49 protein-coding genes, 2 pseudogenes and 2 riboswitches are annotated in these 49,809 nt (G+C 61.6%); of the genes and pseudogenes, 25 read left to right on the top strand and 26 right to left on the bottom strand.

What is annotated here, in order from left to right:
* Nucleotides 1–17: 17 nt before the first annotated feature.
* Entirely contained in the window at nt 18–1,745 is a 1,728-nt protein-coding gene (locus AAGW23_RS20790) for a hypothetical protein (RefSeq protein WP_342408165.1), read from the bottom strand.
* 81 nt (nt 1,746–1,826) lie between these two features.
* Between AAGW23_RS20790 and hrpB the strand changes: the two are divergent.
* Nucleotides 1,827–3,986 (top strand): annotated as a pseudogene (gene hrpB / locus AAGW23_RS20785) (ATP-dependent helicase HrpB); the annotation flags it as partial.
* Nucleotides 3,987–4,048: 62 nt separating this feature from the next.
* On the opposite strand, the gene AAGW23_RS20780 reads toward hrpB, so the two are convergent.
* On the bottom strand, nt 4,049–4,786 hold the full coding sequence (locus tag AAGW23_RS20780) for a substrate-binding periplasmic protein (protein ID WP_342408164.1): 738 nt from the start codon (nt 4,784–4,786) through the stop codon (nt 4,049–4,051).
* Nucleotides 4,787–4,999: 213 nt separating this feature from the next.
* Between AAGW23_RS20780 and AAGW23_RS20775 the strand changes: the two genes are divergently transcribed.
* Entirely contained in the window at nt 5,000–5,842 is an 843-nt protein-coding gene (locus tag AAGW23_RS20775; protein ID WP_342408163.1) for an SDR family oxidoreductase, read from the top strand.
* 21 nt (nt 5,843–5,863) lie between these two features.
* On the opposite strand, the gene AAGW23_RS20770 is transcribed toward AAGW23_RS20775, so the two are convergent.
* On the bottom strand, nt 5,864–6,544 hold the full coding sequence (locus tag AAGW23_RS20770; protein WP_342408162.1) for a YciC family protein: 681 nt from the start codon (nt 6,542–6,544) through the stop codon (nt 5,864–5,866).
* A 318-nt stretch (nt 6,545–6,862) separates the two neighbouring features.
* On the opposite strand from AAGW23_RS20770, the gene AAGW23_RS20765 reads away from it, so the two are divergent.
* From AAGW23_RS20765 to AAGW23_RS20750, 4 genes are all read left to right on the top strand, one after another.
* On the top strand, nt 6,863–7,336 hold the full coding sequence (locus AAGW23_RS20765) for an NYN domain-containing protein (protein WP_342408161.1): 474 nt from the start codon (nt 6,863–6,865) through the stop codon (nt 7,334–7,336).
* Between the two features lie 158 nt (nt 7,337–7,494).
* On the top strand, nt 7,495–8,820 hold the full coding sequence (locus tag AAGW23_RS20760) for a DEAD/DEAH box helicase (protein WP_342408160.1): 1,326 nt from the start codon (nt 7,495–7,497) through the stop codon (nt 8,818–8,820).
* 170 nt (nt 8,821–8,990) lie between these two features.
* Nucleotides 8,991–9,701: an AzlC family ABC transporter permease gene (locus AAGW23_RS20755; protein ID WP_342408159.1), complete on the top strand. Its 711-nt coding sequence runs from the start codon at nt 8,991–8,993 to the stop codon at nt 9,699–9,701.
* On the top strand, nt 9,698–10,009 hold the full coding sequence (locus AAGW23_RS20750; RefSeq protein WP_102837049.1) for an AzlD family protein: 312 nt from the start codon (nt 9,698–9,700) through the stop codon (nt 10,007–10,009). Before AAGW23_RS20755 ends, AAGW23_RS20750 begins: the two co-directional genes overlap by 4 nt.
* 15 nt (nt 10,010–10,024) lie before the next feature.
* Here the strand turns inward: AAGW23_RS20750 and AAGW23_RS20745 are convergent, their stop codons facing one another.
* From AAGW23_RS20745 to AAGW23_RS20735, 3 genes are all read right to left on the bottom strand, one after another.
* Nucleotides 10,025–11,299, bottom strand: coding sequence for a TIGR03862 family flavoprotein (locus AAGW23_RS20745; RefSeq protein ID WP_425540845.1), 1,275 nt, complete (start codon nt 11,297–11,299; stop codon nt 10,025–10,027).
* 102 nt (nt 11,300–11,401) lie between these two features.
* Nucleotides 11,402–12,400 carry a hypothetical protein gene (locus tag AAGW23_RS20740; protein ID WP_342408157.1) on the bottom strand — a complete coding sequence of 333 codons (999 nt, stop codon included), beginning with the start codon at nt 12,398–12,400 and terminating at the stop codon, nt 11,402–11,404.
* A 138-nt stretch (nt 12,401–12,538) separates the two neighbouring features.
* On the bottom strand, nt 12,539–13,459 hold the full coding sequence (locus tag AAGW23_RS20735) for a histone deacetylase (RefSeq protein ID WP_342408156.1): 921 nt from the start codon (nt 13,457–13,459) through the stop codon (nt 12,539–12,541).
* Between the two features lie 79 nt (nt 13,460–13,538).
* Here AAGW23_RS20735 and AAGW23_RS20730 point away from each other — a divergent pair, with 79 nt between their 5' ends.
* The 3 genes from AAGW23_RS20730 (at nt 13,539) to AAGW23_RS20720 (ending at nt 15,644) form a co-directional block, all read left to right on the top strand.
* On the top strand, nt 13,539–14,102 hold the full coding sequence (locus AAGW23_RS20730; protein ID WP_342408155.1) for a GNAT family N-acetyltransferase: 564 nt from the start codon (nt 13,539–13,541) through the stop codon (nt 14,100–14,102).
* A gap of 82 nt (nt 14,103–14,184) precedes the next feature.
* Complete coding sequence (gene tesB / locus AAGW23_RS20725; RefSeq protein WP_342408154.1) at nt 14,185–15,054, top strand: acyl-CoA thioesterase II; 870 nt, start codon at nt 14,185–14,187, stop codon at nt 15,052–15,054.
* The gene (locus tag AAGW23_RS20720) at nt 15,051–15,644 is read left to right on the top strand and encodes an HAD family hydrolase (RefSeq protein WP_342408153.1); all 594 of its coding nucleotides are present in this window, start codon (nt 15,051–15,053) and stop codon (nt 15,642–15,644) included. The genes tesB and AAGW23_RS20720 overlap by 4 nt, the downstream gene beginning before the upstream one ends.
* Nucleotides 15,645–15,823: 179 nt before the next feature.
* On the opposite strand, the gene trxA is transcribed toward AAGW23_RS20720, so the two are convergent.
* The 4 genes from trxA to AAGW23_RS20700 form a co-directional block, all read right to left on the bottom strand.
* Entirely contained in the window at nt 15,824–16,693 is an 870-nt protein-coding gene (gene trxA / locus AAGW23_RS20715) for a thioredoxin (protein ID WP_342408152.1), read from the bottom strand.
* Nucleotides 16,694–16,783: 90 nt separating this feature from the next.
* A complete protein-coding gene (thpR, locus tag AAGW23_RS20710) occupies nt 16,784–17,314 on the bottom strand; it encodes an RNA 2',3'-cyclic phosphodiesterase (RefSeq protein ID WP_342408151.1) in 531 nt (176 codons plus the stop codon).
* 31 nt (nt 17,315–17,345) lie between these two features.
* On the bottom strand, nt 17,346–18,023 hold the full coding sequence (locus AAGW23_RS20705; RefSeq protein WP_342408150.1) for a class I SAM-dependent methyltransferase: 678 nt from the start codon (nt 18,021–18,023) through the stop codon (nt 17,346–17,348).
* Nucleotides 18,020–18,460 carry a YbaY family lipoprotein gene (locus AAGW23_RS20700; RefSeq protein WP_102837039.1) on the bottom strand — a complete coding sequence of 147 codons (441 nt, stop codon included), beginning with the start codon at nt 18,458–18,460 and terminating at the stop codon, nt 18,020–18,022. The genes AAGW23_RS20705 and AAGW23_RS20700 overlap by 4 nt, the downstream gene beginning before the upstream one ends.
* 102 nt (nt 18,461–18,562) lie before the next feature.
* Between AAGW23_RS20700 and nrdR the strand changes: the two genes are divergently transcribed.
* Both nrdR and ribD read left to right on the top strand, forming a co-directional pair.
* On the top strand, nt 18,563–19,030 hold the full coding sequence (gene nrdR / locus AAGW23_RS20695; RefSeq protein ID WP_045424280.1) for a transcriptional regulator NrdR: 468 nt from the start codon (nt 18,563–18,565) through the stop codon (nt 19,028–19,030).
* Nucleotides 19,027–20,136, top strand: coding sequence for a bifunctional diaminohydroxyphosphoribosylaminopyrimidine deaminase/5-amino-6-(5-phosphoribosylamino)uracil reductase RibD (gene ribD / locus AAGW23_RS20690; RefSeq protein ID WP_342408149.1), 1,110 nt, complete (start codon nt 19,027–19,029; stop codon nt 20,134–20,136). Before nrdR ends, ribD begins: the two co-directional genes overlap by 4 nt.
* A gap of 50 nt (nt 20,137–20,186) precedes the next feature.
* Here the strand turns inward: ribD and AAGW23_RS20685 are convergent, their stop codons facing one another.
* Nucleotides 20,187–20,936, bottom strand: a complete 750-nt coding sequence (locus AAGW23_RS20685; RefSeq protein WP_342408148.1) for a hypothetical protein — start codon at nt 20,934–20,936, stop codon at nt 20,187–20,189.
* A 355-nt stretch (nt 20,937–21,291) separates the two neighbouring features.
* A riboswitch (FMN riboswitch) is annotated at nt 21,292–21,436 on the top strand.
* A gap of 119 nt (nt 21,437–21,555) precedes the next feature.
* Here AAGW23_RS20685 and AAGW23_RS20680 point away from each other — a divergent pair.
* The 10 genes from AAGW23_RS20680 to AAGW23_RS20635 all read left to right on the top strand — a co-directional run bounded on the left by AAGW23_RS20680 (nt 21,556) and on the right by AAGW23_RS20635 (nt 28,692).
* Entirely contained in the window at nt 21,556–22,224 is a 669-nt protein-coding gene (locus tag AAGW23_RS20680; RefSeq protein ID WP_102837036.1) for a riboflavin synthase, read from the top strand.
* A 22-nt stretch (nt 22,225–22,246) separates the two neighbouring features.
* Nucleotides 22,247–23,326, top strand: a complete 1,080-nt coding sequence (gene ribBA / locus AAGW23_RS20675; protein ID WP_342408147.1) for a bifunctional 3,4-dihydroxy-2-butanone-4-phosphate synthase/GTP cyclohydrolase II — start codon at nt 22,247–22,249, stop codon at nt 23,324–23,326.
* Between the two features lie 182 nt (nt 23,327–23,508).
* Nucleotides 23,509–23,985 carry a 6,7-dimethyl-8-ribityllumazine synthase gene (ribH, locus tag AAGW23_RS20670; protein WP_019340068.1) on the top strand — a complete coding sequence of 159 codons (477 nt, stop codon included), beginning with the start codon at nt 23,509–23,511 and terminating at the stop codon, nt 23,983–23,985.
* Nucleotides 23,982–24,467 (top strand): transcription antitermination factor NusB, encoded by a 486-nt coding sequence (gene nusB / locus AAGW23_RS20665; RefSeq protein WP_342408146.1) that lies wholly within the window; start codon nt 23,982–23,984, stop codon nt 24,465–24,467. Before ribH ends, nusB begins: the two co-directional genes overlap by 4 nt.
* A gap of 12 nt (nt 24,468–24,479) precedes the next feature.
* Complete coding sequence (thiL, locus tag AAGW23_RS20660) at nt 24,480–25,439, top strand: thiamine-phosphate kinase (RefSeq protein ID WP_342408145.1); 960 nt, start codon at nt 24,480–24,482, stop codon at nt 25,437–25,439.
* 35 nt (nt 25,440–25,474) lie between these two features.
* Complete coding sequence (locus AAGW23_RS20655) at nt 25,475–25,975, top strand: phosphatidylglycerophosphatase A (RefSeq protein WP_342408144.1); 501 nt, start codon at nt 25,475–25,477, stop codon at nt 25,973–25,975.
* A gap of 94 nt (nt 25,976–26,069) precedes the next feature.
* A complete protein-coding gene (locus AAGW23_RS20650) occupies nt 26,070–26,717 on the top strand; it encodes a retropepsin-like aspartic protease family protein (protein ID WP_342408143.1) in 648 nt (215 codons plus the stop codon).
* Nucleotides 26,718–26,837: 120 nt separating this feature from the next.
* Nucleotides 26,838–27,455 carry a GTP cyclohydrolase II gene (gene ribA, locus AAGW23_RS20645; protein WP_102837031.1) on the top strand — a complete coding sequence of 206 codons (618 nt, stop codon included), beginning with the start codon at nt 26,838–26,840 and terminating at the stop codon, nt 27,453–27,455.
* The gene (locus AAGW23_RS20640) at nt 27,452–27,871 is read left to right on the top strand and encodes a hypothetical protein (protein WP_342408142.1); all 420 of its coding nucleotides are present in this window, start codon (nt 27,452–27,454) and stop codon (nt 27,869–27,871) included. Before ribA ends, AAGW23_RS20640 begins: the two co-directional genes overlap by 4 nt.
* Nucleotides 27,871–28,692 (top strand): cobalamin-binding protein, encoded by an 822-nt coding sequence (locus AAGW23_RS20635; RefSeq protein ID WP_342408141.1) that lies wholly within the window; start codon nt 27,871–27,873, stop codon nt 28,690–28,692. Before AAGW23_RS20640 ends, AAGW23_RS20635 begins: the two co-directional genes overlap by 1 nt.
* On the opposite strand, the gene AAGW23_RS20630 is transcribed toward AAGW23_RS20635, so the two are convergent.
* The 6 genes from AAGW23_RS20630 to cadR all read right to left on the bottom strand — a co-directional run bounded on the left by AAGW23_RS20630 (nt 28,689) and on the right by cadR (nt 35,775).
* Nucleotides 28,689–30,581, bottom strand: coding sequence for a TonB-dependent receptor domain-containing protein (locus tag AAGW23_RS20630; RefSeq protein ID WP_342408140.1), 1,893 nt, complete (start codon nt 30,579–30,581; stop codon nt 28,689–28,691). The genes AAGW23_RS20635 and AAGW23_RS20630 overlap by 4 nt on opposite strands.
* Before the next feature lie 94 nt (nt 30,582–30,675).
* Nucleotides 30,676–30,889: riboswitch (cobalamin riboswitch) on the bottom strand.
* Between the two features lie 255 nt (nt 30,890–31,144).
* Entirely contained in the window at nt 31,145–33,046 is a 1,902-nt protein-coding gene (gene dxs, locus AAGW23_RS20625; protein ID WP_342408139.1) for a 1-deoxy-D-xylulose-5-phosphate synthase, read from the bottom strand.
* A gap of 129 nt (nt 33,047–33,175) precedes the next feature.
* Nucleotides 33,176–34,063, bottom strand: a complete 888-nt coding sequence (locus tag AAGW23_RS20620; protein WP_342408138.1) for a farnesyl diphosphate synthase — start codon at nt 34,061–34,063, stop codon at nt 33,176–33,178.
* Nucleotides 34,060–34,302, bottom strand: a complete 243-nt coding sequence (locus AAGW23_RS20615) for an exodeoxyribonuclease VII small subunit (RefSeq protein ID WP_342408137.1) — start codon at nt 34,300–34,302, stop codon at nt 34,060–34,062. The genes AAGW23_RS20620 and AAGW23_RS20615 overlap by 4 nt, the downstream gene beginning before the upstream one ends.
* A gap of 96 nt (nt 34,303–34,398) precedes the next feature.
* Complete coding sequence (locus AAGW23_RS20610) at nt 34,399–35,169, bottom strand: sulfite exporter TauE/SafE family protein (RefSeq protein ID WP_342408136.1); 771 nt, start codon at nt 35,167–35,169, stop codon at nt 34,399–34,401.
* A 186-nt stretch (nt 35,170–35,355) separates the two neighbouring features.
* Nucleotides 35,356–35,775 carry a Cd(II)/Pb(II)-responsive transcriptional regulator gene (gene cadR / locus AAGW23_RS20605; RefSeq protein WP_342408135.1) on the bottom strand — a complete coding sequence of 140 codons (420 nt, stop codon included), beginning with the start codon at nt 35,773–35,775 and terminating at the stop codon, nt 35,356–35,358.
* Nucleotides 35,776–35,876: 101 nt separating this feature from the next.
* Between cadR and AAGW23_RS20600 the strand changes: the two genes are divergently transcribed.
* Nucleotides 35,877–36,536 carry a cation transporter gene (locus tag AAGW23_RS20600; RefSeq protein WP_342408134.1) on the top strand — a complete coding sequence of 220 codons (660 nt, stop codon included), beginning with the start codon at nt 35,877–35,879 and terminating at the stop codon, nt 36,534–36,536.
* Nucleotides 36,537–36,574: 38 nt separating this feature from the next.
* Here AAGW23_RS20600 and AAGW23_RS20595 read toward each other — a convergent pair whose 3' ends face one another.
* The 3 genes from AAGW23_RS20595 to AAGW23_RS20585 form a co-directional block, all read right to left on the bottom strand.
* Nucleotides 36,575–37,573: an SDR family oxidoreductase gene (locus AAGW23_RS20595; protein WP_342408133.1), complete on the bottom strand. Its 999-nt coding sequence runs from the start codon at nt 37,571–37,573 to the stop codon at nt 36,575–36,577.
* A 24-nt stretch (nt 37,574–37,597) separates the two neighbouring features.
* Nucleotides 37,598–39,058: a vitamin K epoxide reductase family protein gene (locus AAGW23_RS20590; protein ID WP_342408132.1), complete on the bottom strand. Its 1,461-nt coding sequence runs from the start codon at nt 39,056–39,058 to the stop codon at nt 37,598–37,600.
* A 179-nt stretch (nt 39,059–39,237) separates the two neighbouring features.
* On the bottom strand, nt 39,238–39,777 hold the full coding sequence (locus AAGW23_RS20585) for an ATP-dependent zinc protease (protein WP_342408131.1): 540 nt from the start codon (nt 39,775–39,777) through the stop codon (nt 39,238–39,240).
* A gap of 285 nt (nt 39,778–40,062) precedes the next feature.
* Here AAGW23_RS20585 and AAGW23_RS20580 point away from each other — a divergent pair, with 285 nt between their 5' ends.
* Complete coding sequence (locus AAGW23_RS20580; protein ID WP_342408130.1) at nt 40,063–40,950, top strand: manganese catalase family protein; 888 nt, start codon at nt 40,063–40,065, stop codon at nt 40,948–40,950.
* A gap of 290 nt (nt 40,951–41,240) precedes the next feature.
* Here AAGW23_RS20580 and AAGW23_RS20575 read toward each other — a convergent pair whose 3' ends face one another.
* The 5 genes from AAGW23_RS20575 to AAGW23_RS20555 form a co-directional block, all read right to left on the bottom strand.
* Nucleotides 41,241–43,472 carry a xanthine dehydrogenase family protein molybdopterin-binding subunit gene (locus AAGW23_RS20575; RefSeq protein ID WP_342408129.1) on the bottom strand — a complete coding sequence of 744 codons (2,232 nt, stop codon included), beginning with the start codon at nt 43,470–43,472 and terminating at the stop codon, nt 41,241–41,243.
* Between the two features lie 25 nt (nt 43,473–43,497).
* Nucleotides 43,498–44,484: a xanthine dehydrogenase family protein subunit M gene (locus AAGW23_RS20570; RefSeq protein WP_342408128.1), complete on the bottom strand. Its 987-nt coding sequence runs from the start codon at nt 44,482–44,484 to the stop codon at nt 43,498–43,500.
* A gap of 9 nt (nt 44,485–44,493) precedes the next feature.
* Nucleotides 44,494–45,210, bottom strand: coding sequence for a (2Fe-2S)-binding protein (locus AAGW23_RS20565; protein WP_342408127.1), 717 nt, complete (start codon nt 45,208–45,210; stop codon nt 44,494–44,496).
* Between the two features lie 567 nt (nt 45,211–45,777).
* Entirely contained in the window at nt 45,778–46,074 is a 297-nt protein-coding gene (locus tag AAGW23_RS20560) for a hypothetical protein (protein WP_342408126.1), read from the bottom strand.
* Between the two features lie 128 nt (nt 46,075–46,202).
* A complete protein-coding gene (locus AAGW23_RS20555; protein WP_342408125.1) occupies nt 46,203–46,916 on the bottom strand; it encodes an SOS response-associated peptidase family protein in 714 nt (237 codons plus the stop codon).
* Nucleotides 46,917–46,998: 82 nt separating this feature from the next.
* Between AAGW23_RS20555 and AAGW23_RS20550 the strand changes: the two genes are divergently transcribed.
* Both AAGW23_RS20550 and AAGW23_RS20545 read left to right on the top strand, forming a co-directional pair.
* Complete coding sequence (locus tag AAGW23_RS20550) at nt 46,999–47,430, top strand: LexA family protein (RefSeq protein ID WP_312937883.1); 432 nt, start codon at nt 46,999–47,001, stop codon at nt 47,428–47,430.
* Nucleotides 47,417–48,697 carry a Y-family DNA polymerase gene (locus tag AAGW23_RS20545; RefSeq protein WP_342408124.1) on the top strand — a complete coding sequence of 427 codons (1,281 nt, stop codon included), beginning with the start codon at nt 47,417–47,419 and terminating at the stop codon, nt 48,695–48,697. The genes AAGW23_RS20550 and AAGW23_RS20545 overlap by 14 nt, the downstream gene beginning before the upstream one ends.
* 6 nt (nt 48,698–48,703) lie before the next feature.
* Here AAGW23_RS20545 and AAGW23_RS20540 read toward each other — a convergent pair.
* Nucleotides 48,704–49,654, bottom strand: a pseudogene (locus tag AAGW23_RS20540) (endonuclease).
* Nucleotides 49,655–49,809: the final 155 nt, after the last annotated feature.

The following is a 49,809-nucleotide window of genomic DNA, read 5'->3' as shown; positions in this document are numbered from 1 at the left end:
GGGCTGGTTGAGGGGGCTCAGTGTGCCAAGGGTGGGGGCGGCTGGCTATTTATGCAGTGTCTCCATAAGAAATTTTTTAGTTCAGTACCCCTCAAGGAAGTATGATTTGAAAATTGTTGTGCAAGTCGTTCAAAAATCCGTGTGTGTTTATCGAATAGCGCTTTGTTCCAAGTCGGAATTACAGCGCTCCGCGGGTGACCGAAACCCTTCCCGCAGGTCAGGAATAACTCCTTCCATCGGCTGTCGCCAATTCCCTTGAGATATTTTCTTAACGGTGCTGTGATCTTTATTACTTCGAAGATTCGCTTTGTTGAGTTCGCGTTTAGTTGTATTTTCTGCTCGCTTAGCTTTCCACCTCTTCTATCCTTGAAGCCGACCAACTGATACCCGGTGTCGGTTTTCACAAAGCCGGATCTTCTACCTTTGTCGTCATACAAACGAAAATTCTTAAGGAAAGATTCTGTGATCTCATTGTGCTCTGCTACCAGTAAGCATTGGTAGGGATAAAGAGTGCCAGCAGCCGGAAGTCCAAGTATATTTGCGACATCAGCAGATAATATGGTGTATCCGTATTGGTGTTCGAAGTCCATGCGCGAGGATGGAAAGCCGTTGCTTTGAAAAATCGCGCAAATTGATTCGTGATCGTAACTCCGACGCTGCCAGCCTTTTCGAGGTTTGATTTCCGAGGAGTTTATCCGTGTGGTTGCGAGTATACGAAGTTGGACTCTCGAGTAAAGTTCATTGGCTTGTTCTGTTGCCCAGGATTTTACGGTTTCGATGTCTTTGTGGATACTTTTGAATAATATTTCTATTGCCTCGTTATCAGTTATTTCGAGAGGGACTCTAGTGATAAGTTTTTCATGGATTTCCACCCCCTCATCAGACACGGACACTCTTGTTTGCGCTCTGTGTTGTTTGGGGCGGATGGGCCGTGGTAGTCCATCCCCAAAAGGGGTTGCCCAAACTCCTGATTGTATAAAGGCCTCTTCGCAGTTCGATATGAACCTGTTCCACGTTTTTATCTGGGTTGGTATATTTAGATTTTCTCTATATGCGGTTAAGAAGTGCTCCTTCATGAAGTGCAAAAAGAATGATTTTATATTTTCTGGGTTTTGGAAGGTTGTAGTTGGCCACTCCAAAGAGTTCTTCGATAAATAGCTGGCCAGCTTGTTGCACAATGTGGTGTTGCATCTTGCTTGCTTGGCCGAAAAAGTCTTCCATGTCCGGTAGTACTCTTCTGTAAACTCAGGGCCATGGGAGTGCCATAGTTCTCCCAGCGCGAGAAAACTTGGTACTCCTTTTAGGGAGTCGACTTGCCATCCGTTCCAATAGCGCAAGGCCAATGGGTTCAATTTTTTCTGCTGGGAATCCCAGAGTTCTTTCCCTTCTTCGAGGTCGGCCATCAAATAGTCGAAATTGGGCATGCCTGGAATTTCGTCGCGCAGACTTGTAAGTGTTTCTACGAAACGTCGAGCCCAGCGAATCCGAACAGGCTCTTTGCTATCGGCCAAAGTTCTTGATCGCAATGCACCGACAAAACCGATGATGATCGGCTCGCAGCTTCGACTCGACAGATGGACGTAGGAGAGTTCTGCCTCGATGAGTTGGAGGTAGCACTCGAGCAGCTTCAGCGGAACGTTAATCAACTCCGACGACGCGTGGGTTTGAAAGGCCTTGGCTAGGGGCTCCGAAATTTTTCGGAATGGATAGTTGGGTAAGAACAGGGTGCTGCTGATGATTGTCAACGAATTCTTGTCCTTGCTTTGGGGTGGAAGATCCCGTATTTGCTGGGTTTAGGTATCTAATGATAAATCCATGCGAATGGCAAAATGCGAGAGCGCAGCCTGGACGCCGATCTGGCCCTTGCGCTGACCCTCAATGCGCGCGTGCTGCTGCGCGATGAACCGCTCAAGCTGTTGCTCATGTCCGCCACGCTGGAAGGCGCGCGGCTGTCGAGCTTGTTGGATGATGCACCGGTGGTGCGCAGTGAAGGACGCATGTTTCCGGTCGTGCAGCGCTGGGGACGACCGTTCCAGGCCGGTGAACGCCTCGAGCCGCGGGTTGTGCACACAGTTTTGCAGGCGCTGGATGAGGAGCCGGGTAGCGTGCTGGTCTTCCTGCCGGGGCAGGCCGAAATTCGCCGTGTGAATGACATGCTCGCCGAGCAGCTGGCGGATTGGGGCGAAGTGATGCTCTGCCCTTTGCACGGCGAACTGGAATTGACCGCCCAACGCGCCGCCATCGAGCCAGCGCCAGCAGGCAAGCGCAAGGTGGTACTGGCGACCAACATCGCCGAGACCAGCCTCACTATTGAAGGCGTACGGGTGGTGGTCGATGCCGGGTTGGCGCGGGTGCCGCGGTTCGATCCCGGCAGTGGCATGACCCGTCTGGAAACCCGCCGCATCTCGCGTGCCTCGGCAACCCAGCGGGCCGGACGCGCGGGGCGCCTCGAGCCTGGCGCCTGCTATCGGCTGTGGTCGGAGGATCAGCACGCGCAACTTGCCGCGTATGGCGATGCGGAAATCCTTCAGGCGGATCTGGCTGGCGTGGCGCTGCAGCTGGCGCGCTGGGGTGTCGAGCCGGATGAGCTGGCCTGGCTCGATGTGCCACCGGCCGCGGCCTATCGACAGGCGCAGGACCTGCTCCAGCGCCTGGGCGCACTCAGCCTTAATGTCCGTGGCGGTTGGCAGTTGACCGCGCACGGTCAGGCCATGGCTGAGTTGCCGGCGCATCCGCGTATCGCCCATCTGCTATTGCGCGGCCAGGCGCTGGGGCTGGCGCCCTTGGCGGCTGATCTAGCCGCGCTGCTAGTCGAACGTGATATTCAATCCGGGGGCCAACGCACCGGCGGTGCAGACATTTCAACCCGTCTCGGGCTGCTCGATGGCAGCGCCGGCCGGCATGCGGGCGCACAGCGGGTGCGCCAGCTGGCGCGGCAGTTTCGCGGCCTGCTGCGCGGTGCCTCGGCTGCTGCACCTGCCGATGCGTCCGATCATCGCTGGCACGGTGCGCTGCTGGCGTTCGCCTATCCCGACCGTATTGCTCGCCAGCGTCGGTACGGTGGTGGCGAGTACCGTTTGGCCAACGGTCGCGCGGCGGTCTTCGGTGAGCCTGATGCGCTGATGAAAGAATCCTGGTTGGTGATCGCCGAGTTGGGCAGCCGTCAAGGTCAGCGCGAAGAGCGCATTTACCGCGCGGCGGCGTTGGACCCAGGGTTGTTCGACGAAGAGCTGGCCGAGATGGTTAGCCAGCGTGACGAGTTGGAATGGGACGAGCGCGAAGGCGTGCTGCGCGCGGAGCGGCAGCGACGGATTGGCGAGCTGATCTTCAGTCGCGAGCCCTTACCGGGGCTGAATGACGACGCGCGTGGGCGAGCGCTGCTCGGGCTGGTTCGACGCAAAGGGCTGGAACTGTTGCCGTGGACGGATGAACTGCGCCAGTGGCAGGCACGTATCAGCCTGCTCCGGCAGATCGACCTGGCGGCTGGCGCTGGCAGCGATTGGCCTGACGTCAGCGACGCGGCGCTGCTGGAGCGGCTCGAAGACTGGCTGCTGCCCTATCTGGGTAAGGTTTCGCGCCTGGCGCATTTCGCCCAGCTGGATCTGAAAGCCATGCTCGCCACCTTGTTGCCCTGGCCGCTGCCGCAGCGGCTCGACGCACTGGCCCCGGTCGCCATTGGCGTGCCATCCGGGTCGCGGGTGCGGCTCGACTACAGTGAATCGCCGCCAGTACTCGCGGTGCGCTTGCAGGAACTGTTCGGATTGGGCGATACGCCCCGTATCGCCGGTGGGCGTCTGCCGGTGAAGCTGCATCTGCTGTCACCGGCGCGCCGCCCGGTACAGGTGACGCAGGACCTGGCAAGCTTCTGGGCGAACACCTACCTGGAGGTGAAGAAAGATCTGAAAGGCCGGTACCCGAAACATTATTGGCCCGATGACCCGCTGGTAGCAGAGCCCACCGCGCGCGCCAAGCCGCGCGGTACCTGAGAGCACGGCTGCACCTAGGCTGATCATCTCTGAGGCCTTTCAGCCCCCATATGCGCGTGCGGCTACTCAGGCAAACTCAGGTCTTCTCCGGCCGCTGCCATCTCGGCATAGGCGCGATCCAGCGAGTCGACCACCGTCTGGCTGTCTTTGGCGTGGCGCGACACGATGAAACGGATGGCGACCTTGTGCAGTTCGACGTGGGGAAGCGCCTCCATGCCGAGCTGTTTCATCGCTTGGTTCACCGGGGCCTGGTAGTCGAGCAGATAGTCGGCGCGACGATGTTTCAGCATCTCCAGCGCCGACCTGTGGGTGGCCGTCCGGTGCAGGAGAATTTGCAGTTGCGGGTCGTGCAGCATGCGGTTCACCTGGGGCAAATAGTTATAACCACCGATGGTGATGACGCCGCGTTTGCGCAGGCTGCCGGGGATGCTCGGGGGCGGGGTGTCGGGCCGGTGATAGAGGTTGAGGCTGATGTGGGTCAGCGTTTCTCGGCCCTCAAGCGTATCTGCATGCAGCTCCGGCTTTCCCGGCGCGCCGGGCCAGAGGTCAACCGTGCCGCTCTGCAAGGCGCCATACAAGCGGGCACTCGGCATACCGCGGAATTGCGCCTGAAAGCCGGCATGGGCGAGTACACGCCGGGTGAGGTCAACCAGTGGTCCGCTTGGGCGGCCTTGGGCGTCGCTGTAAATCGCCGGAGGGAAATCGTAGTAACCGACGGTCAGGGTTCTCGGCGTCTCGGACGAGGCCGCATAAGGTGCTGCCAGAGCCGCTGCTAACGGTATCCAGAATAATGGCTTCAAGGTAATTCACTGCCCCTTGTGGTTCGCGCGCGCCCAAGCATGGCGCGTGACGCCTCCGGCTGTCCAGAAGGCGCACGCGGGCTATTTCCGTCTAATCCGTGATCACTCGCCGGGGTGATGCCTCAGCGGATAAGGTGCAGGCTGGCTATGCTTGAGGCTAGCGCTGCCGCGCTGATCGGGTTCGGTAGCCCGGATGATTCGATGGAGACGTTTATGTATCGCAAGGTATTCACCAGCAAGGTGTTCGATCGCAAGGTGGTGGTGATCACCGGCGGCTGTGCGGGCATCGGCCGCGCGCTGGCCGAGCGGATGGCCCAGGCTGGCGCACGGGTGGTCATCTTCGACCTCGAGCAGAACGCCCTCGATGGGTTGGTGCAGCATCTGGCGGACCATCACAACGCCGATGCGCTAGGGCTGGTCTGCGACGTGTCGGATGCCGGGGCGGTGCAACGGGCCGTTGCGCTGGTGGTGGAACGCTTCGGCGGTATCGATGTGCTGATCAATAACGCCGGGATCACCCATCGCAGCCGTGTGGCTGACACTAGCCTGGCGGTGTTCGAACGGATCATGGCGGTCAACTTTTACGGCGCGCTGCATTGCACCCAGGCAGCGCTACCCAGTCTTGTATCCCGCGGCGGGCAGATCATCGTCCTCAGTTCGCTGTCGCAGTACGCGCCGGTGCCCGATCGTGGCGCTTACAACGCCAGCAAGCATGCGCTGCACGGGCTGTTCGAAACCCTGCGCAGCGAGCTGGCCGATACTGCCGTCAATGTGATGCTGGTGTGTCCGGGGTATACCGCGACGGATCTGCGCAAGAATGTGTTGATTGGCGATGGGTCCACCGCGCCGCAGCCGGTACTGACGGTGGGGCGCGTGGCGTCGCCGCATGACGTGGCGGAATCCATTTACCAAGGTGCATCGAAAAGAAAGCGGTTGCTGGTGCTGTCGAACCTGGACTGGCGAGCGCGGCTGGTGGCGCGTTGCTTTCCGCGCACTTTCGAACACCTGCTGTTACCGCGGCTGGCAGGTGCTCGGGCGGCGACGGAGCCGCGTTGAACCTGTAGTCTGCGCGGGCCGTCAGCGTTTTTGTTCGCTGCGGCTGGGCGGCTCGCTGCAGAGCATGAAGCAGCGGAACAGCACGACGGTGGCCAACAGCTGCACCAGCCCGACCACAGAGTCGACCACGACGGCGAGCACCCCTGGGGCTGTATCGCCCGCCCAAAATTGTGCGGCCATCCAGGCTTCCAGAAGCCACAGCGGCGCCAGCACCACAAGGATGCAGCCGAGTATCAGCAGGAAGTGACCACGGGTTTCCAGGAAACTCTGCTTCAGTGCCGCCAGCGGGCTCAAGCCACGTATCACCAGCAGGTATTCGGCAAAGGCAATCTTGACCATCACCCACAGCCCCGGCAGCACGAACAGCGAGGCGCCGAGCATGATCAGCAGGGTGCCCAGACCGGCCAGCACGGCCATCGATGGCCATAGCGGCAGCGCCCGCTTCATCACCTCGCGTAACGGCGGCGCGTGACCGCGGCTGCGGGCGTCGAGGAACAGGATCAGCGCGGCGATGTACAACGGATAGAAGATCAGGCCGACCAGCAGCTCCTGAGCCGGCATGGCGCCCTTGCCGAACAGCTGGTCGATGGCCAGGCGTACGAGGCTCTCCAACAGGATCAATGGCAGACACAGCCGCGCGATGGACAGCAGATTGCGGGAATAGAAAAACCAGGCGTCACGGAGGATGGACAGAACATTCATCGCGGGGCGGCAGCTCAAGGGGAAATCAGGCGCGCACTTTAACAGGCCGGTGGAAGGGGCGACGAGGCGGATCAGGCGAAGTCCAACGACCAACGAGGGAAACTGGCGATGGCTGGCCCATTGTTAAACAGCGCGAGGCAAAACAGCTGAAGCATCGGCGTTGGGTGCTCTGAACAGCAGTTTGACCGCCCTGACGATTGAGGCTATTTCAACGATTTGCAGGTCGTTTGTACCCATGTTTTAGCCGAGCGCCCGGCGGGCGACAGGTGCGCTCTCGCAGTTCATACTGGCTGGCCATTCCTCCGCTCGGGTTGCCGCGTGAAGAAGATCGCCCTGTTTGCCGACGTACAGAACCTGTACTACACGGTGCGCCAGGCCCACGGCTGCCATTTCAACTACGCGGCCTTGTGGGACGAGGTCAGCGAACGCGGCGAGATCGTAGAGGCCTATGCCTATGCCATCGATCGGGGGGATACCAAGCAGCAGCAGTTCCAGCAAATCCTGCGCAACCTCGGGTTCACGGTGAAGCTCAAGCCCTATATTCAGCGCAGCGACGGCTCGGCCAAGGGCGATTGGGATGTGGGGATCACCATCGATGTGCTGGACGTGATCGGGCGTGTCGATGAGGTGGTGCTGGCTTCGGGCGATGGCGACTTTGATCTGCTACTGGACCGAGTGCGTGCCGGCGGCGCCGAAGCAACGGCATATGGCGCGCCGGGCCTGACCGCGAACTCGCTGATTCGCGCGGCGTCGCGTTACGTGCCTATCGAAGGCAAGTTGCTGCTGCGATAGTGTGGTTTCACCGTCATTTTTGGGTTACCGGTGGGGGAGCAACGGTGGATGTAGAAAGCGACATCCACCCTACGCTTGGCTTCCAGCTTCCAGCTTCCAGCTTCCAGCGTGCTTTCGAGTAAACTGCGCAGCCTGTTTTCGTCTTCCCGGTTACTGTCATGACCTTCGCCTCTTTGGGCCTGATCGATCAGCTGCTACGCACCCTCGAATCGCTTGATTACACCCAGCCGACGCCGATCCAGGCCAAGGCCATTCCGGCTGTGCTCAAGGGCCGCGACCTGATGGCCGCCGCGCAGACCGGAACTGGCAAGACGGCGGGTTTCGCGTTGCCGCTGCTGCAGCGGCTGCTCCACGAAGGTCCGCAGGTGGCCAGCAATTCAGTCCGAGCGTTGGTGCTGGTGCCGACCCGGGAGCTTGCGGAACAGGTGCATGAGTCCTTCAAGACTTACGGGCAAGACCTTCCGCTGCGCACCTATGCGGTCTATGGCGGCGTCAGCATCAACCCGCAGATGATGGCCTTGCGCAAGGGCATCGACGTGCTGGTGGCAACGCCCGGGCGACTGCTCGATCTCTACCGGCAGAATGCCGTGACGTTCAGCCAGGTGCAGGTGCTGGTGCTGGACGAGGCTGATCGCATGCTCGACCTCGGCTTCTCCGAAGAGCTTGAAGCATTGTTCAGTGCACTGCCGAAAAAGCGCCAGACGCTGCTGTTTTCCGCAACCTTTTCCGATGCGATTCGGCAGATGGCGCAGAAGCTGTTGCGCGACCCGCTGTCCATCGAAGTCAGCCCACGTAATGCCGCCGCCAAGACGGTCAAACAGTGGCTGGTGCCCGTCGACAAGAAGCGCAAGTCCGAGCTGTTTCTGCACTTGCTGGCGGAAAAGCGCTGGGGCCAGGTGTTGGTGTTCGTCAAGACGCGCAAGGGCGTCGACCAGCTGGTGGAGGAGCTGCAGGCCGAAGGCATCGCCAGCGACGCGATCCACGGGGACAAGCCGCAGGCGTCGCGGCTGCGCGCATTGGAGCGCTTCAAAGCCGGTGAGGTACAGGTGTTGGTGGCGACCGATGTGGCTGCACGCGGTCTGGACATTCATGACCTGCCGCAGGTGGTCAATTTCGACCTGCCCATCGTCGCCGAGGATTACGTGCACCGCATCGGCCGCACCGGGCGGGCGGGCGCCACGGGTGAAGCGGTATCGCTGGTCGCCGCCGATGAAGTCGATCAACTGGCGGCCATCGAAACCCTGATCCAGCAGGTGCTGCCGCGCCACGACGAGCCAGGATTCGTCCCGGATCACAGGGTGCCGACGACCCAGCCCGGCGGGCAGATCATCAAAAAACCGAAAAAACCAAAGAAACCCAAGGAGGGGGCTGGCAAGGGCCGCATCCACCTGGGCAACTGGTTCGATGAAAGCGAGAAGCCCAACGCCAAGCCGATCCGCAAGGTGCCGAGTCTGGGCGGCTCGAAGCCGGCGAAAAAACGCTGATCTTCAGGGGCCGGCCCCACGCGGCCTGCGCTGCACCGAGTTGCACGGGCATTGTGGCGAAATGCGATGGGCTCGGTGGTCATACCTATTTTGATCGCCTCACGCGGGGAAGGGCCGGGGGGGACGAACCTCTTTGCGCTCACCCCTTCAGATTATTAGAGAGGTCTTGTTTGGCAAACGCCGAAGCGGAGCTGCAAGCACTTGGTCGCGCTGATGTATGGGCCGGCTTCAGACAGTTGACGCCCATCTCGCTGTTCGTAGTGGTGTTCGGCCTGGCTTTTGGTCTGGCCGCGACACAGGCTGGGCTCGACGACTACTCGATCCTGCTGATGAGCGCGCTGGTGTTTGCCGGTGCCTCACAATTTGCCTCGCTGGAGCTCTGGGGCACCCATGTTCCGGTCGTTCCGCTGGTGGTCACGGTGTTTGCCGTGAATGCGCGGCATCTCCTGATGGGCGCGACGCTGTATCCCTATGTACGCCATTTGCCGCCGGTGAAGCGCTACGCCGTGATGCTGGTCGTCTCGGATGCCAATTGGGCGATGTCCATGCAAGCGTTCAACCTCGGCAGGCCGGGGCTAGGCATCCTCTTTGGCGGTGGTCTGGCGCTCTGGACCTTCTGGGTGCTGGGCACCTGGTTGGGGCTTTATTTCGGCAGTGCCATCCATGATCCGGTCAGTTGGGGGCTGGACATGGTCATGGGCTGTTTTCTACTGGCGATGGTCGTCGGCGGCAAGAAGGATCTGCGGATGACCGTGATCTGGGTCGTCGCTGGGGTTATGTCGATGTTGGCGTACTGGTACCTGCCTGCCAACAGCCATGTGGTGGCCGGGGCGCTGGCCGGCGGTCTGTTGGGCGCGCTGTGGATGGAGAAGTCGAAGTGACGCTGCAGACGGCGGGATCCGGAGCGCTGGTCATCATCCTGATCATGGCCGTGGTCACCCTGGTGACCCGTTGGGGTGGTGTGTTTGCCATGTCGTTCGTGCCCATCAGCCGGCGAACGGAGCAGTTCATTAGCGCCATGTCCGGCTCGGTGCTGGTCGCCCTGCTGACGCCGATGGCGGTGAACGGTGACAACGGCGCGCGCCTGGCTTTTCTGGCCACCGCGGTGACGATGCTGCTGGTCAAGAAGCCGCTGCCGGCGATTACGGCCGGAATCGTCGCCGTGGCGCTGTTCAGGCATCTGGCTTAAGCGAACGCCAACCGGTCAGGGCTTAGTCGAGCTCTCGATCCCCAGCCAGCGCAGCATGCCCACCGCTGCCGCTCGTCCACTGGCAAAACAGGCGGTCAGCAGATAGCCGCCGGTGGGCGCTTCCCAGTCGAGCATCTCGCCGGCACAGAACACGCCCGGCGCCTGGCGCAGCATCAGGCCCTCGTCCAGTGCTTCGAACGGCACGCCGCCGGCACTGCTGATGGCTTCGTCCAACGGACGCGTGCGCAGCAACCTGACCGGCAGCGCCTTGATCGCTGTTGCCAACTGCTGCGGATCATCGAAGGCCTCGGCGGGCGCGAGTTCGCGCAACAGCCCCGCCTTGACACCCTCAAGGCCGAGCTGACGCTTGAGATGCTTGGCCATTGATTGCGAACCGCGGGGCTTGGCCAGCGAGCGAAGGACACGCTCCGGTGCATGGTCGGGCAGCAGGTCCAGCGTGACGGTAGCGCTGCCGTTCTGCTCGATTGCCTGGCGGATCTCGGCGGACAGCGCGTAGACCAGACTGCCTTCGATTCCTTTGGCCGTAACGACGAACTCACCCTTGCGCGGGGCGCCACCGGTAAGTGCGAGGCTTACCGTTTTAAGCGGCGCGCCGGCAAATTTATCCAGCAGATGCTGGCTCCAGGCGTCCACTTCGAAGCCACAGTTTGCGGGGCGCAGTGAGGCAATCGAGATACCGCGCTGTTCCAGCAGTGCAACCCAGGCGCCGTCGGAACCCAGGCGAGCCCAGCTGCCGCCACCCAAAGCAAGCAGCACGGCGTCCGCGCGGACGCTGAGGTCGCCATCCGGGCTGTGCAGCTTGAGCTTGCCGTCAGCGTGCCAGCCCAGCCAGCGGTGACGCGTATGAATCTGTACGCCGGCGTCACGCAGGCGGCGCAGCCAGGCACGCAGCAGCGGTGCAGCTTTCATGTCCTTGGGAAACACACGCCCTGAGGTGCCGACGAAGGTGTCGATGCCAAGCCCGTGAATCCACTCTCGCAGCTGCTCGGGTGTGAACGTCTCCAGTTGAGGACGAAGCGCCGTTGCGCGTTCGCGATAGCGCGCGACGAAAGGCTCGAAAGGCTCGGAATGGGTGATGTTCATTCCGCCGACGCCGGCCAGCAGAAACTTGCGGCCGACCGAGGGCATGGCGTCATACAGGTCGACGGCAATGCCTGCCTGGCTCATCACTTCAGCAGCCATCAACCCGGCAGGGCCGCCGCCGATAATGGCGACGCGAGATTCTGGTGTGCGCATTGAATAACGTGGCCGAGGTTCGGGGGCCGCCATTCTAGCGGTTCGCGATGGGAAGTCTGCAGCGGGGGTGGAGAGAGTGGGGCGGGTTACGGAGTAGAAGAAGCCCCGGCGCTGGGAGCGCCGGGGTGCAGCGGGTTACACCGCGTCGGACTGTTTTGGCTGACGGCGGAAGCCGAACATGCCGGCGAAACCAGCCACCACGGCGTTGATCAACAGGGTGATCAACAGCGCCCAACTCGCCTGCGAAACGCGCTTGGCCGCCTGCTCGGCAGCTTCACGGGCTTTCATCTCGGCCTGAGCGCGCAGTTCCTGAAACTTGATGTAGGCCTGCTGATACTGCTGCTCGATCTGGCTGACCATTTGCTCGGCTTGCTGCTCGCTCATGTTGCCGCGCTCTTGCATCAGATTGACCAGCGCTTCGCGGTCGGCGGCGTTCAGCGTCTCCTCAGCCTTCTGCTGGATCTGCTCGATCAGCTGGGTCAGTTGCTCATCGGCCTGCTGCGGTTGCTGTTGAGCCTGTTCAACGCGGGTTTGCGCCTGCTGCTGAACCGCTTCGGCGTCCTGTTCGAGGTTCTGTGGCGCCAACTGCGGCTCGCCGGTCTGACGCAACGCCTGCTTGATTTCGGCCTGGATGTCGCTGAGGTCAAGGTTGATATCCGCCTGTTTGACCTGCTGCTTGATCTCGCCGCCAATCGCTGGCGCCACCGAGGCAATGCCGGAGCCGACTGCCTGCAGGCCCGAGCCGACCATGCTGGCCGTGCCTGATACAGCGGAACCGACCAAGCTGGCGATCAGATAGACCGTGACCAGCGTGGTCACTGCCCAGACCAGCAAGCCGTGCAGCATGCCGTGACGAGGCGCCATGCGACCCGCGACATACCCCCCTATGGCCAGCGACACGATGCCGGCGAGCACCATCCAGATAACGGCACCTTTTCCAAGGCCTGCAACAGGGTTGGCTTCGGTGGCCGGGTCGATGGTGGCTGTGCCAATGGCTGTACCCAGGAGGTGCAGCAGCAACGAAATGGCCAGAGCCAATGCGATGCCGGCGAACACGGCACTCCAGGATGCGTGGGGCCGGTAGCGAGTGCGAACGTTGCGATAGGCAGTGGTGTCGCGGTCAGTTTCGAGCATTGGAGCGTCCTCATTGTTATGTTTGCCAGTGCTTGAACAGCGGTCCAGAGGTGCCGGGGCGGTTCATTCACACATAGAAGTGAGGGTTTCGCTGTCGATCGAAGTTCCGCACTGCGGCCTTCGGTGTGACCAGTGGTGTCAGCCTAAGCCGTGACGCTGCCAGGCGTCGGCGGCGCTGATGTGCAGCTGCGCATGGCGCCGCGCAAGCAGCGTGCGGTCCTTGTCGTAGCCGCCGCCAATCACGCCGACCACCGGAATGTCCCGCCCCAGACAGTGTTCGATCACGGCGCTGTCGCGCATGGCCAGGCCTTCGTCGCTGAGCGCGAGCAGGCCCAGCGCGTCGTCGCGGTGCACATCGACGCCGGCGTCATAGATGACCAGATCCGGCTGATACAGCGGCAGCAGGTAGCTGAGCGTATCGTCGACGACTTTCAGGTAGTCGGCATCGCCCAGGCCTGGCGCCAAACCGATGTCCCAGTCGCTGCGGGCCTTGCGCGTCGGGAAGTTCTTTTCGCAATGCAGCGACACGGTGACCGCGTCCGGCACCTGCTCGAGAATTCGTGCAGTGCCGTCGCCCTGATGCACATCACAGTCGAAGATCAGTACACGGCCGACGCGGCCGCTCTCCAGCAGCGAAAGGGCGATAATGGCCAGGTCGTTGAATATGCAGAACCCGGAGGCATGGTCGTAATGGGCATGGTGGGTGCCGCCCGCCAGGTGACAGGCCAGCCCGTGCTGCAAGGCAAGGTCGGCGGCCAGCAGCGAGCCGCCGACCGCGCGTACGGTGCGCTGCGCCAGTTGCGGGCTCCATGGCAGGCCCAGGCGGCGCAGCTCCTCGCGGCTCATGTCGCCGCTGCAGTAGCGCTCGACATAACCACGGTCATGTGCGAGCGCCAGCCTATCGGGCGGGCAGACTTCGGGACGTAACAGCGCGGCATCCGTGGTCAGACCGCACTCGACGAGATGGTCGCGTAGCAGCCGGAACTTCTCCATGGGGAAGCGGTGCCCCGGCGGCAGAGCTGGGCTGTAATCGTCGTGAAAAACCAGCGGCAGAGACATCGAATCGGGCCCATTGAGGTCAACAGCGAGTATGCAGAGCCGCCGCCGAAATCTTCAAGGAAACAGCACGGACGAACCGATGGAACGTATTGAACTGGAAACACCGCGTTTGCACCTGCGCGCCTGGCATGATGCCGATCTCGATTACCTGCATGAGTTGTGCAGCGATCCGCTGGTGATGCGCTATTTCCCCAAGCTGCTCTCACGCGATGAATGCGCTGCGGTGATGGCGCGCAGCCGGATGCATTTCGCGCGATTCGGCTTCGGTTTCTGGGCGTTGGAGCTGAAGAGTGACGGCCGCTTCATCGGTATAGCCGGGCTGTCCTGGAGCCGTTTGCCGCTGCCGTTCTGCCCGGTTGTGGAAATCGGCTGGCGGCTCGCCCATGAGCATTGGGGGCAAGGCTTCGCCCGCGAAGCGGCGGAGGCGTCGCTGGCATGCGGTTTCGATCAGTTGCAGCTGCCGGAGGTGGTGGCTTACACGGCAGCAATCAATGACCCTTCGCTGACGTTGATGCAGGCGCTTGGCATGAGGCACGAACCTGAGGATGACTTCGACCATCCGATGATTTCCGAGGGTGATCCCTTGCGCCCTCACGTGCTGTATCGAATGACGCAGGATTGCTGGGCTGAACGGCGTCGGTAAGCGCAAGCAGTGGAGCCGCTTCGGCGGAATCCGTAACATTGCGCGCCTGCTTCGTGCCTCGCATACATAAAGGAACTACACCATGAGCGACACCCTAGACACGCTGGTCAACCTGCTGTCGCTGGAACGTATCGAAGAAAACCTCTTCCGCGGCGACAGCCAGGACCTGGGCTTTCCGCAGCTGTTCGGCGGCCAGGTGGTCGGTCAGGCGCTGTCCGCCGCCAGCCAGACGGTGGCACCGGAGCGTCACGTGCATTCGATGCACGGTTACTTCCTGCGCCCTGGGGATTCACATCATCCGGTGGTTTACGACGTCGACCGGGTGCGTGACGGTGGCAGTTTCACCACGCGCCGCGTGAGCGCGATCCAGAAAGGGCAGACCATCTTTACCTGCAGCGCCTCGTTTCAGGCCGACGAGACCGGGTTCGAGCATCAGTTGCCGATGCCTGACGTGGTCGGCCCCGAAGACCTGCTCAGCGAATGGGAGCTGTTGCACAAGCTGACACCACTGGTCCCGGCGCGCGTGGCAGAAAAGCTGCGCCGTCCAAAACCCATCGAGATCCGTCCGGTCACGCTGCAGGACCCCATCAATCCGCAGCCGATCGAGCCTGTTCGGCACATCTGGTTCCGCGCCGATGGCTCGCTACCGGACAACCCGGCCCTGCACAAGTACCTGGTCGCCTACGCCTCGGACTTCAGCTTTATCGGCACCGCCCTGCAGCCACACGGCGTCAGCTCCTGGAGCAAGTTCATCCAGCTGGCGAGCCTTGACCATGCCATCTGGTTCCACCGCGAAGTGCGCGCCGATGAGTGGCTGCTGTACTCCATGGACAGCCCCTGGGCCGGCAACGCGCGTGGTTTCGCCCGTGGCAGTATCTTCAACCGCGCGGGTGAGCTGGTCGCTTCGGTGGCGCAGGAAGGCCTGATCCGCGTGCGTGAGGATTGGAAGTGAGCCTGGCCGATGCGCGGCACTGGGTGTTCGACATGGACGGCACCCTGACCCTTGCCGTGCATGATTTCCCGGCGATCAAGCGGGCGCTCGACATTCCCCAGGAAGACGACATCCTGCATCACCTGGCTGCGCTGCCGGCTGACGAAGCCGCCAGCAAGCGCGCCTGGCTGCTCGATCACGAGCGCGAGCTGGCTCATGCCGCGACACCCGCGCCAGGTGCTCGTGAGCTCCTGCATATGCTGCGTGAGCGGGGTTGCCGGCTTGGCGTGCTGACGCGCAACGCACACGAGTTGGCGCTGGTAACCCTGCAGGCGGTGGGCATGGGTGACTGCTTCGCCAGTGATGACATCCTCGGCCGTGACGAAGCACCACCGAAGCCCGATCCGGGCGGCTTGCTGCACCTGGCGGACAAATGGAGCATCGAACCCAGCGAGCTGGTGATGGTGGGTGATTTCCGTTTCGACCTGGAATGCGCCAAGGCGGCAGGCGCGCGCGGCGTGCTGGTCAACCTGCCAGAAAACCCCTGGCCTGAGCTGACCGATCTGCACGCCCGTGATTGCCTGGCGTTGCGCCAGCTACTCAGTGGCTAGCCGAAGCATCGCACAAAGATCGGCATGCATTCAGCGGTAGGGTGGATCACGCTCTACCGATCCGCCGCGCTGTCAGGCTGGACCAGCACCCGGGTATGAGAAAAGGGACATCCCCGGCTCGGATAGCCGACCTATCCGAACCGGGAGGATCTATTGCTGAAGACGCTTCCGTCGATGGCTCAGTAAAGCGCCTGATACAGCTTGCGGCGGTAGGTTGTGACCAGCGGATGGTCGCTTCCCAATAGGTCGAATACCTGCAGCAACGTCTTGTGCGGCAGGCCGTCCGCGTAGCCGCGATTACGCACGAACAACTTCAACAAACCGTCCAGCGCCGCTTCGTGCTGCTGGCGTGCCAGCTGCTGAATGGCCAGCTGGTAAGCCGCCTCGTCATCTTCGGCGTTCTGCGCCAGGCGGCTTTTCAGATCGGCCACTTCCGGCAGATCAGCGGCTTGGCGCAGAAAGGTCAGCTGCGCGCGGGCGCCGGCAAGTGCCTGCTTGTGCTCGTCGCCCTTGACCGCGTCGAGCACCAGTTCGGCTTCGCCAAGCTCGCCACGCTCGACCAGGCAGCGCGCATAGAGAATCAGTGCTGCCGCGTTTTCGTTGTCTTCGGCCAGCAATTGCTTGAGCAGGTTTTCCGCTTCGCTGATGCGCCCTTCGGCGAACAGCGCTTGGGCGGTTTCGAGCAGATCAGCTTCCGGCGCGGCTGGCGCCTGCACGTGTGGCTCAAGCATGGCGCGAATGGCCGATTCCGGCTGAGCACCGGCAAAACCGTCGACCGGCTGACCGTCCTTGAACAGCACCACGGTAGGCAGGCTGCGTACGCCGAAACGCGCCACCACGTCCTGCTCGATATCGCAGTTGACCTTGGCCAGTACCAGTTCGCCCTGATACTCCTCGGTAATCTTCGCCAGCAGCGGCATCAGCGCTTTGCACGGCGCACACCACTCGGCCCAGAAGTCCACCAGCACCGGCTTGTGAAAGGAGTTTTCCAGCACCAGCTGCTCGAAATTGGCGCTGGTGACGTCAAAGATGTAGGGAGTCTGGCTCATTGAAATTCTCGGAATGGGCACATGCGAAGTAGGCGTGCATGTTATGTGGGGGCGAGGCGATTCGGAAGCAAGGGTGCAGGTTGCAGATGCTCAGCGGCTGGGTGCAGCCAGCGACCAGCTTGCCAGCTCGGTGTAATGAGCACCTTGTGCGGTGTTTTCTGAGAGGTAGAGCCCGAAGTGGTTCACGGCCCAACGGAAAGCCCGTGGCTCGATAGTGGGCAAGGCGTGAACCTGCCGCGACAGGGTGACATGCGGCAGGAACGGGCGAGAATCAAGCACGACACCGTACGCGGACAGTCCGGCGTGCAATTGCCCGACGAGGTCAATCAAGGGCGAGGGGCTCAGGCTGGGCGTCAAACAGGCGAAATTCTTGCCGATCATCTGCAGCTGGTCGAGCTGCAGCAAGAAAGCGTCAACACGCAGGCTGTCCGCAAGCTGCTTCAAGCCATCCACCGCTGTTGCCGGTTGGTTACCGAGAAAAGCCAGAGTCATATGCAGGTTGGCCTGGGCGACAGGGCGCCCGCCCAGCGCATGACTGTCGCGCCAGTTGCAGATGGCATCCGCAAGGTCGGAAGGGCAGGACAGGGCGAAGAACAGGCGTAATGGTTTGTCGGTCTGCATGTGTCCTCCAGAGCAAAGCCTGCGCTGCGCTTCAGCACATTGCGACGGGCACAGCTTGGCGATGGGCGTGGTAGAGGCTGACCCGGCGAAACTCCGCCGGTTCGGCCAGATCCGGCCAGGTGCAGGCGTCGAGAATATCCAGGCGCTCATACAGGGGGTGCTGAAAGTCCCGCACGCGGGAATCGGCGACCAGTGCCACCTGGCCGCGGCTGAGAAACTCATCGAGCAGGGGCAGGTTGGCCCGGTCATAGAGCACATCGGCGACGATGATCAGGTCGTAACGGTCAGCCTCGGTAAAAAAATCGTCCGAATAGTTGAGCTGCACACCGTTGAGCTCCGCGTTGGCGCGACACGCGGCCAGGGCCAGCGGGTCCAGATCACAGGCCACAACCTCTGCGGCGCCGGCCTTTGCTGCGGCAATGGCCGCGACACCTGACCCCGCACCGAAGTCCAGGACGCGCTTGCCTCGCACCCACTCCGGACGCTCGGCCAGCCAGCGCGCCAGGACCAGGCCGCTGGCCCAACAGAAGCACCAATAGGGCGGCTCTTCGAGAATCCTCCGGGTTTCCTCGGGGCTGAAGGCGCGGTCCATGTTCAGCGCATCGATCAACCACAGTTGGATATCCGTGCCGGGCAATGACTCGATACTCAGCGAAGCATCGCCGAGCAGTTCTGCCAGTGCCTGTTGCAGCGCAGCGGGCGGCTTCATGGGGCTGGCACCAGATGCAACGGGCCGAGGGACTGGTTGGCCGAACTGCTGACCTGCACGGCGGGCAGGCGCATGATCAGTTGCCCAGAACGGGTCACGCGTCCGCGCAGTTCCACATCCCGGCCCTTGGGGAATTTCTCGGCATTGAACTTGAGAATGAACGGCAGCTCGGTTCCCCGGCCTTGCAGCCTTACATTGCTCAGCAGTCGGTCTGGCTGGTCACGACGGTTGACCTCCAGCAACGCCAGCTCGACTTCGCTGTCAGCGGGTACGCCGATCAGACTGCCGTGCAATTCGTGCATCAAGGTGCTGGCCTCGGGCGGCTCTTCGAAGGTGACGGCCGCGGTAGGGCGCTGGGAACGCTCATTCGCACAACCAACCAGAACCAGCAGCAGCGCAGGTAGAACAAAGTGGCGTAACAGCACGAACGGCTCCATAACATGACGTAGATGCGCGCCTGTATAGCAACAATCCGCTCGATTTGTCTTGCTGGCGGGATGCGCTACCATGGCTCTCCCGACGTCTGACAGCTCTAGCCCATGCATTGTCCCTTCTGTGGTGCACATGACACCAAAGTCATCGACTCGCGCCTCGTGGCCGAAGGCGATCAGGTGCGCCGTCGCCGTGAGTGCCTCGCCTGTGGTGAGCGTTTCACCACCTTCGAGACCGCTGAGCTGGTCATGCCTCGGCTGATCAAACAGGACGGCAGCCGTCAGCCGTTCGACGAGGAAAAGCTCCGTGCGGGCATGCAGCGCGCGCTGGAAAAACGCCCGGTCAGTGTCGAGCGTCTCGAAGAAGCCATCGCTCATATCAAGCATCGCCTGCGTGCCACCGGCGAACGCGAAATCAAGTCGCGCGTGCTCGGCGAGCTGGTGATGGTCGAGCTGCAGAAACTCGATGAGGTCGCCTATATCCGCTTCGCGTCCGTCTACCGACGCTTTCAGGACCTCAACGAGTTCCGTGAGGAAATCGAGCGCCTGTCCCGCGAACCCGCCAAAACCGAATGAGCGCCAACGATCACCTCTGGATGGCCCGTGCGCTGCAACTGGCGCGCAAGGGGCTTTATTCGACCCACCCTAATCCGCGGGTCGGCTGCGTCATCGTCAAGGACGGTGAACTGGTGGGTGAAGGTTGGCACGTGCGTGCTGGCGAGCCGCATGCCGAAGTCCACGCCTTGCGCCAGGCTGGCGAGCGCGCCGCTGGCGCAACCGCTTATGTCACCCTTGAACCCTGCAGTCACCACGGCCGCACACCGCCCTGCGCCGAGGCGCTGGCCAAGGCGGGGGTTGGCCGGGTAGTCGCAGCCATGCAGGACCCCAATCCACAGGTGGCCGGTCGTGGCCTGGAGCTGTTGCGCAGCTCGGGCATCGAGGTCGCCAGCGGCGTGCTGGAAAGCGAGGCCCGCGCGTTGAACCCTGGTTTCATCAAGCGCATGGAAACGGGGCTGCCTTACCTGCGGGCCAAGTTGGCGATGAGCCTGGATGGGCGCACAGCGATGGCCAGCGGCGAAAGCCAATGGATCACCGGGCCGGATGCACGCGCCGAGGTACAGCATTTGAGAGCGCAGTCGAGCGTGGTGCTCACCGGCGCCGACACGGTGCTGATGGACAACGCTCGGCTGACCGTGCGTGCTGCCGAGCTGCGGCTGGATGACGAACTGTCCGCGCTGGCGTTGCAATGGCAACCGCTGCGGGTTCTGGTCGACGGGCGACTACGTGTGCCGTTGGACGCGCCGTTCTTTTCGGCTGGACCCGCACTGGTCGTCAGCAATAGTGAGGATCAGGCCGCTCGTTATCAGTCGGCGGGCCATGAGTTGCTGGCGCTTCCCGGTGAGGCGGGGCGTGTCGATCTGCGTCGTCTGTTGCATGAACTGGCCAAGCGCGATGTCAACGAGGTGCTGCTCGAAGCCGGGCCGCGCTTGGCCGGTGCTTTTGCCGCGCTGGGTCTGATCGACGAATACCAACTATTCGTCGCCGCCAAGTTCCTTGGCTCCTCGGCGCGGCCGCTCCTCGATCTGCCGCTGGATCGCATGAGCGAGGCGCGCGAACTGCAGATCAAGGACATCCGGGCAGTTGGCGACGATTGGAAAATCACCGCCACCCCGAGCGTCTGATCAGGCGCTGTATAGCCGCCCGATTGACAGCACCGTTGCGCAGAAAACGCTCAATTCACCGGCCTCAGCCCATTATGGTCCAGCTTGGCCCGACGTTTGTTGGCGCCCAGAAGTGATCGCGCCAGCGCGCTTTCGTGATGCGGATTGCCGAAATGAAACAGCGCCGTGGCGCGCAGCATGGAAGGATCGCATACATCATTGGCATGCAGGCTGCGGTAGCCCGAGAACAGATACAGGTTGCCGGGCACCAGCTTCAGGCGGATCGGTTTCAGCCAGCCGCGCCGCACCGCAAAGGCGACCAGCTTCTGACTGACAGTGTTATGCAGCACGGCCTTTTCAATAACGTTGCGCAACGCGTTGAATCGGATATGCCGCGTATTGGGGAAAATGATCAGATCGCCGCAGTGTTCGCCTTCAGTCGGAATGTACAGCGGTAGCAACGCGGTAACGGCCGTGGCGTCGAAGTGGTAGAAGTGCGATTGCTTGAGCCCACTGCGCCCTTGCAGACAGCGAATAACCGGAAAAACCTGCTCCTCAGTGGCCGGCTCTCGGCCCGACTGAAGGCGATAAAGCTGCGCCATTCGGTCCTTGAATGGCGTTGAGAGCGCCAATCCCGCAAACATGGTGCCGCTCAGCTCTTCAATACCATGAATGCAGAAATACTCACCGTTGCGGGTGGCCGCTTGTTGCTTGATGAAGGCGCGGCCCAGTTCGAGTTGTTCGGGTGAGATGTAGTGCTCTATGACGGTGTAGCCCTTGCGGTCGATCTGGGCAGCATGTGCCTCAGCCGACGGTTCCATAGCCGTAACCTCTGACATACCCATCCCTCATGGCACATGTGAAGGTTCGGAGCGTTCGTCCTGATCGTGTCCTGGTCAGCGCGGAGGATCTGCAACTACGAGCGGATCCTGGCTCGGCGTGTCGGTACGAAGAATGCGGGCGTGACGTTCCTTCCTGATCGTCTTGTGTTGCACGGGTGCAGCTGGCGGCGTCTGCGCGCGAATAGACTGCTGCGACGCGTATGGACAAACAAACGCAACGGTAGTTGCTTAGATGTTTGAAAATGTTTCGCTGCCGCAGCGCCGGTCTGGCGGTCGTTTGTCGGCTGCAGAATCGACGCAACTGTGGTAAAAACTGCGCCGGGCCTGAAAGGGCCCACGTTCTCAGGGCGGGGTGAGATTCCCCACCGGCGGTAATGGCACAGTTCAGTGCCTAGCCCGCGAGCGCTTGCCCAGGCAAGGTCAGCAGACCCGGTGTGATTCCGGGGCCGACGGTATAGTCCGGATGAGAGAGAGCGGGATGCCTCGACGGGCGCCTTTCGTGCGCGCGTCCACTCCCTATCGATCTGCAGCGCCCTGTTTTATCCAAAACAGGAGTTCGTCATATGCATCGTTTCAACAGCCTTCCACGGGAGGCCGCATGTTCACAGGAATAATCGAATCCATCGGGACCATTGGTGCCATGACGCCGAAGGGCGGCGACGTTCGCGTGCTGGTCGAGACCGGCAAACTGGATCTGGGCGACGTCAAGCTCGGCGACAGTATTGCTGTCAATGGCGTCTGTCTGACCGCCGTTGAGCTGCCGGGCAACGGCTTCTGGGCCGATGTCAGCCGTGAGACGCTCGCGCGCACCGCCTTCGTTGATCTCAAGACCGGTAGCCGGGTGAATCTGGAGAAGGCCCTGACGCCGACCAGTCGCCTCGGCGGGCACCTGGTCAGCGGTCACGTCGATGGCGTGGGTGAGGTGGTTTCGCGTGAGGAGAATGCCCGCGCTGTGCAATTCCGCATTCGCGCGCCACGGGAATTGGCCAAGTACATCGCGCTCAAGGGCTCGATCACCGTCGATGGCACCAGCCTGACGGTCAATTCGGTCAATGGCGCGGAGTTCGAACTCACCATTGTTCCGCACACCCTGGCCGAAACCATCATGGTCGACTACCGCCCCGGGCGGAAGGTGAATCTGGAGGTGGATCTGCTGGCGCGTTACCTGGAGCGCCTGCTGATGGGTGACAAGGCCGCCGAACCCAATGCCTCGGGCCTGACCGAAAGCTTCCTCGCCGAACACGGCTACCTGAACCCGGCTCGGTAAACGAATAGAAGGAATGGCCACCATGGCTCTGAACACCGCTGAAGAACTGATCGAAGACATTCGTGCTGGCAAGATGGTCATCCTCATGGATGACGAGGACCGCGAAAACGAGGGCGACATCATTGTCGCTTCCGAATGCGTGACCGCCGAGCACATCAACTTCATGGCTCGTTTCGCACGTGGCCTGATCTGCATGCCAATGACCCGCGAGCGCTGCGAGACCCTGCAACTGCCACTGATGGCGCCGCGCAACGGCTCCGGCTTCGGTACCAAGTTCACCGTCTCCATCGAGGCGGCCGAGGGTGTCACCACCGGCATCTCTGCCGCCGACCGCGCGCGTACTGTGCAGGCCGCCGTGGCAAGGAATGCAGTGGCCGAAGACATCGTCAGCCCCGGTCATATCTTCCCCTTGATGGCGCAGCCAGGCGGCGTGCTGGCGCGTGCCGGGCACACGGAAGCGGCCTGTGACCTCGCGCGCATGGCAGGTTTCGAGCCGTCCGGCGTGATCTGCGAAATCATGAACGACGACGGCACCATGGCGCGTCGCCCAGAGCTGGAGCTGTTCGCCGAGCAGCACGGCCTGAAGATCGGCACCATCGCCGACCTGATTCACTACCGCATGATTCACGAACGCACCGTCGAGCGGGTTTCCGAACAGCCGTTGGAGACAGAGCTGGGTCAGTTCACGCTGGTTACCTATCGCGACGACGTGGAAGACACGGTCCATATGGCGTTGACGCGCGGTGATATTTCTCCGGAAGAGCCCACCCTCGTGCGCGTGCACAACATGGAACCCTTGCGTGACCTGTTGCTGGTGACCGTGCCGGGGCGCTGGAGTCTGCGCGCGGCGATGGGCGAAGTGGCAAAAGCTGGCCGTGGCGTGGTGCTCCTGCTGGGCAATCCGCTGACCGGACCGCATTTGCTGGCCCAGCTCAACCGTCAGCAATCACCGAGCCCCGCAACTTACAGCACCGTGGGTGCCGGATCGCAGATCCTCCGCGACCTCGGTGTTCGAAAGATGCGCTTGCTGAGCTCGCCGATGAAGTTCAATGCGATATCCGGCTTCGATCTGGAAGTTGTAGAATACCTGCCCGCTGAGTAAGGGCCGCCGCGCTACTGCGCTTGGACATACTGCGTTGAAAACAGGCGAGGCTTGCTCATTTACAGCAGTAAATTCCGCCGCCTCACCTGTTTTCGCCTTGTCTGTCCTGCACTCGCTACGCGCTGCTCCGCCGGGCTGCCTGAAAGCCCACAAGCTCTTTAACGCTATATGAGATTGTTTCCATGACACTGAAGACCATCGAAGGTACCTTCATCGCCCCGCAGGGCAAGTTCGCCCTCGTCGTTGGCCGCTTCAACAGCTTCGTTGTCGAAAGCCTGGTGAGTGGCGCTGTCGATGCGCTGGTGCGCCACGGCATCGCCGAAGACGCCATTACCATCATCCGCGCGCCGGGTGCCTTCGAGATTCCGCTGGTCGCACAGAAAGTTGCCCAGCAGGGTGAGTACGACGCGATCATCGCCCTCGGCGCGGTCATCCGTGGAGGCACTCCGCACTTCGAGTACGTAGCTGGCGAATGCACCAAGGGCCTGTCGCAGGTTTCCATGGAGTTCGGCGTGCCGGTCGCCTTCGGCGTATTGACGGTCGACTCCATCGAACAGGCTATCGAGCGCTCCGGCACCAAGGCTGGCAACAAAGGCGCCGAAGCTGCACTGTCCGCTCTCGAAATGGTGAGTCTGCTGGCGCAGCTGGAGGCCAAGTGAGCCTTAATCACGACGACAGTCAGGATGCTCCGCAGCCAAAGGCCAAGGGCAAGATCGCGACGCGCCGTGTCGCGCGTAGCCTTGCGATGCAGGCGCTGTATCAGTGGCACATGGCGGGTCAGAGCCTCAACGAAATCGAGGCGCAGTTTCGCGTCGACAACGATTTTTCCGGTGTCGATGGCAACTACTTCCATGAGCTGCTGACAGGCGTTGCGCGTGCGAAGACTGAAGTCGACGGCGCCATCGTGCCGCATCTCGATCGTCCGCTCGAAGAGCTCGATCCGGTTGAACTGGCGGTTCTGCGGCTGTCCACTTTCGAGCTGATGCATCGCATCGACGTCCCGTACCGCGTGGTGATCAACGAGGGCATCGAGCTGGCTAAGGTGTTTGGCGCCACTGACGGGCACAAGTTCGTCAATGGTGTGCTGGACAAGTTGGCGCCCAGTCTGCGCAGTGCCGAGGTCGGCGCACACAAGCGCTGAGCCATCCGCCTGATGGGTGAGTTCGAGTTGATCCGCCACTACTTCGCCGCCGCCGCTTGTGCCAGGGCTGGCGGCGATGTCGCGTTGGGTATCGGCGATGACTGCGCGTTGCTGACCGTCCCGGTCGGCGAGCAGCTGACAGTTTCCACAGACACGCTGGTCGCTGGCGTGCATTTCTCCGATCCGTGCGATCCCTATCTGCTTGGTCAGCGGGCGTTGGCCGTATCGACCAGCGATCTCGCTGGGATGGGCGCGACGCCCATTGGTTTCACGCTGGCACTGACAATTCCTTCCGTTGATCCCGACTGGTTGAGTGAGTTCGCCCGTGGTCTCGACACAATGGCCGCTGGCTGCGACATGCGTTTGATCGGCGGCGACACCACGCGCGGCCCCTTGAGCATGACGCTGACGGTCTTCGGGCGCGTACCGGTAGGTCAGGCGTTGTTGCGCAGCGGCGCGCAACCAGGTGATCTGCTGTGTGTCGGTGGCGCGCTTGGCGATGCGGCCGGGGCTTTGCCGATTGTGCTCGGCGAGCAGCAGGCAAATACCGTGGAAGCAGCAGCGCTGCTCCGGCGCTACTGGTCGCCGCAACCGCAGCTCGCGCTCGGTCAGGCGCTGCGGGGCAAGGCGACCGCGGCGTTGGACATCTCCGATGGCCTCTTGGCCGACTGCTCGCATATCGCCACGTCCTCCTCTGTTTTGCTGGTAGTCGATCAAGCGAAGGTGCCGCTGTCAGACTCGCTGTTGCAGTTTGCCGGCGCTGAGCAGGCGCTGCGGTGCGGCCTGGCAGGCGGCGATGACTACGTGCTCGCGTTCACCTTGCCAGCTGATGCGTTCCCCCTCATGCAGGCCGAAGGCTGGCCCATTCATGCGATTGGTCATGTGGCTCTGGGAGAGGGCGTTCGGTTGGTCGATGCGGAAGGAAATCTGGTGAGTGTCAGCCATCGAGGCTACAACCATTTCACGAGCTGAGCCGTTGCTGCTCGATAGAACAAGAGGAACACCGTTTGACCGATTCCCTGCAGCCCGTCGCCGAACCGATCCCACATTCGGTGTGGAGCAATCCTTGGCACAACCTGGCCTTTGGTTTTGGCTCCGGCACGCTGCCCAAAGCACCCGGCACCTGGGGATCCCTTGTGGCGCTGGCGTTCGTACCCCTGTGGCAGATGTTGCCGGCGTGGAGCTACGGCGCGCTAATCCTTGCCAGCATGCTGTTTGGCATCTGGTTGTGCGGGAAGGTTGCCCAGGATCTGGGCGTGCACGACCACGAGGGTATTGTCTGGGACGAGTTCGCCGGTATCTGGATTACCTTCTGGCTGGTGCCTGCGGGCTGGTACTGGCTGCTGCTCGGTTTTGTCGTGTTCCGCCTGCTGGATATCCTCAAACCTTGGCCAATCAGTTGGGTTGATCGTCAGGTGCATGGTGGACTGGGCATCATGCTTGACGACATCCTTGCCGGATTCGCCGCGTGCGGTGTGATGCATATAGCCGTGCGGTTGCTGGGCTGACCCGATTTGGGCGCTGGCTGTGCATCGGATCGCTGAAAGGCCTGGATGCCCTGTGAAAGAATGCAACCTGCCCAGCCTCAAGGAGCCGCCACTGATGCGTCCCGTTGCCCTGCTATTCGCCGTTAGCCTTTCGCTCGTCACGCTCGCTGTCACGGCCGCGTCCCGAGTGCAGGTTGTCGGCCTGTTTCCCGGCGCTGCGGTGTTGAACGTCGATGGCCAGCGCAAGCTCGTACGGGTCGGCCAGGCAGGGCCTGGCGGTGTTGAGGTGATAAGCGCCGATTCGAAAGGCGCAGTGCTGCGGGTGGAGGGCGTCGAGCGCCGTTATGGGCTTTCCCGTGAGCTGAGTTCGGGGTTCGCCGAACCTGATCGTCGGCAACTGAGCATCGCTCAGGGGCAGGGCGGTCACTACTGGATAGCCGGTTCGATCAATGGACAACCTGTGCAGTTTCTCGTCGATACCGGTGCTACCTCGGTGGCGATCAACGAAATCCAGGCTCGGCGCCTCGGTATCGACTATCGGGTCGACGGCAGGCAAATCGTCGTGGGTACGGCAAGCGGCACGGCCAAGGCCTGGCGGGTCAACCTCAACAGCGTGAAAGTCGGTGCGATCGACGTACTCGGTGTCGAAGCCGTGGTGGTCGAAGGCGGCTCGCCTACCGACGCCCTGCTTGGCATGAGCTTTCTCAGTCGAGTCAGCTGGCGCGAGGATCAAGGCGTTCTGAAGCTCGAATCCAAGATATAGACGAGGTCCCTCGTTACAGGGCCTTGCCTGTATCGGCCGTGGTCTGCGGCATCTTCCGATACAGCTTGCCGCAGCACTGCTGTTACAATATCCGCTTTTCCGCCTTCTGGAGTCTCTCCGGTGTCAGTCGTGTTCGTCGCCGCTTCCCAACTGCCGACGCCGTTCGGTGTGTTCACCATGCATGGTTTTCTCGATCAGGACACTGGCAAGGAACATGTCGTACTGACCCTGGGCAATGTGGCCGACGGCAAGCCCGTCTTGGGTCGCCTGCACTCCGAGTGTCTCACCGGTGATGCCCTGTTCAGCCTGCGCTGCGATTGCGGGTTTCAACTCGAAGCCGCGCTGCGTGCAATCTCCGACGAGGGTCGTGGGGCGTTGCTGTATCTGCGTCAGGAAGGCCGCGGCATCGGCTTGCTGAACAAGATCCGCGCCTACGAACTGCAGGATGCCGGCGCCGATACGGTCGAGGCCAACGAGCGCCTGGGCTTTGCGCCAGATATGCGTGACTACGCCATCTGCCTGCCGATGCTCGAGCATCTGGGCATTGCCGAAATCAAGCTGATGACCAACAACCCTCGCAAGGTGAAGGCGCTGCAAGGGTTCGGCATTCGTGTCGCCCAGCGCATGCCGCTGGAAATTGCACACAATCCGCATAACGAAAAATACCTCGCTACCAAGGCCGGCAAGCTCGGTCACATGCTCGGCGAGATCCATCAGGGCGAAGCCGAGCAGTCGTGAATCGTGCTGCCGCCCGTCGCCAGCTGTCACGTGACGGCTGGCTGCAACTGCTGCTGGTAGTAGTGCCGGTGCTTGCTGCCAACCAGCTTCCCGAGCTGACCGGTAGCCACCAAGATTTACTTGCGTTCCCGTTGTTCTTTATCGGCCTGGGCCTGTTGTTTCTCAGCTTGCCGCGCTTCACCGCGTACAAGCATGCGCTGATCAAAACCGAGCAAGCGTTCGACAGCGAGGCAGAGCCCTCAGCGTGGTCCGCGTTGCGAAATGTTCGTCTAAGCGCCCTACGGATTGCCGGGCTGCCGGCCTGGGTCGCTGCGGTTGGCGCACCGCTCGGCGTCGAGCCGGTGGCACAGCTGCTGCTGGTGTGCGGCAGCCTGATGCTGCTTGTTCTCTATCGCGTCCCACGTCAGCTTCAGTGATGCGTACCTTTCTGCTGTGCCTTGCGCTGCTGGCGTCGCCGCAATTGTCAGCCGTTGAGCGTGTCATCAGCCTGGCGCCCTCGCTCAGCGAAATCATGCTGGAGCTCGATGCCGGTGATCTGTTGGTCGGCGTCCTTGACGGTGGCGAGCGGCCGGTGGCGCTGGAGGATGTGCCCTCGGTCGGGCGTGTGGGGCAGCTCGAAATGGAGAGCCTGCTTGAGCTGCAGCCAACGCTGGTACTGCTCTGGCCAGAAAGCATCAGCCGTGCGCAGCGCGACCAGCTCACTCAGTTTGGGATTCCGGTGCTTGTCGCTCAGCCAAGCTCTCTGGCGCAACTCGCCGACCAGTTTGCCGTAATCGGTCAGCGAGTGGGACGCGCTGAACAGGGCCGAGAACTTCAACGCCAGTTCGATCAGGGGTTGGAGCAGCTAGGTGAACGCTATCGCCGAGAGCCGCCGCTGGACGTGTTCTATCAGATCTGGAATCGCCCGCTTTACACGCTCGGTGGTCCGCAGATCATTGGCGAAGCCATCGAGATCTGCGGCGGTCGCAATGTTTTCGCCGATCTGCACCTGCCGGCGCCGCAGGTCAGCGTGGAGTCCGTACTGTCTCGGAACCCTGACGTGATCCTGGCCGGCAGCGGTGCGCAGCTGTCCGAATGGAACGCCTGGCCCCAGCTGAAAGCCGTGCGTAAAGGGCAGCTCTGGGAAGTGCCCGACAAGGGGTTGGAGCGGCCGAGCTTCCAGATGCTTGGGGCGATCCGGAAGCTCTGCGAGGTGATGAATCAGGCGACAGGCCAGAATGCGCCTGCCCTGGATTAGAGGGTTGGGGACCAGGTTATTGCAAATACTGCTGTCCGGCCTTCCGTAGCGTACTCGTACCGGCCTGAGCTGTAGGTCGCTTCCGCATAATCCTTGTTTAACAGGTTGTTCAGCTTGGCTTCCAGGCTGATCTCGTTGTTGACTTTCCAACCTCCCCGCAGGCCTAGCAAGCCATAGCCGCTGAGCTCGAGCGTGTTGCCTGCGTCGTCGTAGCGCCCGCTGACAGCCCGCCAGTTAGCGCCAATCGTGAAGTCGCCGAACTGGCGATCCAGATCCAGATTAAGGGTGCGCTTGGCGCGTCGGGGCAGGGTGTGCCCGCTGTTTCGGTCGCGCGGGTCAATCAGTCCGATCGCAAGCTGGGCCTGCCAGCCGAACAGTTGTTCGCTCAAAGCGGCCTCCAGGCCATTGATGCGGGCTGTCTGAACATTGTAGGGCTGCCAACCGGTGCTGATGTCCGAAACGATGGCGTCCTCTATATCGATGCGGTAAAGCGACAGCTCCAGCGAACCACTATCGCTGTAGCGGCTACGCCATTGCGCTTCGTAACTCTTCGAGCGTTCGGGTGAAAGGTTCGGGTTTGCGCTTGAATAGCAGACGCCAAAATAGCACTCGTCCGGATAGTAGAGATCGTTGAACGTCGGCGCGCGGAAGCCTTCGCTGTAGGAAAAGATCAAATCATTACGGATATCCAGCGGGATGGTCAGCGCGCCGTTCCAGCTGTTTTGGGTACCGTATTGCTGGTTCTTGTCGTGACGTATGCCCAGCTCAGTGGAGAACCGGCTGCCGGTATAGCGGTGCTGGATGAAACCTGCGTGGTTCCAACGGGCGTCCTCGACGAAATCCGTAGTGCTGTGCAGTCGGTCCTCATACCAGTCCGCGCCTAGCGTGACCTCATGCTCGCGTGTAAGAGATATCGTGTTGATCCAGCTTGCTGAGTCGCGGTAGGTGCTGAAGCTGTAGAACATCCCGGGGTCGGCTAGCGCCAGATCATTGCCTGTATCGCGTTTGTCTTCGCTGTGACCAAGCTCGACGCGGCTGGTCCATTGATCGTTAATCGCCCAGTTGACGAAACCTGAGGCCGTGCTGAGCTGGAAATCGGTGGTCGGCTTGGATGGGCCGAATACATCGTCGTACTCGATCTGCCCACGCTGATCCAGCGCGCTGAAACCAGCATCCAACCGCTCGGTGAAACTGTGCAACAGATTGAAGCTCAGGGCGCGGTTGCGGAAGGCATCGTCGTCGCGATTGAGGCTGTCGCCATGACGGGTGGCGTCGATACCAGCCGTTTCGTCAAGCGACGCGGCCAGGCTCACTCGTGTCTGGTCGTCCCCGCCGGATAGCGCCAGGCTGCGCTCGAAGGTCGAATGACTGCCAACGCCGAAGCGCAGGCGTGGGTTGAGGCCAGTGTCGTTTCCTTGCCGCGTGAAAATCTGCACTACACCGCCGATGGCGTCTGATCCGTACAGTGCCGAACGTGCACCTCTCACAACCTCTACCCGTTCAATTTGGTCCGGATCGATAAATTCGATGCTACTGGTGCCGCTGGATGCGGCGGCGATGCGCTGGCCATCGACTAGTACAAGCGTTTGTCCAGTGGTGGTGCCGCGGACAAATATGCTGGTCAGGCTGCCGGGGCCGCCGGTACGCATGACGCTTACACCCGGTACACGTTCAAGCAGCTCAGAGACTGTACGTACCTGCAAGCGGTCGATGTCGGCACGAGTGAATACCGTTGTGGCGGCTGCAGCCTGGGTTCGCAGCTGAGGCACGCGGTTCGCAGACACGATGGTATCGCTGAGCTGCAGCGCATCATTGTAGTCAGGTGTCTGGGCGTGCGCGCAGAAGCTATACAGCAGCGCCACGGCCAGTGTAAGACGGGACAGTTTCATCAGGATCGATCCTCAAAAGTTCAGCGCTTTTGAGGAGGGCAGTAACAAGTGCGAATGACGGGCAGCCGCGCTTGACGGTGCTGCCCTCCGCAACACCAGTCGAATCCGTCAGGCCGGTCTCCGGGCTTTCGACACGCACCGTGCTCGCCTTCCCGTGCTTGGCACAGTGGCGGTTGAGCGGGCGGTGATCCTCTGATCACGGTCGATTACCGTTGCGGGGGCAGCGCCGGCCTTGCTCTTCGAGCGCACCGGCTTCCCGTTTAATGCGGACCTCGCGGTCGCGCACACCTGGGCGGATAGGAAAATCGCGCGAACCTTACGACCTGGCCTGAGGAAAGACAAGCGAATGAATGATGGGCCTCAGGCAAGAGTTCTACCGTCAGAGCTGATCGTTTAGGTTTTGGTGACGCCCACGGACCGTAAAGTTGACCTGCCCAGCCGGACCGCAGAAGCCCTAGAACGATCATCCTGCCCTCGATCCGCCGAGCATGTGGCGGATCGAGGTGACGCAACTTTCGCGGTGTGGCGAGCCGTCTCGCCGCGACCGATGGCGGCGCTAGACCTTACGACCGAGTGTGCAAGTTTGCCAGGCGCGCTTGAACCGCGGCTTCGATTCCGGCGGCGTCAAGGCCGCACTCCCTGATCATCTCACTGGGTTTGGCATGTTCGACATAGTAGTCGGGCAGGCCCAGGTGAAGGATCGGTGTGCTCAGGTTCTGCGAGGCGAGGAACTCGCCGACCGCGCTGCCAGCACCGCCCATGATGCTGTTCTCTTCGATGGTCACCAACAGGTCGTGGCTGTCGGCCATCTGGCGAACCATTGCCTCATCCAGGGGTTTGACGAAACGCATGTCGACGACGGTTGCGTCCAGGGTTTCGGCCACCTGCATGGCTTCCGGTAGTTGCACGCCGAACACCAGCAAAGCGACCTGCTTACCTTCGCGCCGCATCACAGCCTTGCCGATTTCCAGCGGTTCGAGGCCCGGTTCCAGCCTTGCGTTCGGGCCAGTACCACGCGGATATCGCACGGCGGCGGGACCTTCGAAATGGTAGCCGGTGCTGAGCATCCGGCGCATCTCGTTCTCATCGCTCGGGGTCATCACCAACATGCCGGGGATGCAGCGCAGATAGGTCAGGTCGAAGCTGCCCGCGTGGGTCGGCCCATCCTCGCCAACCAAACCGGCCCGGTCGATGGCGAAGAGTACGTCGAGGTTTTGCACCGCAACGTCATGAATCAGTTGGTCGTACGCGCGCTGCAGGAAGGTCGAATAGATCGCTACCACTGGCTTGGAACCCTCGCAGGCCATGCCTGCTGCCAGCGTCACTGCATGCTGCTCGGCAATCGCGACATCGAAATAGCGGTCCGGATAGCGCTCGCTGAAATCGACCAGGTCAGAGCCTTCTTTCATCGCCGGGGTAATGCCCAGCAGGCGTGGATCCGCTGCGGCCATGTCGCAGAGCCACTGGCCGAACACGTTGGAATACTTGGGTCCGCTGGGTTTCTTCGGCTTGACCGGCTCGCCGATGGGTTCGAGCTTACTGATCGCGTGCCAGGTGATTGGGTCGACTTCCGCCGGGGCGAAGCCTTTGCCCTTTTTTGTCACCACGTGCAGAAACTGCGGGCCGGAGAGGTCGCGCATGTTACGCAGGGTGCCGATCAGGGTCGGAAGGTCATGGCCGTCGATGGGGCCAATGTAATTCCAGCCGAGCTCCTCGAACAACGTGCCGGGGACCAGCATGCCCTTGGCGTATTCCTCGGTGCGACGCGCGATTTCCCAGGCCCCGGGCAGGCGCGAGAGGACCTTCTTGCTGCCTTCGCGCATGCTCGAATAGGTGCGGCTGGAAAGGATCTTGGCCAGGTAATTGGAAAGCCCGCCGACGTTGCGCGAGATCGACATGTCGTTGTCGTTGAGCACCACGAGCATGTCCGCACCGACTTCCGGTGCATGGTTCAGTGCTTCGAAGGCCATCCCGGCTGTAAGCGCGCCGTCGCCGATGACTGCAATCGACTTGCGCTTCTTGCCCTGCATGCGGGCGGCGATGGCCATGCCCAGTGCAGCACTGATGGACGTGCTGGAGTGGCCAACGCCAAAGGTGTCGTACTCGCTCTCGCTGCGGCGCGGAAAGGCGGCGAGGCCATCCTTCTGGCGCAGACTTTCCATGCGCTCGCGGCGACCCGTGAGGATTTTGTGCGGATAGGCCTGATGACCGACATCCCAGACCAGGCGGTCTTTCGGCGTGTCGTAGACGTAATGCAGGGCAATAGTCAGCTCGATCACGCCAAGGCCAGCACCGAAGTGTCCGCCGGTCCGGCCCACGCTGTAGAGGAGGTCCTGACGCAGTTCGTTGGCGAGTTCTTCGAGTTCCGCTTCGCCTAGGCGGCGCAGCTGCTCGGGCGTAGCCGCGCGATCTAGAACGGGCGTCGCAGGGCGGACCCGAGGAATCTCATGAAACGTCTTGGGCATCGGGCGAATCATTTTGGCTGAAAAAAGAGCCGCAGTTTACCCGATGGTTACAACGATAAGAACGCCTCCAGCATCAACGGTCACCGCCAGGCGGAACAGCCACAGCGGCGAGAACCTTCGATTTGGCTTTTAACTGCGGCGTTCGACGATAAAACAGGCCAGCTGGCGCAGCGGCTCGGCGCTAGGTCCGAGCGGGGCGATGGCGTCGAGCGCCAGGTCACGCAACTCCAGCGCATAAGCCTTGGCGCTGTCCATGCCCAGCAGAGCCGGGTAGGTGGGTTTGTCGCGTGCGATGTCGGCACCTTGGTGCTTGCCCAGCGTCGCGGTGTCGCTTTCCACGTCGAGGATATCGTCCTGGACTTGGAAGGCCAGGCCCACGGCTTGCGCGTATTGCTGCAGCGCTGACAGCGTGGAGGCGTCGGCACGGCCGCTGGCAAGGGCGCCGAGGCGCACGCTGACCTCGATCAGCGCACCGGTCTTGTGCCGGTGCATCAGCTCCAGCGCGGTTCTATCAAGCTTCAGACCCACCGAACCCAGATCAATGGCCTGGCCACCGACCATGCCGGCCGGTCCGGCTGCGCGTGCAAGGCTGGCGACCATATCCAGGCGCAGTGAGGGATCCGCAGGGTTGTGAGCATCGAGCGACAGGGCCTCGAAGGCCAGGCTCTGCAAACCGTCGCCGGCGAGAATGGCGCAGGCTTCGTCGAAGGCTTTGTGCGTGGTGGGCTGGCCACGACGCAGGTCATCGTCATCCATAGCGGGCAGATCGTCATGCACCAGCGAATAGGCATGAATCAGCTCGACAGCACAGGCTGCACCATCTGCCAGAGCAACCTCACCCTCGAGTGCCTCGCACGCGGCGTAGACCAGCAGCGGGCGGACGCGCTTGCCACCATTCATCACGCTGTAGCGCATGGCCTGATAGAGGCGTTCGAGCTGCGGCCGGGGCGGGTAGAAGAGCGTGTCGAGGCAGCTGTCTACGCGTTGCTGGCAGCGTTTCTGATAGGCGCCGATCATGCTTCAGGGTCCATCTCGAATGGGGCTTCCTGCAGTTTTCCGTCGCGCTCGAGGAGGATCTGCACCTTCTGCTCGGCCTGGCTAAGTGCCGCCTGGCAATCGCGAGTCAGGCCGATGCCCTGCTCGAAGCAGGTCAGCGAATCCTCCAGCGACAGCTCGCCACTTTCCAGGCGCTCGACCAGCTGCTGTAACTCAGTGAGGGATTGTTCAAAATCGAGGGCGACTTTCTTGCGGGCCATGCGGGAACCTGTTCTCTGCGGCTGCTCTGAATCGGTCGCGACACTAGCAGAGCTCTGCGGCAGAAGCCATAAGCCGACCGGGCTAGATGCCTGTGGTCAGGGCAGGTACATCGCCTTGAAGTAATAAAGGGTCATGACGCTGCCGACCAAAATGACGAAAAGACGCAGCGAGGTTGCCGGTAGTTTCTTGCTCAGCGCACCGCCAGCGTAGCCGCCGAGCGTGGTGCCCACCAGCAGGATCGCCAGCTCGTAGCCGCTCACGCGACCGGCAATCACGAAGGTCGCCGTGGCAACGCTATAAATCACCGCAGAGATCAGGTTTTTCAACGCGTTGGCGCGGACCAATTGATGACCTTCGATGGAAAAGGCCGCGAGCTGGAGGATGCCCATACCCGCGCCGAAATAGCCGCCGTAGATCGAGACCAGTCCGTGAGCGGCCAAAGACATCGGGGCGTGAGGCGGCACCGCATTGCTGTCTTTACGGCGCGCTGCGAGCCAGCGGCTCAGCCAGGGGCTGGCGGCAAACAGCACGGTAGCGAGCAGTAACAACCAGGGAATGAGCAGGCTGAAGACGTCATCGCCGCTGGCCAGCAGCAACAGGCCGCCCAGCAGACCACCGACCAGGCCCGCCAGCAGCAGGGGGATCAGGTAACGGCCAAGGGGGCGTAACGCCGAGCGCGCTGCCCAGGCGGCGGCGAGGCTGGCAGGCCAGAGCGCTACGGCATTCGTCGCGTTGGCGGTCACGGGTGGCAAGCCCGTTGCGAGCAAGGCGGGAAACGAAAAGAAGGTGCCGCCGCCTGCGAGTGCGTTCATGCCTCCCGCAGCAAAGCCGGCAGCGATCAACAGCAGCATATCGAACAGGGGCATTGGAAAAGCTCGCGGCAAAAGAGCCGAAGAGTATCGCTGCCGCTCTGTTGCGCCAAGCATGTCATTTGCAGCTCTCAAGCGACCAGTGCCAGCGAGGCGCCTGCTGGCCATGTTTTGCTCTGGGATGGAGCTGTGCGCGTGCCAGGTCTCGCTAGCAGCGCAGTGGCCGCGGCGAGAAACTGCTGCCTACGGCTGCGTATCGTCGCTAGCTATCGGCGAACTGCTCAGCTCGTTGAGAATGCCGCAGCCGTGCATGGCGCTGTTGCCAGGGCAGCAGCTGCGCAATTCCTGCAACTGACGTTCAAGGGCATGTAGGTTGTCCAGCCGGGTGCGGACGCGTTCGAGCTGCTCGTCGATCAGCAGATTGATGTCTCCGCAGCTGGCGTCAGGGTGGTTGGAGAATTCCAGCAGCCGGCGGATATCAGCCAGGCCAATGTCCAGTGCGCGGCAATGGCGAATGAACGTCAGCTGCGCCAGCTGCTTGGATGAGTAGGACCGGTAACCGTTGGCGCCGCGCTCCGGGGCGGGCATCAAACCGATCTTTTCGTAATAGCGAATGGTCTCGACGTCGACCTCGGCCGCTGTGCTCAGCTCGCCTATGCGCATCATGGCCTCCTGCTTGTCGGCTTGATTCGGTAAATAGGGCTTGACCCTGGAGTTGCTCCAGGGTGTGCAATGGCTCCGAATATAGTTCAGGAGGACATCCAATGTCGTCGAGATGCTGTGATTCCGGTTGTTCAAAACCAGCAGTCAACCCGGTTTTTCGCAAGGCGCTGTGGGTCGCGCTGGCGATCAATCTGCTTATGTTTGGTGTTGAACTCGTCAGTGGGCTGCGTTCAGGCTCGGTCTCTCTGCTGGCCGACGCCATCGATTTCGCAGGCGATGCCGCCAACTACGGCATTACCCTGGTAGTGCTGTCGATGGGGCTGGTCTGGCGCTCACGGGCGGCCATGGTCAAAGGCGTGACGATGCTCGCGTTCGGCGTATTCGTGCTGGCTCGCGCGGGCTGGTCGATTTATGCCGATGTGGTGCCCGAGCCGCTGACCATGGGCATCATCGGTGCGCTGGCGTTGATTGCCAATGTTGTTGTGGCGCTCATGCTCTATGCCTTTCGCGAGGGTGATTCGAACATGCGCTCGGTCTGGCTGTGCAGCCGCAACGACGCGATTGGTAACGTCGCTGTAATGGTCGCCGCCGCCGGGGTGTTTGGCACCGGCTCCGGCTGGCCGGATCTGATTGTGGCACTGGTCATGGCCGGGCTTGCCTTGTCCGCCGGTTTTTCGGTCGTTCGGCAGGCGCGGCAGGAGCTGACGTCTCACTCTGCGAAACAGGGCGCCTCTGTCTCGTCAGACACCAAGGCGGGCTGACGGAGCCACGGGCCCTGGCAGGTCGCCGATGCGTGGCCCTAACTGGCGATGGCCGCGACCAGGGCGATGACGAGTAAGGCGATCACGGCCAAGCCTCCGGCGGCCAGCTTGCCGACTGTTTCGGCACTCAGGCCGAGCGCTTTGTCTTTCACCTGGTTGCCGAACCGCCCGTCGATTCGATGCAGGCCGTCGACCGGCTGGAACAGGTTGTCTGGCTGGTCGTCACTGGCCGGCTCATCGGTCATCTGGCCGCTCCAGGCCTGCTTGGCCATCATCCGGTCAAGCAGGCCGGGCATGAACATGTTGCCGATGATCGCCTGGAACGCGGCGCGCCCCAGCCAGAGTTCACGCGGCGCATCGGTCGCGGCACGCAGAATGGCGCGTGCGGCCACCTCCGGCGTATGGATGGGCGGAACCGGCTGCGGGCGTTTGCCCATCTTGTTACGCGACCAATCGAATTGCGGCGTGTTGTGCGCCGGAAGCTGGACCATGGTCAACCGGACCTGGCTGTTGGTATGGATCAGTTCGCAACGCAGCGAATCGGTGAAACCTCGGATTGCGAATTTCGCCGCGCAGTAGGCTGATTGCAGCGGAACTGAACGGTAGGACAATGCTGAGCCGACCTGGACGATGGTGCCGCGGTTGCGCGCCTCCATGTAGCGCAGCGCCGCCAGCGTGCCGTGAACGAAACCCAGATAGGTCACCTCGGTGACCCGCTTGAATTCCGCGGCGCTGGTCTTGTTGACTGGTCCGAACACCGTCGCCATGGCCGCATTGACCCATACCTCGATCGGGCCCAGCTCCGCTTCGATTCGCTCGGCGGCGTGATCGACGGCTTCGGCATCGGCAACATCGGCCGAAATCGCCAACACCTTCGCGCCGGCCGCTTCCAGTTCTTCGCGTGTGTCGGACAGGCCCTGCTCACCGCGCGCGATCACTGCCACGCGAAAGCCCGCCTGCGCGAACGCATGGGCCGTTGCCCGGCCCACGCCAGCGGTGCCTCCACAAATCACGGCAGTTTGTTCGCGGTCGCTCATCTAAAAACTCCTGTCTGTGATGGGTTAGCGCAGCAGCGCGTTCCAGCCTGCATAGCGGTGGCGGATCGGCCCCCGCGGAAGGCTCAGGCCGATGATCAGTACACCGGCAATCAGGCTGCCAACGGTGGCGGCGAAGCCGGCGCCGTCTAGAAAGGACGGCGCGGCGATCAGCCAGGCGCCGATCGGCAGGTTGAGAAAGCGCAGCGGACGTGCGACTTCGGCAAAGGCCAGCACCGAGACGGTGATCAACAATGAGCCCATCAGGTGATCGCTGTTGGCCATCGAGCCCTCAGTGCCGAAGATCAGACGGGTGCACATCAGCCAGACGCCAAGGATGCAGAGCAAGAAAAGGCCCCAGGGCAGGTTCACGCCGCGCAGGCCTTTCAATGTCATGGATGACAAGCTGCCGTCGAACTCCGGCGTGTTGTCTTCCCGTGCGCCTTCCATTGCATCGCCGTGCCAGAAGGTCTTCCAGAAGGGCTTGCCACGCCTGCGCGCATCCTTGAGGAACTGCCCCATGGCCACCAGCTCATCCAGGGCGTAGGGCATCATCACCAGCATCGCCAGCGCCTGGACCAAGCAGAGGGTGCACCAGGTGTCGATGAAGATCGGCTGCGCGATGATGAAAAAGATACTCACCGCGCCCAATGGCACTACCACCACGCCGAACGCGGCGACCATCCAGGGCATGGTCCGCCACCGGCGGGCGTCGCCCATCACCGCCATCAAGAGTTCGATCATGTAGGCCATGACCCCGACACCGGCATCGGATACCGGCCAGGCGCGTGACATGTCGGAGGTGATGATGGTCTCGGTACCGTTGGGCTCGGTTCCGAAGAATGGATCCCAGGCGTTGGCGGTGTGCCCCAACTGGTAGCCGGCCAGGTAACGCGCCAGCAGGATGCCGATTACGGCGAGAAAGGCGATCGGCAACCGCTGCATCCAGGTCGAGGGGTTGTAATCCCAGCCCGGCGGCACGGCGGCCTTCTGCATCATGCCGCTCATGCTCATGCCGGGCATCATCGGCACCAAGGTGGAAAAGGCGATCACCAGTCCGCCCACCAGAAGGGCGTTGCCGTAGCTGGCAGGCGACGGCGTCCAGAACAACAGCGGCGCGAGCATCAGCCACAGGCCCATGGCAGTGTTCGCCCACTGCGCCCAGGCGATACGTTTCAGCGAAAGAATTGAAAACAGCACGATCAAGGCACCACTGACGACATCATTCCAGCTCATCATCAGCACTCGCGTGGCGACGTCCGGCAGCTCACGCTCGCTCGCCAGTCTCGGCAAGTCGAGATCGGTTGGCGAGATGTTCAGGTAGCCAAAGATGAAGGGGGCGCCGAGCACCCAGAGCCCCAGCAGTGCGTTGACGAAATGGCACCACAGCGTAGCGAGCCGGCGTCGCTCCATCATCTGCATGTGCGCGTCCATGCCCATGTCCGACGGCATGGCGCCCTGTCTCAGGTACTCACCTTGATGCTCCACGAATCCCCCGCATGACCGGTCGTTGTGCTGAGGTCAGCCCAGGTAGCCAGGGCTGCTATTCAGTTGACCGGAGGGGCCTGGGTGAGTTGCAGAAAAAGCGCCGGGCTTGCGGCTTGATGCCGACGGCAGCGCTCAGCGTGCTGGCTAGCGCGCAGTGACCGGACGAGTTTGGAGTGTGTTTACTGCCTAGAATCGGGACAGCTTGGCTCGACGGTAAAGGTCTTGGATGAATCCACCGGGCCGACCTTTTCCAAGGTGCGGCGGCCAATCAGCACCGGGTAATTCATTTTGTCCCTGTCGTTTAGCGAGAACTGTTCTTCGTATATCTGGTTGCCGAGGCAGACCTTCATCAGCACCACCGGCCGCTCTTCAGCGCCGCCTGCACCGCGCACCTTGATGTCGCGTATCAGCTCGCGTTCCAGGCGCGTGCGCACCTGCTTGTCGGTGTTGATGTCTTCCAGCTCGACGGTGAACCGAACCCAGTCCTCGCCATCCTTCTCGAAATGATCGATGTTTTCCGCATGCATGGAAGAGGTCAGCGCGCCGGTGTCGAGCTTGAATTTCACCGCCACTCGTTCGGGAAGAATCAAGCCTTCCTCGACCCAGCCGAGCACCTGTGGCGAGTCGGCAAATCCTGACGTGCTGCCAAGCGAAAGCGCTGCGGCTGCAAGAAGCAAGGGGACGAACCGGTTACGGATGGAGCCTAAGCGATGACGCATCTGAGACCTCGATCAGCAAAAGCTGTGGATTCGATAGAGTCGTCTGGCTTGGAACCGTTCACGTGTTTCATGGCAGACCAAGCAAAAAATGGGCGGAAGACCGTCAAGCAGCGACGAGAAGCCATCTCTATTTCTCATGGGCTCCATTAAAAAAAATAATCGGACGGCTGCTACTTCTTGCACTCCATAACTAGGGTCGCCTGCAATCAGTGCAGTTCGCAGCGACCATTTCAACCCATAGACAGGAGGCAGTGAATTAGGGAAGCCCAACTTGAGAGGTGAACCATGTTCGTCCATAACAAACGACTTCAATATACCGTGCGAGTAGCCGCTCCGAATCCGGGGCTGGCCAACCTGATGCTCGAGCAGTTCGGCGGACCGCAAGGCGAGTTGGCCGCTGCGATGCGTTACTTCGTCCAAGGTGTCGCCGAGGATGACCCAGGCCGCAAAGACATGCTCATGGACATTGCGACCGAGGAACTCAGTCACCTGGAAGTCATCGGCTCAATCGTCGGCATGCTGAACAAGGGTGCCAAGGGCGAGTTGTCCGAAGGTGTCGAAAAGGAAGCGGATCTGTATCGCTCCCTGACCGGTGGCGGCAACGATTCGCACATCACCTCGCTGCTGTACGGCGGTGGTCCGGCGCTGACCAATTCGGCGGGTGTGCCCTGGACGGCGGCCTACGTGGACTCCATTGGCGAGCCGACCGCAGATCTGCGTTCCAACATTGCCGCCGAGGCGCGCGCCAAGATCGTCTATGAGCGTCTGATCAACGTGACCGACGACCCCGGCATCAAGGATGCACTCAAATTTCTGATGACCCGCGAAATCGCGCACCAGAAATCCTTCGAAAAGGCCTTGCACGCGATTCAACCCAACTTCCCTCAGGGCAAGCTGCCGGGTGATCCGCAATTTGCCAACGTCTACTACAACCTCTCGCAGGGCGAAGGCGACTTGCGCGGCCCGTGGAACCAGGGGCCGGAGTGGGAATTTGTCGACAACCCGGAGCCGGCAGTAAACGGCGGTGATGGGAAGCCGTCCGTTGATCTGAGCAAGGCACAGCAGAAAGTGGTGCAGCAGATGGCGGTGCGAACCCAGTCCGACGTGTCCGTCGACCCGATGACCGGTGCCGATCTCGGTTCGGGAGAGGCCATCAAGAAAGGCAAGAGCTGACGGGCGAGCGCTACCGATTCGTCTGTAATCAGACGCATCGGTAGCGTTTTGTTTGCGGCTTCGTGAGCCGGCCTTTAAGGCCGGCTTTTTCGTGTCGGACGGCCCGTTGCTGAAAGGTGAGCCGTGGCATCGAAGCGTTTCGCCTGGCTGCCTGCGCGAGTGCTACGTGTGGCTCGCATCAGTCTCAACACTGGGAAGAAACCGAGCCACCACGTGCAGAGCGCTGGCCCAGCGGTCAGGGCATGCTGCCGTCGCCTGAGCGAGTGGCTGCCTTCCAGCAGCCACTGCAGTTACGCCTGTTTCACCGAAGCCGAGGCGTCCATCAGCTTGTCCAGGGTGATCGGCAGGTCGCGGATGCGCTTGCCGGTGGCGTGGTAGACCGCGTTGGCAATCGCGGCGGGTATCCCGGTGATGCCGATCTCGCCAATGCCGCGCGCACCGAACTCGTTGAACTTGAAGTCCGGATAGTCGAGCAGGATCACGTCGATATCCGGCTGGTCCGCATGCACCGGCACCAGGTATTCGGCGTAGTTGTTGTTGACCGGGCGTGCATCGCGGTGGTCGTAGTCGGTCTGCTCGAAACGCGCCATGCCGATGCCCATGACGATGGAACCCTCGACCTGGTTACGCGACGTCAGTGCGTTGATGGCGCGGCCGACATCGATGGCGCTGACCACGCGGGTGACGCGCAGGTTGGAAATGCCCGGGTCCCAGCGAACTTCGACGAAATGTGCACCGAACGAGCGGAAGGCATAGGTCTCAGTGGGGGCGCCTTCGGTATGCGCCTCACCGTCGGCACTGGCCAGCTGACGGGCCTTGAGCACCTCGGCGAAACCGATCGACTTCCCATCGGTGTTCTTCAGCTGACCGTCTTCGAAAGTAAGGTCCTCTGGCTTGGCATCTGGAAAGGCCCCGTTTTCCGACGTCGCATACTCCTTGAGCACCTCGATGGCCTTGCGCCCGGCTGCGGCGATAGCGGGCAGGGTGGTCGCCGTCGCCCAGGAGCCGCCGGAGATTGGCCCTGACGGATAGGAGGAGTCACCCAGCTCGACCTCGATCTTTTCCAGCGGCACGCCGGTCACGTCACTCACCGCCTGCGCCACGATGGTGTAGGTGCCGGTGCCGATGTCCTGAGTGGCGCAAGAAGCGAAGGCGGAACCGTCTGCACGCAGCGACACCCGCGCGTCACAAGGTCGGCGGATCGCCTCCCAATTGCAGCTCGCCATGCCCCAGCCAATGATTTCATTGCCCTCGCGCATCGAGCCGATTGCTGGATTGCGTTTGGCCCAGCCAAAACGCTGGGCGGCCTGGTCGTAGGCTTCACGAATCTGATTGCTCGACCAAGGCAGTCCCTTGCTCTCGTCAGTGTCGGAGACATTGCGACGGCGGAATTCGAGCGGGTCCATGCCGAGTTGCTCGGCCATCTCGTCCATCGCCGATTCCAGCGCAAACATGCCCGGCGCCGCGCCTGGCGCGCGCATCGAGGTGGGCGTGCCGCGGTTGGTACGGGCCGCAGCGTGGGTCACGCTCAGGTTGTCGCAGCTGTACAGGCCCTGAGTCATCTTTCCGCAGGACTCGACGTAGGTATCGACCTGGTCGACCGTAGACGTGGTGTAGACCGTTTCGTGGCGCAGCGAGACCAATCGCCCTGCATTGTCGGTGCCCAGCCGCATGCGCTGGCGCGTTTCGGGGCGGTGGCCGGTGGTGGTGAACATTTCCTGGCGCGGTACCACGAGCTGCACGGGCCGACCGATTTCCCGGGCGGCCGCCGCCGCGGCAATCGCGTTCGGCCAGGGCCACAGCTTGCTGCCGAAACCCGAGCCGAGAAACGGCGTCAGCACCTCGACCCGATCCTGCGATAGGCCAAACACCTTGGCATAGACGTTGCGCGCATTCACCACGCCCTGGGTCGTGTCGTACATCGTCAGCTTGCCGTCATTCCAGGCCGCTACGGTGGCGTGCATCTCCATCGGATTGTGCGTTTCGACCGGCGTGTAGTACGTGGCATCGATGGCCTTGGCCGCGCTCCCGTAAGCCTGCTCAGGATTGCCCCGGGTATGGTTGGATTTTTTCTGCATCTTGCTGCCGTTGCGCTCGACAGCCTGGTCTAGGTTGGCGATGGCCGCACTCTTCTGATAATCGACCTTGACCTTGTAGGCGGCGGCACGGGCGTTCTCGAAGGTGTCGGCGACCACCAGCGCGACGAACTGCCCGGCGTAATAGACCTTGTTGTCTTCGAACGGCAGGCGCACCTCGTCGACCTTGTTCTCCTGCGCCATGCTGCTCGGCGTGTGGTACAGCTTCGGGAAGTGGTTGTGATGAAAGATGTCGATCACGCCCGGCGACTGTTTCGCCACGCTTGTATCGATGTGGGTGATTTCGCCGCGGGCGATGGTGCTGAACACGCCGTATGCGTACGCCATGCCGGGCAGGTTGTTGTCCGAGGAATACTTGGCGCGGCCGGTCAGCTTCTGCGGGCCGTCGATGCGTGGCTTGGCAGCACCGATGATTTTTTCGCTCATGGTTGCAGTCCTGTATTGGCTGGCTCTATCCGGCGGTGAGGTTTGTCAGCGTGCGCACGATGGCTTGCTGGCCCAGCGGAATCTTGAAGGCGTTGTGCTCGTAGCCCTTGGCCCCTTGCATGGCGATGCGTGCAGCCTTCTCGAAGGTGGCGGTATTAGCCGGTTGCCCTTTGAGAGCCTGCTCGGCTTCCAGGACGCGCCAGGGTTTGGTCGCGACGCCGCCAAGTGCCAGACGCACCTCGCGAATGGTGTTGCCCTCGAGCGCAACGATGACCGCGCTCGAAGCCAGGGCAAACTGGTACGAGGAACGGTCGCGCAGCTTTAGATACGCGCTTTTTCCGCCCTGCATCGGCGCGTTAAGGGTGACATGGGTGATCAGCTCATCATCCTTGAGCGCGAACTCTTCCCAGGGCTTGTCGCCCGGCAGCAGGTGAAAGTCGAGAAAGTCGATATCGCGTGCCCCATTGGGGCCGACGACGTTGACCTTGGCACCAATGGCCGCCATCGCCACGCACATGTCGGAGGGGTGGCTGGCGATGCACTGATCACTGGTGCCCAGCACCGCGTGCACCGAACGGTTGTGCCCGCCGATGGCCGAGCAGCCAGAGCCTGGGTCGCGCTTGTTGCAGGCCGAGGTGCCGTCGCGAAAGTAGGGGCAGCGTACCCGTTGCATGACATTGCCACCGGTGGTCGCCTTGTTGCGCAACTGCGTCGAGGCGCCGGAGAGCAGTGCTTCGGACAGCACCCGGTAGTCTTTTTCCACGCGCGGATGTCGGGCCAGCGCAGCGTTGGAAACCATGGCGCCGACCTTGAGTCGTCCATCATCCAGTTCTTCGACCTGATTGAGCTGCAGCCGATTGACGTCGACCATCAGCTCGGGACGCATGAGGTCGAGCTTGACCATGTCCAGCAGGTTGGTCCCACCGGCCAGGAACGAGGCATTTTTGCCCGCGGAATAAGTTGCGACCGCCTGCTCGACGCTGTCGGCGCGGCTGTATTCGAAATGGCGCATGTCGGCCTCCTAGGCGGGCTTCATCTGCTTGCGCGCCGACTGGATGGCGCTGAGGATGTTCTTGTAGGCCCCGCAGCGGCAGATGTTGCCGCTCATGGCCTCACGCACGGAGAGATCGTCCTTGCCCACGCTCGGGTCGTTGAGGATGGCCACCGCCGTCATCATCTGGCCCGAGGTGCAGTAGCCGCATTGATAGGCATCGTGTTCGAGGAACGCCTGCTGGATGGGATGCATCTGGCCGTCGCGCTCCAGGCCTTCGACCGTGGTGATCTCGTCGCCGTCGTGGGCAATCGCCAGGCTCAGGCAGGAATTGATCGCCTGCCCGTTGACGTGAATGGTGCATGCGCCGCACTGGCCGTGATCGCAGCCTTTCTTGGTGCCGGTCAGATCAAGCTGGTGGCGCAGCACGTCGAGCAAGACCATGTTGGCCGCGACGTCCAGCGTGTGGGGTTTGCCGTTGACCTTGAGCGTGATCCGCTGCTGGCCGGCCGTCGGGCCCGCTTCGCCATCCGGTCGCTGCGCCGCCGGCTCCTCCTTGTCGTCATTGACGTAACCGACGCGGCCCCAGGCGGGCACCGCAGCCGCCGCCAGGCCGGTGGCCCCGACCGCCTTGAGAAAGGCGCGACGCGATCGGGACGCGTTGTCGGGGTCATGGATCTCGACCCCGCTGCGTGAATTCTTTTCGCGAGCGTCCTGCCCGGGCGGGTTTCGGTTGTCATCGGCCATGGTCTGCCCCATCGCTGGGCTGCCTTGCGGCAGCGGGTTGCTGACTGGCGTTCTTCACACGCCGTCCTGATGCCGGCGGCGAGGCGCCGAGCAGGATTGAGATAGGGTTGGACTGCCCTGGGGCGGCAAGCGTTTCAGGGCAGGGCGTGCGTGACACGGGATGCGGAAGATGACAGCCAAGGTGACAGAAGCGGACAAGCGCTGCGATATCGGGGCAAAGCCCCTCTAGCAGCGGGGTGGCGCGTTGGCTTTTGATGGTTCAGAGGGCGGCGACCGCTCGTCGATTTGCGATCCGGGGCCGGGGTGAAGTGTCGAGGCTCGGGCTGTTGCGAACAGAAATTTTAGGCAATAAAAAGCCGGCTTGTGGCCGGCATTTAATCTGCATAACCTTTTGTTTTTTCAGTATTTATTTTTAGTAAAACAATCTTACCCGCACGCCTACCCACACAGAGGTTTGAGCTAGTCCTTCAGAACGGTGTCATTGCACCTAAGCTGGGCACGATCAACCTTGAGGAGGCAGGCACTTTCACGCCTAGTCAGTATGATGATTCGCGGCCCTATGTCCGATCACATATCGTCGCTGATGTGACTCGGCAAGTCCTGATCTGGCGTGGATGACGATACTGGCACTAATCGTATTTTGCCGTCGATTGAGGCCTCCTCTAGGGGTGGCTTGCGAGTGGCATCAAGCATGTATTTTAGCGTGGTTTCTAAGCTCTCCATCGACCCTTCTTCAAGGACTACCGGGCGCTCCGTCCACATTTCGATCTCGCCGCTTTGGTCGTAGTAGACTTCATGTATCTTGAAGGTGGCCCCTTCGATAGGGTCTTGGCTCTTGATGACCCTATAGTTCCAAGTGTTCATTCGAACGTGTCACCAATCGATTACGTTGGTGAGAAGGTTAGCAAATACTCGCGTGTGGATTGGATCTGACCAAAGAGTAATACTCCTTAAGGTTCGCCATTTTATCGTCGAGCGAGGTCCCGAGTGGTTCACAACAAGGGGTGGGCGATCGGATTGATAAGTTCGGGCCCCTCATTCCGTGCGTTCCCGACGGCCCTGCCCACTGGATGCCATTGGAATTCCTCCACGCACAAGCCATGCTCTAGTGCGAGCACTTCAGCCTCGCTTGGCGGTAAATCCGGGGCCATCCACTGAGCGGCGTACTCCGGCGATAGAGCCAGTGGACGCCGGTCGTGAATGTCAAGCATGCCGGCCTCACTGGAGGACGTAATGACAACAAAGCCGTCGCCGTCTCGCGGTTCCAGCGAGCCGCCTCGCTGAAACCGCCCGAGCGCTGCGAAGAACATCGGCTCGCCGCTACGGAGCGTGATGTAGTAGGGCTGCTTGATCTTCGGGTTGGACGCGTCCTTCTTCCACTCGTACCAACCATCAGCGGGCACTATTGCGCGGCCGGTTTGCCAGATATCGCGAAAGAACTTGCTAGTCGCGGCCGTTTCCACCCTGGCATTTATCGCTGGTGGTCGCTTCCCCTGTGCCCACAATGGGGCGTAACCCCATTTGAATGAATCCATGCGCAGCCCATCATCGTCCTGGTGCAGGAGCTGAACCATTGATTGCGGACACACGTTGTATCGTCCGATCGGCTCAGGATTCACGCCGCCACGCAATGGCAAGGGTAGCTGCACCGCGATCTTGTCCAAATATTCATAAGCGACTCGGTACTGAGCAAAACGTCCACACATGGGTGCCCCCGCACATCTGGTTCAATTGACCGGACTCTAGCCTCAGAATACTGTATGTGCATACAGTTACGAGGTCTGTACCATGCCCGTCCACATCTTGGGACCTGCTGCTCCCGCCACAATTGCACTGCCGTTTTTCAGTTTCTGCGTGCCCGCGGGATTCCCGAGCCCAGCGCAGGACCACATGGAAGGGAGCATCTCGCTCGACGAGCTGATGAACATCCGAGCTCCGCATACCTACCTGGCGCGCGCAGACGGGGAGAGCATGATCCAGGTCGGCATTTTCGACCGAGACATTCTGATCATCGACCGGGGACGGGAGGCCGAGAAGGGGGAGGTGATCATTGCAGCGCTGAATAACGAGCCTCTGGTCAAGATTTTCGACCGAGCCGGCAGCCAGGTCATTCTGCGCTCGGCCAATCCGAAGTTCCCGCCGCGGTACCTCCTCGAAAGCGAAGAACTCTACGTATGGGGCGTGGTGTCATACAGCATCCGAATCCATGGCAAGTACTGAGCGGGCCATTGCCCTCATCGATTGCAACTCGTTCTACGCCAGTTGCGAACGTGTCTTCCGACCAGACTTGCGTCGTACGCCTATCGTCGTGCTTTCGAACAATGACGGCTGCGTGATTGCGCGTTCGGCCGAGGCCAAGCAGCTCGGCATCAAAATGGGCGTGCCGTATTTTCAGATCCGGCGCGATCTGGAGCGTTGGGGCGTCGTGGTGTTTTCCAGCAACTACGCCCTGTACGGCGATATGAGCGAGCGCGTCATGACGGTCATTGAGAGCCTGGTGCCTGAGGTTGAGGTGTACTCGATCGACGAGTCGTTTGCGGACCTTACCGGTGTGCCAGACGTCGAAGTGCTCGGCAGGCGGATCCGCGCTGAGGTACTGCGCAGCACAGGTATCCCGGTCGGGGTGGGCATTGGGGAGACCAAGACGCTCGCCAAGCTGGCGAACCATTCAGCGAAGCGCTGGCAGAAGCAGACGGGTGGGGTAGTGGACCTTCTCGACCCGGTGCGGCGCGACAAGGTACTGCGTGTGACTGAAGTCGGCGATGTATGGGGTGTCGGACGCCGGATGACCGAGCATCTGAACAGGATGGGCATACGTACTGCTTGGGATCTAGCCAGCGCGGATGCCTGGACCCTGCGCAAAAAATTCAGCGTCGTTATCGAGAAAACTTCCCGCGAACTGCGCGGCACGCCGTGCCTCGATCTGGAGGACGTCGCGTCACCCAAAAAGGAAATCTGCTGCTCGCGGATGTTCGGCAAGCGCCTGCGCGAGCTGGAACCAATCAAGGAGGCAGTGGCGGCATACGCCGCCAGGGCCAGCGAGAAACTGCGGGCCCAACAGTCCATGTGCAAGCGCGTACGGGTGAGTATTCGCACCGGGATGTTCAACCCCGATGAGCCGAAGTTCGCAAAGGGTGTGGTATGCGAGCTGCCTTACCCGACTGACGATACCAGGTACATCACCCGCGCGGCACTCGCAGGGCTGGCGCATGTGTATCGAGCGGATTTTTCCTTCAGTAAAGCCGAGGTTCTGCTGATGGACCTGCGGCAGCGAGGTGAGTACACCGACGATCTCTTCGCCGAAACCCAGCCGGAGGCGTCGGAGCGCGTGATGGGCGTGATGGATGCAATCAATGCAAAGTGGGGGCGCAACACGCTTCGGCCAGGCCGCGTACCCACCGCGCCCGATTGGGGCATGCGGCGAGAGATGATGAGTCAGAGTTTCACGACGCGGATTGATCAGCTGTGGACGGTAGGGTGCAAGTAAGACGCTCTATCGGCAATTGCCCGCTTTCCGGTAGCCTGCCGCACTGGCCTCTGCTTCCGATTTGAACGGTACCTGATTCTTCGGTGACACCGCGCCGTAGCTAGGGCAGCCCTGCGGCAGGTGGTAGATTTTGCTGTTGCGGTTGCCGATGATTAAATCAGCGCTAGCCTTCTCTGTCGTGGAGGCTGCGGCTCGGGTAGGAATGGCGCTCACGATGCCGTCGCGGGTCGGCTTGTGGCCAAGGCTCCAAGAGCGCTCACCAGTGATGAAAGGATTCGGGTGCCCCATGACCTTCGCGGTACGGCTGTTCCATTCCTTTTCCCAGGCGGACACTGGGTACTGCCGATTCCATGCCATTAGCAACTGCTGCTGTTGGCGCGACATAGACAGCCCGTATCGATCGTACATATAGAAGGTGGCTCGCGAGGCAATGCCTTTGGCTTCGTTCCGCGGCTCGGCGGCGCGCTCCTTGAAATCCACCTTTGTGGTGCACGCTCCGTACTGCGGCGCTACGCCGGTGACCATGCCGTACTGGTAGTTGCTACGGTCGCCATTGACCTCGCCAACCGAAGGGTACAGGTTGAATAGGTCGGCCTACATAACGCGAAAAACCGGATCGTCCGAAATGCAATTTTTACGTCCGCCGTTCTGCCAGCACTGGCGCTGATGGCCGAACACCCAGGCGGGCACGATATGTTCCCACTCGATCCGGTCGGCGCGGTTCTGCTGAGCGCGGGTTTCGTAGCCGCAGGACGCGGGATCAATTCGGCCGCCCGATTTCCCTGTCCATTCCCACTTGCAGCCACAGTAGAGTTCGCCAAGAGGGCTCGATGCCTGGTCGAAGAAAATTTGCTGCTTAGCAATCACCTTAGCTGTGGCGAAGCTGGCGGGCGCTTCGGCATGTGCGCTGATGGAGGAGAAGAGGGCGGCGAATACTACGAACAGCAGGGCAGTCATATCGAGGATGGCTTACAGAAGAAATAAGTGCGTATTGTACGGATGGCGCGCAAGCAGCTAAGCATCCAGCGGCTGCATTCGGCCGATTCTGTTGAAAAAGTAGGTTTAGCGGCAGCAAGGCGGTCGGATGTACCTGCTGTCGAAATGGCTGCAAG

Origin of the sequence: Stutzerimonas chloritidismutans (assembly GCF_038562055.1) — a bacterium.
In the GTDB taxonomy this organism is placed as follows: domain Bacteria; phylum Pseudomonadota; class Gammaproteobacteria; order Pseudomonadales; family Pseudomonadaceae; genus Stutzerimonas; species Stutzerimonas chloritidismutans_A.
Note: the sequence above shows the minus strand (reverse complement) of the source record. Positions and strands in the feature narration are given on the sequence as shown.

What these genes read in the sequence shown, in the direction of transcription:
- AAGW23_RS20775 (WP_342408163.1), top strand. Translation starts at nt 5,000, where the DNA reads ATGTATCGCAAGGTATTCACCAGCAAGGTGTTCGATCGCAAGGTGGTG.
- AAGW23_RS20770 (WP_342408162.1), bottom strand. Translation starts at nt 6,544, where the DNA reads ATGAATGTTCTGTCCATCCTCCGTGACGCCTGGTTTTTCTATTCCCGC.
- AAGW23_RS20760 (WP_342408160.1), top strand. Translation starts at nt 7,495, where the DNA reads ATGACCTTCGCCTCTTTGGGCCTGATCGATCAGCTGCTACGCACCCTC.
- AAGW23_RS20745 (WP_425540845.1), bottom strand. Translation starts at nt 11,299, where the DNA reads ATGGCGGCCCCCGAACCTCGGCCACGTTATTCAATGCGCACACCAGAA.
- AAGW23_RS20740 (WP_342408157.1), bottom strand. Translation starts at nt 12,400, where the DNA reads ATGCTCGAAACTGACCGCGACACCACTGCCTATCGCAACGTTCGCACT.
- AAGW23_RS20735 (WP_342408156.1), bottom strand. Translation starts at nt 13,459, where the DNA reads ATGTCTCTGCCGCTGGTTTTTCACGACGATTACAGCCCAGCTCTGCCG.
- AAGW23_RS20730 (WP_342408155.1), top strand. Translation starts at nt 13,539, where the DNA reads ATGGAACGTATTGAACTGGAAACACCGCGTTTGCACCTGCGCGCCTGG.
- tesB (WP_342408154.1), top strand. Translation starts at nt 14,185, where the DNA reads ATGAGCGACACCCTAGACACGCTGGTCAACCTGCTGTCGCTGGAACGT.
- trxA (WP_342408152.1), bottom strand. Translation starts at nt 16,693, where the DNA reads ATGAGCCAGACTCCCTACATCTTTGACGTCACCAGCGCCAATTTCGAG.
- thpR (WP_342408151.1), bottom strand. Translation starts at nt 17,314, where the DNA reads ATGCAGACCGACAAACCATTACGCCTGTTCTTCGCCCTGTCCTGCCCT.
- AAGW23_RS20705 (WP_342408150.1), bottom strand. Translation starts at nt 18,023, where the DNA reads ATGAAGCCGCCCGCTGCGCTGCAACAGGCACTGGCAGAACTGCTCGGC.
- AAGW23_RS20700 (WP_102837039.1), bottom strand. Translation starts at nt 18,460, where the DNA reads ATGGAGCCGTTCGTGCTGTTACGCCACTTTGTTCTACCTGCGCTGCTG.
- nrdR (WP_045424280.1), top strand. Translation starts at nt 18,563, where the DNA reads ATGCATTGTCCCTTCTGTGGTGCACATGACACCAAAGTCATCGACTCG.
- ribD (WP_342408149.1), top strand. Translation starts at nt 19,027, where the DNA reads ATGAGCGCCAACGATCACCTCTGGATGGCCCGTGCGCTGCAACTGGCG.
- AAGW23_RS20685 (WP_342408148.1), bottom strand. Translation starts at nt 20,936, where the DNA reads ATGGAACCGTCGGCTGAGGCACATGCTGCCCAGATCGACCGCAAGGGC.
- AAGW23_RS20680 (WP_102837036.1), top strand. Translation starts at nt 21,556, where the DNA reads ATGTTCACAGGAATAATCGAATCCATCGGGACCATTGGTGCCATGACG.
- ribBA (WP_342408147.1), top strand. Translation starts at nt 22,247, where the DNA reads ATGGCTCTGAACACCGCTGAAGAACTGATCGAAGACATTCGTGCTGGC.
- ribH (WP_019340068.1), top strand. Translation starts at nt 23,509, where the DNA reads ATGACACTGAAGACCATCGAAGGTACCTTCATCGCCCCGCAGGGCAAG.
- thiL (WP_342408145.1), top strand. Translation starts at nt 24,480, where the DNA reads ATGGGTGAGTTCGAGTTGATCCGCCACTACTTCGCCGCCGCCGCTTGT.
- AAGW23_RS20650 (WP_342408143.1), top strand. Translation starts at nt 26,070, where the DNA reads ATGCGTCCCGTTGCCCTGCTATTCGCCGTTAGCCTTTCGCTCGTCACG.
- AAGW23_RS20635 (WP_342408141.1), top strand. Translation starts at nt 27,871, where the DNA reads ATGCGTACCTTTCTGCTGTGCCTTGCGCTGCTGGCGTCGCCGCAATTG.
- AAGW23_RS20630 (WP_342408140.1), bottom strand. Translation starts at nt 30,581, where the DNA reads ATGAAACTGTCCCGTCTTACACTGGCCGTGGCGCTGCTGTATAGCTTC.
- dxs (WP_342408139.1), bottom strand. Translation starts at nt 33,046, where the DNA reads ATGCCCAAGACGTTTCATGAGATTCCTCGGGTCCGCCCTGCGACGCCC.
- AAGW23_RS20620 (WP_342408138.1), bottom strand. Translation starts at nt 34,063, where the DNA reads ATGATCGGCGCCTATCAGAAACGCTGCCAGCAACGCGTAGACAGCTGC.
- AAGW23_RS20615 (WP_342408137.1), bottom strand. Translation starts at nt 34,302, where the DNA reads ATGGCCCGCAAGAAAGTCGCCCTCGATTTTGAACAATCCCTCACTGAG.
- AAGW23_RS20610 (WP_342408136.1), bottom strand. Translation starts at nt 35,169, where the DNA reads ATGCCCCTGTTCGATATGCTGCTGTTGATCGCTGCCGGCTTTGCTGCG.
- cadR (WP_342408135.1), bottom strand. Translation starts at nt 35,775, where the DNA reads ATGCGCATAGGCGAGCTGAGCACAGCGGCCGAGGTCGACGTCGAGACC.
- AAGW23_RS20600 (WP_342408134.1), top strand. Translation starts at nt 35,877, where the DNA reads ATGTCGTCGAGATGCTGTGATTCCGGTTGTTCAAAACCAGCAGTCAAC.
- AAGW23_RS20595 (WP_342408133.1), bottom strand. Translation starts at nt 37,573, where the DNA reads ATGAGCGACCGCGAACAAACTGCCGTGATTTGTGGAGGCACCGCTGGC.
- AAGW23_RS20585 (WP_342408131.1), bottom strand. Translation starts at nt 39,777, where the DNA reads ATGCGTCATCGCTTAGGCTCCATCCGTAACCGGTTCGTCCCCTTGCTT.
- AAGW23_RS20580 (WP_342408130.1), top strand. Translation starts at nt 40,063, where the DNA reads ATGTTCGTCCATAACAAACGACTTCAATATACCGTGCGAGTAGCCGCT.
- AAGW23_RS20575 (WP_342408129.1), bottom strand. Translation starts at nt 43,472, where the DNA reads ATGAGCGAAAAAATCATCGGTGCTGCCAAGCCACGCATCGACGGCCCG.
- AAGW23_RS20570 (WP_342408128.1), bottom strand. Translation starts at nt 44,484, where the DNA reads ATGCGCCATTTCGAATACAGCCGCGCCGACAGCGTCGAGCAGGCGGTC.
- AAGW23_RS20565 (WP_342408127.1), bottom strand. Translation starts at nt 45,210, where the DNA reads ATGGCCGATGACAACCGAAACCCGCCCGGGCAGGACGCTCGCGAAAAG.
- AAGW23_RS20560 (WP_342408126.1), bottom strand. Translation starts at nt 46,074, where the DNA reads ATGAACACTTGGAACTATAGGGTCATCAAGAGCCAAGACCCTATCGAA.
- AAGW23_RS20555 (WP_342408125.1), bottom strand. Translation starts at nt 46,916, where the DNA reads ATGTGTGGACGTTTTGCTCAGTACCGAGTCGCTTATGAATATTTGGAC.
- AAGW23_RS20550 (WP_312937883.1), top strand. Translation starts at nt 46,999, where the DNA reads ATGCCCGTCCACATCTTGGGACCTGCTGCTCCCGCCACAATTGCACTG.
- AAGW23_RS20545 (WP_342408124.1), top strand. Translation starts at nt 47,417, where the DNA reads ATGGCAAGTACTGAGCGGGCCATTGCCCTCATCGATTGCAACTCGTTC.